This is a genomic window from Hydrogenophaga sp. (genome assembly GCF_018780385.1).
In the GTDB taxonomy this organism is placed as follows: domain Bacteria; phylum Pseudomonadota; class Gammaproteobacteria; order Burkholderiales; family Burkholderiaceae_C; genus Hydrogenophaga.
In genome coordinates, this window is sequence record NZ_JADMJO010000056.1 from 1 (window position 1) to 49,654 (window position 49,654).

Sequence of the window (49,654 nt, forward strand, 5' to 3'; positions counted from 1 at the left end):
AGTGGCGGTTGGCCGTCTCGTATTCCACGTGCGCGGTGTTGATCGTGATGCCGCGGGCCTTCTCTTCGGGCGCTGCATCGATCTGGTCGTAGGCCTTGGCCGAGCCGCCAAACTTGGCCGCCAGCACGGTCGTGATCGCCGCCGTCAGCGTCGTCTTGCCGTGGTCAACGTGGCCAATCGTGCCCACGTTCACGTGCGGCTTGGTCCGCTCAAATTTCTCTTTACCCATTTTTCAGCTCCAAATCAAAACTGCCGACACAACCAAAAAACCTGCGGCTGCAGATCTGCAAACAACTGGTGCCCTTGGCGGGAATCGGACCCGCGACCTCTCCCTTACCAAGGGAGTGCTCTACCACTGAGCCACAAGGGCCAAGGAAGCCGGCAAGCCGACCATCCTGGAACATTCAAAACCGACCCAAAAACCGACCGTCAACGGGACATGGAGCGGGAGACGGGAATCGAACCCGCGTCATCAGCTTGGAAGGCTGGGGTTCTACCATTGAACTACTCCCGCCCGAACAAACCGGCACCACACGGCGCCGGAACACTGGGGCGCGACTTCCCATTCGCACACACATCACATCGATCGCTGGTGGAGGAGGCTGGATTCGAACCAGCGTACGCGTAAGCGGGCAGATTTACAGTCTGCTGCCTTTAACCACTCGGCCACCCCTCCATAGCGCAGCCCGCGATTATGCCATGGTTTTCGGCGGGCGTACCAGCCTCGCTGCAAGCCCACGAATCACCAGGAGATGGTCGGGAATCCCTGCCGGACCAGCCAGGCGTTGGTCTGACCAAAATGACCGCATCCGATGAACGGCAGAGGGCCTCGGCGGGCCGACAGAGGCGATGGGTGGTTGGCGAACAGCAGCAGGTGCCGCCCGGCATCGATCAGGGCTGCCTTCTTCTGGGCATGCGCACCCCAAAGGAGGAACGCCTTGGGCTGGCCCGTCGCGCTGCAGCGCTCGATGACGCGGTCGGTCAACGCCTCCCAGCCTTGCTTGGCGTGGCTGGCGGGCTGGCCGTCTTCCACCGTCAGGCAGGTATTGAGGAGCAACACGCCTTGTTGTGCCCAACGCACGAGTGAACCATCGGCTGGCGCGGGCAAGCCCAAGTCGCGCTGCAGCTCCTGAAAGATGTTGCGCAGGCTGGGCGGCGGCTTCACGCCCGGCGCGACCGAAAACGCCAGCCCTTCGGCCTGCCCTGGCCCATGGTACGGATCCTGGCCCAGCACCACCACACGAACCCGATCAGGCGCAGTGAGCTGCAGTGCCCGCAGGGGCTGGGGGGGATAGACGGTGGCGCCTTGCGCGCGCCGAACCTCGAGGAAAGACTGAAGCGCCGACCCTTCGCGCGATGACCAAAAATCGGCCGTCAGGTCGGCCCAACCCTGCGCATCCTGCACGGCGGGGCGATCAGGCGAACAGCTCGGCCAAAGCAAGCCCGGGCTCGGGCACCCGCATGAAGGCTTCGCCGACCAGGAAGGCGTGCACGCCAGCCGCGCGCATGGTTTGCACGTCTGCGCGGCCCAGGATGCCCGACTCGGTGATCAGCAGCCGGTCGGCCGGCACCTCGGCCATGAGGTCCAGCGTGGTCTGCAGCGTCACCTCGAAGGTGCGCAGGTCGCGGTTGTTGATGCCGACCAGCGGTGTCTTTAGCTTCAGCGCGCGCTGCAGTTCCACACGGTCGTGCACCTCGACCAGCACGGCCATGTTCAGACTCAGCGCGAGGGCTTCGAGATCGGCCATCTGCGTGTCGTCCAGACAGGCTGCGATCAGCAGAATCGCATCGGCGCCCATCGCCCGAGCTTCGTAGACCTGGTAGGGGTCGACCATGAAGTCCTTGCGAAGCACCGGCAGGTCGCAGCTGGCGCGGGCCTGCTTCAGGAAGTCGGGACTGCCCTGAAAAAATTGCCGGTCGGTGAGCACCGACAGGCAGGCCGCACTCACTTTGCCATCGCCCTCGGCGTAGCTCTGGGCGATGTCAGCGGGGATGAAGTCCTCGCGCAGCACGCCTTTGCTCGGGCTGGCTTTTTTCACTTCGGCAATCACCGCGGCCTGGCCGGCGGCGATCTTGGCGCGCAGCGCGCCCTCGAAATCGCGCGTGAGCACGCGGCTCTCGGCGTCGAAGCGCACCACGTCGAGTGGCTTCTTGCGCTGGGCGGCGGCGATTTCCTCGTGCTTGACGGCCACGATCTTCTGCAGGATGTCGCTCATGGGAGTGTTCCGGTTCAGGCCGCGAAGGCCTTGAGTTGTTCGAGTTTGGACAGCGCCGCACCGGAGGCCAGCGTGCGCCGCGCCAGCGCGATGCCCGCGCCCATGTCGGCGACCACATTGGCCGCGTACAGCGCGACGCCTGCGTTGAGCGCCACGATCTCGCTGGCGGCCTTGAAGGTCGGGTCGTCGCGGCCCTCCAGCACGCCCATCAGCATCTGGCGCGAGGCTTCGGGTGTTTCCACGCGCAACGCGCGGCTGCTGGCCATGGTCATGCCGAAATCCTCGGGATGGATCTCGTATTCGGTGATCTCGCCGTTCTTGAGTTCACCCACCAGCGTGGCCGCGCCGAGCGAAACCTCGTCCATGCCGTCGCGGCCGTACACCACCACCGCGTGCTCGGCGCCCAGGCGCTGCAGCGCGCGCACCTGGATGCCCACCAGGTCGGGGTGGAACACGCCCATGAGGATGTTGGGTGCCGAGGCCGGGTTGGTCAGCGGGCCCAGGATGTTGAAGATGGTCTTGATGCCGAGCTCGCGCCGCACCGGGGCCACGTTCTTCATGGCCGGGTGGTGGTTGGGCGCGAACATGAAACCCACGCCGACCTGTTCGATGCAACGCGCGATGGCTTCGGGGGAGAGGTTGATGTTGATGCCCAGGCTCTCCAGCACGTCGGCACTGCCGCTCTTGCTGGAGACACTGCGCCCACCGTGTTTGCTCACGCGCGCGCCGGCCGCCGCGGCGACGAACATGGAGCAAGTGGATATGTTGAAGGTGTGCGAGCCGTCGCCGCCGGTGCCCACGATGTCGACCAGGTTCGTCTTGTCGGCCACATGCACCTTGGTCGAGAACTCGCGCATCACCTGCGCCGCGGCGGTGATCTCGCCGATGGTTTCCTTCTTCACGCGCAGGCCGGTGATGAAGGCGGCCATCATGACCTGCGACATCTCGCCGCTCATGATCAGGCGCATGAGGTGCAGCATTTCGTCGTGAAAGATCTCGCGGTGCTCGATGGTGCGCTGCAGGGCCTCCTGCGGGGTGATTTTGTGCGCGGTGGCGGTGTGGGGCATGGTGTCTCCAGGGCTTCTCTTTTTACTGGGCGGGATTGTCGGTCATGGCCAGCTTGAGGCCAAAGCCAACGAAGAGCAGGCCGGCGGCGCGGTCCATCCAGTGCATGGCCCGCTGCACCATCTGTACGCGGCGCGCGGCCCAGGCGGCGAGCCAGGCGTAAGCCATGTTGATGGGGATGGCGTTCACGTTGAAGATCACGCCCAGCAGCAGAAACACCCAGGCTTTGTGGGGTGCATCGGGCGCGATGAACTGTGGCACGAAAGCCAGGAAGAACAGCGCCACCTTGGGATTGAGCACGTTGGTGAGAAAGCCCCGGCGGTACACGCGCCACAGATCCACCTCAACGGAGCCGGCTTCCAAGTTCAGCGGCGTGGCCTTGGCGAACAACAGACGCACGCCCATCCAGAGCAGGTACGCCGCGCCGATCCATTTGAGCAGGGTGAAGGCCGTGGCGGAGGTGGCCAACAGGGCGCTCATGCCCACGGCGGCCGCGGCCACATGCACAAAGCAGCCGCTGAAGATGCCAAAGCCAGCCACGACGCCGGCGCGCACGCCGCTCTTGAGCGCGTTCGTGACGATGTAGAGCACGTCCGGGCCGGGCGTGAGGTTGAGCAGCCAGCCGGCTGCGATGAAGAGCAGGAGTTGCGGCAACTCGGGCATGGTCGACTCCCGTTCAGTAGACGGCCGTGCCGGCCACCCGCGCAGCGGGCGCGCTGCCAACCTGCGCGAAGAAGGCCCGTGTGCTGGCGATCGCGCGGTCGATGCCGGCCGTGTCCACGTCGAGGTGGGTCACGAAGCGAAGGCCGATCAGGCCGGTGGCCAACACACCGTCATTCGCCAGGTGGGCCAGCAGGTCGGGGCCGCGTCCGTTCTCCACATCAACGAACACGATGTTGGTCTGCGCCGAGCGCACCGCCAGGCCTTCGATGCCGGCCAGCCCCTGCGCCAGGCGCTGTGCGAGCGCATGGTCGTCGGCCAGGCGGCGCACATGGTGGTCCAGCGCATGCTGCGCCGCGGCCGCGAGCAGGCCCGACTGGCGCAAACCGCCGCCGAGCATCTTGCGCCAGCGCAGTGCGCGGCGGATCAAATCGGTCGAACCGCACAGGGCCGAGCCCACGGGTGCGCCCAGGCCTTTGCTGAAGCAGACCGAGACGCTGTCGAAGCGGTCGACGATGCCGCGCACGGCGGTATAGGGATCGCCCCCCGCGGCCACCGCCGCGTTGAACACGCGTGCGCCGTCCAGGTGCACCGCCAGGCCGTGTTCGCGCGCGAGCGCCGTGGCTTGGTCCAGGTAGTCGGTCGGCATGGGGTGGCCGTTCCAGGTGTTCTCCAGGCACAGCAGGCGCGTGCGCGCGAAGTGCGGGTCGTCGGGCTTGATGGCGGCGGCAATGTCGGCCAGCTGCATCTGCCCACTGGCGTTCTGCGCCAGCGGCTGCGGCTGGATGCTGCCCAGCACGGCCGCACCGCCGCCTTCGTAGCGGTAGGTGTGCGCGTTCTGACCCACGATGTACTCGTCGCCACGCTCGCAGTGCGCCAGCATCGCGCAGAGGTTGCTCTGCGTGCCGCTGGGCATGAAGAGCGCAGCCTCTTTGCCGGTGAGGGCTGCGACGCGTTCCTGCAGCGCCTGCACCGAGGGGTCGTCGCCGAACACGTCGTCGCCCAGAGGCGCGGCCATCATGGCCTCGCGCATGGCGGCCGTGGGTTGCGTGACGGTGTCACTTCTCAAATCAACGGTTTTCATGCGATCCGGCGCCGGGCCGCCCCAAACCGGATCAGCCCCCTCGGGGGGCAGTGACCCGCGCAGCGGTGGAACGTGGGGGCTCATATGTTTTGCTCCAGAAAATTCCTGAGCATGGCGTGGCCGTGCTCGGTGAGGATGCTCTCGGGGTGGAACTGCACGCCTTCGATGGCGAGCGTCTTGTGCTTCACGCCCATGATCTCGCCGTCGTCGGTCCAGGCCGTGACAGTCAGGCAGTCGGGGCAACTCGCGCGCTCGATGGCCAGCGAGTGGTAGCGGTTCACGGTGAACTGTTCGGGCAGGTTCGCGAACACGCCAGCCTGCGTGGTGGTGATGACGCTGGTCTTGCCGTGCATGAGTTCCTGCGCGCGGATGATCTGGCCACCGAAGGCCGCGCCGATGCTCTGGTGGCCCAGGCACACGCCCAGGATGGGCAGCTTGCCCGCGAAGTGCTGGATCGCAGCGACCGAGACGCCGGCTTCGGCGGGGGAGCACGGGCCCGGTGAAATCACCAGACGGTCGACATGCCCGGCGGCCAGGCGCTGGCCGATTTCTTCGACCGTGATCTCGTCGTTGCGCACCACGGTCACTTGCGCCCCGAGCTCGCCGAGGTACTGCACGATGTTGAAGGTGAACGAGTCGTAGTTGTCCACCATCAGGACTTGAAGTGGCTTGTTCATTCCAGGCCCTCCTCGACCAGTTCGGCCGCGCGCAGCAGCGCGCGCGCCTTGTGCTCGGTCTCCCTCCATTCCATCTCGGGCACCGAGTCGGCCACCACGCCGGCCGCGGCCTGCACGTAGAGCGTCTGGTCCTTGATGATGCCGGTGCGGATGGCGATGGCCACGTCCATGTCACCGGCATAGCTGAGGTAGCCACAGGCACCGCCGTAAATGCCGCGCTTGGTCGGCTCCAACTGGTCGATCAACTCCATGGCGTGCACCTTGGGCGCGCCGGTGAGCGTGCCGGCGGGGAAAGTGGCCTTGAGCACGTCCATGCTGGTCATACCGTCCACCAGCATGCCTTCGACGTTGCTCACGATGTGCATCACATGGCTGTAGCGCTCCACCGCAAAAGCCTCGGTCACCTTGACCGTGCCGATCTTCGCGATGCGGCCGATGTCGTTGCGCGCCAGATCGATCAACATCACGTGTTCGGCGCGCTCCTTCGGATCGGTGATCAACTCGGTTTCGGTCGCCTTGTCCTGCTCGGGCGTGGCGCCGCGCGGGCGGGTGCCGGCCAGCGGGCGGATGGTCACCTTGGTGCCCTCGACCGTGTTCTCCTGGCGCACCAGGATCTCGGGCGAGGCCCCCACCACATGGAAGTCCCCGAAGTGGTAGTAGTACATGTACGGCGAGGGGTTGAGCGAGCGCAACGCGCGGTACAGGCTCAGCGGCGACTCGGTGTAGCGTTTCTTGATACGCTGGCCCACCTGCACCTGCATGAAATCACCGGCGGCAATCAGCTCCTTGGCGCGGTCCACGGCCTTCAGGTAGTCGGCCTTGGCGAAGTCGCGCTCGGCCGGATAACCCTGGCTGGGTTTGACCACCGGCGCGCTCACCGAGTACTTCAGCGCATCACGCAATTCGCGCAGCCGCTTCTTGGCATTGGCATAAGCCTCGGGCTGGGCCGGGTCGGCGTAGACGATGAGGTAGAGCTTGCCGGAGAGGTTGTCGATCACCGCGAGTTCTTCGCACTGCAGCAAGAGGATGTCGGGACAACCCAGGGTGTCGGGCGGGCAGGTCTTCTCCAACTTTTTCTCGATGTGGCGCACCGCGTCGTAGCCGAAGTAGCCGGCCAGGCCGCCGCAGAAGCGCGGCAGACCAGGCCGCAGCGCGACCTTGAAGCGCTGCTGATAGGCGGCGATGAAGTCGAGCGGGTTGCCGTGATCGGTCTCGATCACCACACCGTCGCGCACCACCTCGGTCTTGGCTTCGGTTCCAAAGCCGGTGGCGCGCAGCAGCGTGCGCGCGGGCAGGCCGATGAAGCTGTAGCGCCCGAAACGCTCGCCGCCCACCACCGATTCGAGCAGGAAGCTGTGTTTGCCGTCGCCGCGCCCGTGCGCGAGCTTGAGGTAGAGCGAGAGCGGGGTTTCGAGGTCCGCGAAGGCCTCGGCCATCAGCGGGATGCGGTTGTAGCCCTGCTGCGCCAAGCTCTTGAATTCGAGTTCCGTGATCATGTTCGTTCTTTCCATCGGCCACACACCGGGTCATCAACACATCGGGTGGGGCGCTGGGTTCCATGCCATCCGGTCAGGCTGGCTGCCGGGCTAGGGTGGGGTGAAACAGCGGCGGGCGCGGGGCCCGTTGGACGCTGTGCCGCCCCGGGGGGAGTGCACGTTTACGCTGGCTTGCGCCAGGGCCAGGCTCCCCGGCCGTTGCGGCTCGGCAGAACACCTGAGAGGGTTGTGCATGGGTTGAACATGGTGGCGGGAGTGTAGCAAAGGCCTTGTGGCGTGTCGTGGGTCACGCGAAGAAGCTTTGGTTTTACGGCTAAACCCTCTGAAGGCGGCGTTGACCCGAGGGGACAATTGGAAAAATAGAACGACTGTTCTTTTTTATCCGACCCGGAACCCCATGAAACGAAACTTTTTCACCTCATCGATCCTGGGTGCGGCCACCCTGTGCACCGCCCTGCTCCTGCCGGTACTGGCCCAGGCCGCCCCCGTGGACATCGGCGGCGTCAAACTGGAAGACCGGGTGACCGTGGCCGGCCAGCCCCTGCTGCTCAACGGCGCGGGCATTCGCTACAAGGCGGTGTTCAAGGTCTACACGGCCGGGCTCTATCTGGGCCAGAAGGCCGAGACGCCCGAAGCGGTGCTGGCCGCCACCGGCCCGCGGCGGATGACCATCACCATGTTGCGCGACATCGATTCGGCCGAACTGGGCAAACTGTTCTCGCGCGGCATGGAGGACAACATGGAGCGCGCCGCCTTCTCCAAGCTCATTCCTGGCGTGCTGCGCATGAGCCAGGTGTTCAGCGACCACAAGAAGCTGGTGGCCGGCGACACCTTCCTGATCGACTGGATTCCCGGCACCGGCACGGTGCTCACCATCAAGGGCACTGTGGAGGGTGAGCCTTTCAAGGAGCCCGAGTTCTTCAACGCGTTGATGCGCATCTGGCTGGGGCCAAAACCGGCCGACTGGATGCTCAAGGACGCGCTTTTGGGCATTAAAAAGAAGTGACCAACTCGGCCAGCGAGCCGATCAGGCGGTCGTGCGGCGCCAGCGCGATCGGGTCGCCGTGGTTGTACCCATAGGTCACCAGCACCACCGGACAGCCGGCCGCGCGCGCCGCGATGCCGTCGTTCTGTGAGTCGCCCACCATCAGCGTCTGCGCTGGCGCCGTACCCAGCGCCTCGCAGGTTTTCAGCAAGGGCAGCGGGTCGGGCTTGGTGCGCTCGAAGCTGTCGCCGCCAAACACGTGGGCGAAAAAGCCCAGCAAGCCCTTGGCTTTCAGCAGCGGCACGGCAAAACCGTGGGGCTTGTTGGTCAGGCAGGCCAGCGGCAGCCCCCGAGCGCGCAGCGCCGTGAGGCCCTCGACCACGCCGGGGTACACGGCGCTGTGCTGGCCGTTGATGGCGAGGTAATGCGCCTGGTAGCGCGTCCACGCATCAGCCTGCAGCACCGTTGCGTCATCGGCACCGAGACCACCGTGCAACAGCGCCGAGCGGATCAGGTGCGCCGAGCCCTTGCCCACCATGCGCTCGATGTCGGCCCGGGTCACGCTCGGCCGGCCGAGTTCCTTCAACGTTTGATTCAGGGCGACATCGAAATCGCCCAGCGTATCGACCATCGTTCCGTCCAGGTCGACGATCACTGCCCCCACGCTCCACCGCTTCGCGGGTCGCTGCCCCCCGAGGGGGCTGGCCAGGCTTGGGAGCGGCCCGGCGCCCGGCCATGCATCGGCAAGCACCATCACCTCAGCGCAGCCCGCATCTGATCAATCACCGCCTTGTAGTCGGGCTTGCCGAAGATCGCGCTGCCGGCCACGAAGGTGTCGGCGCCGGCGTCGGCCACGCGGCGGATGTTGTCGGGCTTGATGCCGCCGTCCACTTCCAGTCGGATGTTCTTGCCGCTGGCTTCGATGCGCTTGCGCGCGTCCTCGATCTTGCGCAGCGCGGAGTCGATGAAACTCTGGCCGCCGAAGCCGGGGTTGACGCTCATGATCAGGATCAGATCGATGTCGTCGATCAGCCAGTCCAGCACATCCAGCGACTGGCCCGGGTTGAAGGTGAGGCCGGCCTGGGCACCCTTGGCCTTGATGGCCTGCACGCTGCGGTGCACGTGGGCGCTCGCATCGGGGTGGAAGCTCACCAGGTCGGCGCCGGCGTCGATGAAGGCACCGGCCAGCGCGTCCACCGGCTGGATCATCAGGTGCACGTCAATCGGCACGGGCGTGCCGTCGGGCTTCTTTGCGTGGGGTTTGAGCGCCTGGCAGACCATGGGCCCGAAGGTCAGGTTGGGCACGTAATGGTTGTCCATCACGTCGAAATGGATCCAGTCGGCGCCCGCGGCAATGACATTTCTCACCTCTTCGCCCAGGCGGGCGAAGTCGGCAGACAGGATGGACGGGGCGATGAACGCGGCGCTGGGGTTGTGGGACATGGTCAAGCTGTGAGGGGTGGGAAGTGGGCGGCGGGGTGCATTTTGGCAGGCATCACGGCGCTGTGCAGGCCCGGGGTAACATGCCGCCCATGCCCAAATACCTGTTCACCTGCGAGGTCGAGCCCCAGTACCTCAGCGAACAGTCTTCACCCGAAGAAGACCAATACGCCTTCGCCTACACGATCACCATCACCAACACCGGTGAGGCGACCGCGCAGCTGATCGCGCGGCACTGGATCATCGACGACGAGCACGGCCACACCGAGCAGGTCAAGGGCCTGGGCGTGGTGGGCCACCAGCCGCTGCTGCGCCCGGGTGAATCGTTTCAGTACACCAGCGGCACCCGGCTGAAGACGCCCACGGGCACCATGCGGGGCAGCTTTCTCTGCGTGGCCGAAGACGGCGAACGCTTCGAAGCCGAAGTACCCGAATTTGCCCTGCGTGCGACCGGCGCTGGCGACACACCCTCGCGAGTGCTGCACTGAGGCGCAGCCCCTCGGATCCGGCCAGCGTCCACCCCTCCGCTGAGCGCATGCAAGCCCTGTCCCTCTTCAAGAGTCTCGACCCCGACGCGCCCCTGGCGCAACGCCACCTGTGGCTGATCGACGCCATGCGCTGGGTGCGTGGCGACGAAAGCGACGTGCAGGCCAGCGTGTCACGGGTGCGCGAGTTTCTCGACAACGTCCAGGCGCAGCCCGAACTGCAGCTGCGCTGGCGGCGTTGGTGGCAGCGTTTTGTGGAAACGGTGGACATCACCCCGCTCCTGGCCGACCACGGCTTTGCGCCCCGCACCGCCTTTCTGAGCGAGTTCGGCAACCGCTTGCGAAAGAAGGTGCTGCCCAACACGCCCGAGACCACCGATCTGGCCGAGCTGTTCGGCCTGTTGCTGCCCAAACGCTTTGATGTGCGCTGGCTCAAGGCGCTGGACAGCGCCACCCTGCTGCGCCTGCGCAACCTGCTGATCGGCACGGGGGACGAGCCGGGCGCCGACACGGCAGATTTCTGGCAGGTGGCGTTGATGGACGCCATGATTTCCTGCGTGAGTCAGGTCAGTGCCACGGGCTTTGCCTCCGAGATCCGGGTGCGCATGTCGCCCGAGGCGCAACAACAGAAACCCTTTCACCAGTTGCCCAGCGATCTGGAGTCGCTGCGCCGCGCGGTGCGGGTGCACGGCGCGCAAAGCCCCGAGGCGCTGGAGGCGGCAACGAGGCTGCGCAACCAGCTTGACGCCTGTCGCCACGCGGCGTATTCGGTGTACTCCCACCTGGAAGAGCACGGCGTCTCGGTGGGCATCGTGTTCCGGTTGCGCCAGTTGCGCGAGCGTGTGGTGCGGGTGAAGGAGTTGCTGGACTGCCTGCAGTCCGACCAGCCCGAGCGCGCCACCGTGGCGCTGCTGGCCGATCTGGCTCAGGTGGGGCTGGACAACCGCAGCATCCGCGCACTCGTTGCCGCCAGTTCACAGCTCACGGCGGCCAAGGTGGCCGAGCGCAACGCCGAGAGCGGCGAGCACTACATCACCCGCAACGCCGCGGAGTACAAGGACATGCTGGGCAAGGCCGCGGGCGGTGGCGCGATGGTCGGACTCACCACCTGGGTGAAGTTCTCGCTCTACAGCCTGGGGCTCTCGGCCTTCTGGGGTGGCTTTGCCGCGGGCATCAACTACGCGACTTCCTTCGTGCTGATCATGTTGCTGCACCTCACGCTGGCCACCAAGCAGCCCGCCGTGACGGCGCCGGCCATGGTGGCCAAGCTCAAGGACATCAAGGAGCTGGGCGCCGTCAAGCGCTTCGTGGACGAGGTGGCCAACCTGTTTCGCTCGCAGGTGGCCGCCATCGTGGGCAACATCGGCCTGGTGATTCCGGTGGTGCTGCTGATCAGCGCGGTGCTGAAGTTCAGCACCGGCAACGCCATGGTCGACGCCGAGAGGGCGCGCCACACCCTGAACGACATCAGCCTGCTCGGCCCCACGCTGCTGTTTGCCGCGTTCACCGGCGTGCTGTTGTTCGTCTCCAGCATCGTGGCGGGCTGGGCCGAAAACTGGTTCGTTTTCCACAAGCTGCACTCGGCCATGGAGCACAACCCGCGCTTCACCGGCCTGCTGGGCCGCGAACGCGCCGAACGCTGGGCCAACTACATGCGCGCCAACATCTCGGGGCTGGCGGCCAACATTTCTCTGGGCTTCATGCTCGGCCTCACACCGGCCTTCCTCCAGTTCTTCGGTGTGGGGCTGGACGTGCGCCACGTCACCCTGTCGGCCGGCCAGGTGGCCGCCGCGGCGTTTGCGCTCGGCCTGGGCGTGCTGCTGGAACCCTCGTTCTGGTGGGCCGTGGCCGGCATCCTGGCGATCGGCCCGATCAACCTCGGCGTGAGCTTCTACCTGGCCTTCCGCCTGGCCTTGCAGGCGCAGAACATCAGCGAGGTGAACCGCCTGCTGATCCGCACCGCCATCAAGCGCCGCATCCGCGTGGCGCCCTTGAGTTTCCTGATCCCGCCGCGCCAGAAACCCGCTACCGGCGAAGAAGCCGCCCCGTCCCGTGGGTGAGTTCGAGCTGATCCGGCGCCACTTCCAGCGCGAAGGCCGCGTGGCCCGGTCGCCGGTGGTGCTGGGCATTGGCGACGACTGCGCGCTGCTGCAGCCCCGGCCGGACCACGTGCTGGCGGTCTCCACCGACATGCTGGTCGAAGGCCGGCACTTCTTCGCGGGCGTCGACCCCGAGGCGCTGGGCCACAAGGCCCTGGCGGTGAACCTGAGCGACCTGGCCGCCATGGGCGCCCACCCGCTGGGCTTCACCCTCGCGCTGGCCCTGCCCGAGGCGCAGGAGGATTGGCTCGCCGCCTTTGCCCGGGGCCTGTTTGCGCTGGCCGATCAGCATGCCTGCCCGCTGGTGGGCGGTGACACCACGCGCGGCCCGCTCAATATCTGCATCACCGTGATGGGCGAAGTGCGCCCCGGACCTGCGATGCAGCGCGGCCAGGCGCAGGTGGGTGACGACCTCTACCTCACCGGGCGCACCGGCGAAGCGCGGCTCGCGCTGGAGCTGATGCGCGGCACGCCCTGGGCCACATCGGCCTGCGGTCCGCAAGCGCTGGCGCAGTATCCCGAACTGCGCCAGCGGCTGGAGCGCCCCACGCCGCGCGTGGCGCTGGGTACGCTGCTGGCGGCGTTGGCCAGCGCGGTGCACGCGGCCATCGACGTGAGTGACGGCCTGCTGGGTGACCTCGGGCACATCCTGCAGGCCAGCGGCGTGGGCGCCGAGATCGCCCTGCCCGCCTTGCCCGTGGCGCCCGCGCTGCAGCCGCTTGCGCTGGCGCAGCGTCTGGATTGCATGCTCAACGGCGGTGACGACTACGAGCTGCTGTTCACCGCCGCGCCCAGCGCACGCGCTGCGGTGGAGGCGGTCGCGCAGGCCAGCCACACACCCGTGCAGCGCATCGGCCGCATCGGTGCGGCGCTCGGCCTGCGGGTGCTGGACGCATCGGGCCACCCGGTGGCGGTGGCGGCGCGCGGCTTCGACCACTTCGCTTGAACCGAAGTCACCGGTTGTCGCCCAGCAGCGCGGCCACGATCTGCGCCACGCGCTTCTGCTCCAGTCGCCCAGCCTCCACCCACACGACGCGCCCGACAGGCGCACCGGCCAGATCGGCCAGCGCGGTGTGGCGGTCGGTGCTGCCGTCAAAGAGCAGCACCACCCGCTGCAGGTGCGGCGCGGTGGCAAGCACACCGAGCTCGTGGCGGCAACCCTGGTTGCGCGCCTGAAAACCGCGCAGGTCCATCAGCACCACGTCCGCCTGCGCCACCAGCGCGGCCAGCGCCTGCTGCCAGGTGCTGTCGAAGCAATAACACTCATTGACGCGGTAGCGCCCGTCGGGGTCGGGCGCGAGGTCGAAGTCGCGCAGGCGCTCGGCCACTTGGGCCTCGTTGGCCACGAATCGCTCAGCCAGGCGGCCGTTGAGGAAGGTGAACACGTCGTCCGGATCGATGGTGCGGCTGAGCAGGTCGGTGCCGGCGATCAGCACCGTGTTGCCCGAGTGGCGCCAGCGCTCGACCACACGGTCGAACAAGGCCTGCACGCCCACGTCTTGCTGGAACACGCGCAGCACCAGCAGCGTGGGCGGCACACCCCGGGGCGCCAGCCAGCCGCGCCAGACCCAGGCGGCCAGCGGAATCCACAGCCACGGAATGAACTGGGTGAGCGCGATCAGCCCCACCCCCTGCAGTGACGGCAGCGCGGAGGCACCCAACACCACCAGCCAGTAGGCCGCGAGCAGGTACCAGAGATCGGAGAAGCGTTTGCCGCGGTACGCGCGTGCCAGCGCACGGGCGATGGCCCAGGCGGGCCAGGCGAGCAACAGCCACGGCGCCAGTGCCATCAACACGATGGCGGGCCAGGCACCCACGGTGCCCACCAGCGTGATCAGCCAGCGCGGCGGATCCTCCACGCCGCTCACCAGGAGCTGCAGCGCCAGCACCGATGAGGCCGCCAGCAGCATGAAGATGGGCAGCAAATATGGCGCCACCGCGCGGATGCGCCCGCTGGCACCGATCACCAGCGTGACCACCACCGGGATCAGCACCAGACCTCCCAGCCAGCCCAGCGAGGTGGTGAGCGGCTGCGGCGAGATCGAGCGCCACCAGGTGAGCGCCAGCATGGCCAGCAGGTAGGCGCCGATGGCGCCCAGCGTGCGCAGCCAGGACCAGCGCCGCACCAATCCCCAGGTGAGCGCCATGGGCCATGCATAGACCACGCCGAGCGTGAGCGCCCGCCCGACACTGAGCAGCTCGCTGCCGTAGATGAAGAGCAGCGCCAGCACCGACTGGGTCACGCCGATCAGCAGGCTCAGCGCACTCACCGCGAACAGGTAGCGCCAGCTGGCTCGCTGGTTGGCGCCCGCGTCCAGCGTGACAGCGGGCTTGGCCGGCGCAGGCGCCCGGGTGGCGGCCACGGGCTGCGCCGGATCGGGTGGCGGCGAACGCCGCATCAGCGCGAGCATGCGGCGGCGGTACAGGCCCGAGACCACCCACGAAGCGGCGCCCGTGAGCAACACGCCCAGCACCATGGCGGTGAGGATGGCGCCGGTGTTCATCTCCATGTCAGGGCTTGTTCATGCGCCCCAGTATCGCGCTGGCGTCCCGGCTCAACAAGAGCGGCCCGCCGATAATCCGACCCATGCTTGAGACTCCCTCCGCCCCCCTGGCCCGCCCGACCTGGGCCTTCCTGTTGTCCCACCCGGCCCACTTCATCGCGCTGGGCGCTGGCGCCGGCCTGAGCCGCCTGGCGCCGGGCACCGTGGGCACGCTGTGGGCCTGGGCGGCTTTCCTGCTGCTGCAACCGGTCATGTCGGCCCCCGCCTGGGCGCTGCTGATCGGGGCGGGCACGCTGGTGGGCTGGTGGGCCTGCACCGTGACGGCCAAGCACATGCGCGTCGCCGACTCTGGCCACATCGTGTGGGACGAGGTGGTGGCCTTCTGGCTGGTGCTCTGGCTGATCGCGCCAGCGGGCTTCTGGGCACAGCTGGTGGCATTTGCGCTGTTCCGCTTTTTTGATGCAGTGAAGTTCGGTCCCATGGCCTGGGCCGACCAGCGCTTCAAGGGCTTCGGTCCGCGCGGCGGCTTCGGCATCCTGCTCGACGATTTCGCCGCCGCGGCCTGCACGCTGCTGGTCATTGCACTGTGGAAGTTCTGACCATGGACACACCCGAACTGGTGCTGGTGCTCGCGCGCGAACTCAAAGGCCGCACGCTGATGATGGCCACCGCCGAGAGCTGCACGGGTGGCCTGATCGCGGGTGCCTGCACCGACCTCAGTGGCTCCAGCGACTGGTTCGAGCGCGGCTTCGTCTCCTACTCCAACGCCGCGAAGACCAGCATGCTGGGCGTGCCCGCCGCGCTGATCGCGCAGCACGGTGCGGTGAGCGAGCCCGTGGCGCGCGCCATGGCCGTGGGCGCACTGGCGCATTCTGCGGCGCAAGTTGCCGTGGCCGTGACCGGCGTCGCCGGCCCCACCGGCGGCAGCGCCGACAAACCGGTCGGCACGGTGTGGTTTGGCTGGGCCACACCGGCAGGCACGTTCACCGAACACCAGCGCTTTGACGGCGACCGCGCCGCCGTGCGCGCGGCTACGGTGCGGCACGCACTGGCCGGTCTGCTGCAGCGACTGCCCTGACATGGAACCGTTCAAGAACCTCATCAACGCCACCACCGTGGCCAACGCCGGCCTGCACCTGCAGCGCTCGTGGCGAGACTTTGACCGCCTGCGCTTCGAAGCGCTCGCCAACGACGGCCTGGACGCGCTCGAACTCAAGGCGCGCATGTTGCAACTGGCCCGGGCGATGCACGCCACGCTGCCCGACGATTTCAGTGCGGCCTGCACCGTGCTCGAGTCCAGCCTGGCGCCACCATTGCCGTTCAACACGGCCGGCGAGCCCGTCGGCCTGTCCACGGCCGAGGCCACCACGGGCCTGAGTGGCTGGGTGATCTGGTCGATGGGCGAGTTCGTCGCTCGCCACGGGCAGCACGACGTGACGCGCTCGCTGACCTGCCTGCACGCGCTCACCCAGCGCTCCACGGCCGAGTTCGCGATCCGGCCCTTCATCCAGCAGCAACCCGAAGCCGTGTGGCCGGTGCTGGCGCAATGGGCCGCCGACCCGAGCGCTCACGTGCGCCGGCTGGTCAGCGAAGGCAGCCGCCCCCGCCTGCCCTGGGGCCTGCGGCTGCAAGCACTGGTGGCCGACCCCACGCCCGCGCTGCCGCTGCTGCGCGCCCTGCAGGACGACGCCAGCAGCTACGTGCGCCGCAGCGTGGCCAACCACCTCAACGACATCGCCAAGGACCACCCGGCCCTGGTGGCGGGCTGGGTGAAAGACCACCTGATCGAGACCACACCCGAGCGCAGCGCGCTCTTGCGCCACGCCAGCCGAGGCCTGATCAAACAGGGCCACGTGGACACGCTGGCTGCGTGGGGACTGGCCAGCGGCTTGAAAGGCCGGACCCACCTGAGCCTGTCCGCACCCAGCGCAGCGGTGGGCGAGTCGATCGGGCTGAGCGTGACGTTGCAGTCCACCGCGCACGGGCCGCAGCCACTGGAGATCGACTACGCGGTGCACCACGTGCGTGCCAACGGCGGCACCTCGCCCAAGGTGTTCAAGGGCTGGAAGCTCACGCTCGCGCCGGGTGAGGAACGCACGCTGGTCAAACGCCACAGCCTCAAACCTGTGACCACGCGCACGCTCTACCCGGGTCCGCACCGCATCGAGCTGCTGGTCAACGGCAAGGCGCTGGCCCAGGCCAGCTTCGATCTCAGGTCTTGAAGATGTGCGCGTCCAGCCCGCGCCGTGGCGAGGGCTCGATGGCCGGTGCGTAGCCCAGCCGGACCCACATCTGCACCGTGAAACGCGGCGACGGCGCACCGAGCAGCTGGTGAATGTCGGCGTAGGGTCCAGCTTGCTCGGGGTACTCCTGCAAGGCCTGCGACAGCGGCTGCATGGACAGGCCCGTCGCCGTGGCGGCGAGTTGGGCGCGCACATAGGCGCGGCCCGCGTTGATCTGCGTGGCGCGGTCATTGCCCTCGGTCACCAGCCAGAAGAACGCGGGCGTGGTGTCGATCTTCGTATTGAAGTCCTTGATCTGGCTGGTGGTCGCGAAGTCGTCGGGGCCGGGCGCGACGTTGCGGTCGAACAGACCCACGGCGTCGAGCACGCGCACCATGGGGTCGTTGAGCGAGAGGCCGTCGCGGTGTTGCGCGATCTCCTTCGGGCCCACGCGCAGCACCCTGAACGACTCCAGCACCGTGCGCGCAGTCACCAGCTCAATGCGCCAGGCTTCGTTGGCAATACGCCGGTGCTGCGCCAGTGCCCCGGCCTGGGCACCGCCGACGAAACCCGTGCGCACCGCGTGCGACTGCACGCTGGCGGCGATGGCCTGCAGCGCGGCGGCATCGGGCTCGCGCGCCTCGTAGGCCTCGCGGTTGGTGCGGCGGCGAAAGATCTGCGCGAACAGCGGATCGGGCTGCACCGTCGTGTCGGGCACCAGACGGATGCGCGCGGTCGGCCTTGCGTCCACCGTGGTCGGGCTGAACGCTCCTTGCGGGAACAGCGCGATCTCGGCACGCAGGCCCTTCTGCCGCGCGGCGAGGTCGAGCAGTTCGATGAAGGTGCCCTGGCTGATCATCATCTGGCGCGAGAATGGATCGGTCTCGGGCAGCAGCCGGCTGCGGTCGATGTAGAGCGTGATCTCGTCGGGCACGCCCAGATCCACCAGCCAGGACTGCAGGTTGTGCGAGTGCGGTGCGAGCAGCGCGTGGCCCACCAGCCAGCGCCGAACATCGGCCTGCTCACCCGGCCCCTGCCACGCAGCGATGGCCTCGGGCGGCAGCGCGCTGCTGCAGCCAGTCAGGGTGGTGGCACTGGTGGCGGCGATCGCGCCGCCACCAGCGAGGCGGATGAAGCGTCGGCGGTCCATGGTGATCTCCTTGCAGGGGTGGTGGGTGTCAGGCCCGGGCGGGCGCAGGCCAGGTGGCGGTCGCTGCGTCCTGCGGCAGCAGATCCAGGCCCTGCAGTGTGCGCTGCAGCGCCAGCGGCCAGGGGGTGTGCGGCTCGCCGCCGATCAGCGCGCGCAGGCCGCGGTTGTCGAGCCGGTGCGGCTGGTTCCAGAGGTAGCGCAGCGCGGCCAGCGCGCCCAGGGTCGGCATGACCGTGCCCAGCGCGCGAATCGGCAGCCAGGGCATGCCCACCACGCGCAGCGCCTCGTTCTCGCGCAACCAGCCCTGCCCGCGGGCCAGCGGCTGCAGCGCGCCCACCCAGTCGTGGCCGGTGAGCGTGTGGCCGCTGAAGTGCAGTTCCTCGAACGCCGGCATCGAATGGCGCACCCGGGCCACCGCCACGAAGGTCTGCGCCAGGTCGGGCAGATAAGCCCAGGGCGTGGCCACGTCCATCGGGCCCGGGAACACCAGCTTGCCGCGCCGGATGCCGGTGAGCATGGCGCGATCGAGCCAGGTGCCCTGGCCCTGGCCGTAGAAGTTGCCGGCGCGCACGATCACCGCGCGCAGCCCACCGCGCTGCGTGGCGGCCTCCAGCCGGCTCTCCATCTCGCTGCGGATGCGGCCCATGGCCGTGGTCGGCCGGTAGGACGCGCCTTCGAGCAACACACCCGGCATGTCCTGGCCGAAGTTGTAGACGTTGCCCGGCAACATGAGCGTGGCGCCCAGCGCCTGGGCCACCGCCATGCCGGCCTGCAGCAGCGGCCCGTTCTCGCACTCCCAGGCCGGGCGCGTGTACTGCTTGGGGTTGAGCGCGTGCACCACCACCGTGGCGCCACCCGCCTGCCGCGCCCGGGCCACCAGCGCGTCCACGTCATGCACCGCCTGTGCCAGCCACTGCACGCCGGCCATGGTGGGCGCCTGCGCGCCGGGGCGCATCTGCGCCAGCACGCGCCAGCCGTCGCGCGCAAAGGCCTGGACCGCCGCCAGACCGAAGCGGCCGCGGGCACCGAGCACCAGCACCGTGCCGGTGGGAGCTGAAGAAGAAGGCGTTGACATCATGAGGAACTCCGTTCGGCACCGACCATCGACGCCATGGAATGCATTGTGGAAATCTCCGGCGCCATACACAATTGCCTGAAACCGAACACCAGCCATACAAAAATGCATACCGGCGACTTCAACTGGACGCTGATCCGCTCGTTCCTCGCGGCGCTCGACCGCGGCAGCCTGATGGCCGCGGCGCGGGCGCTGGCCACCACGCAGCCCACGGTGGGTCGCCACATCGGCGAGCTCGAGGCGCAGCTCGGCGTGGTGCTGTTCGAACGCACTGGCCGCGGTCTGGTGCCCACGGCCCATGCGCACCGGCTGGCCGAGGCGGCACGCGCCATGGCCAGCGCGGCCGACCAGCTCGCGCGCCAGGCCTCGGGGGCGCAGAAAGGGGCGCGAGGCTCGGTGCGCATCAGCGCGAGCCAGCCGGTGACCTGCGTGCTGCTGCCCCCGGTGCTGCTGCAGATGCGCCAGGCTTTTCCCGAGATCCAGATCGAGCTGGTGTCAAGCAATGCGGTGAGCAACCTGCTGCAGCGCGAGGCCGACATCGCGCTGCGCATGGTGCGCCCCGACCAGACCACGCTTCTCTGCAAGAAGGTGGGCCAGGTCGCCCTGGGCACCTACGCGCACCGCGACTACCTGCGCCGCCGCGGCACGCCGCGCGTGCCCGAGGATCTGCTGACGCACGACCTGGTGGGCAACGACCGCAACACCGACATCCTGCGTGGCTTCGCCGCCATGGGATACCCCATGCAGCGCGAGAGCTTTGCCGTGCGCACCGACGACCTCAACGCCTACCAGGCCGCGGTGGATGCGGGTCTGGGCGTGGGTTTTCTGGCGCGCTACGTGGCGCGCCGGAACCCCGATCTCGTTCCCTTGCTGCCCATGCTCGCGATCCCGCCATTGCCCGTGTGGCTCGCGGTTCACCGCGAGATTCGCAGCAACCCGCGCATCCGCCAGGTGTGGGATTTTCTCGCGCAGGCGCTCCCGACAGCCCTGGCCTGAACACGGCCTCTACACTGCAGAGAAAGGAGCAAACAACATGGACACAGACTGGTTCACCGGGTTCGAATTGCAACGCATCCCGACCAGCGAAGGTGAGACAACGGTGCGCGTGGGGGGTCGACCCGATGCGCCGCCGCTGGTGCTGTTGCACGGTTTTCCGCAGACCCATGCGATGTGGCACCGCGTGGCGCGCGCGCTGGCGCCGCACTTCCGGCTGGTGCTGCCCGACGTGCGAGGGTACGGCGATGCCTCGCACGCGCCGGGTCTGCCCGACCATTCCAACTACAGCAAGCGCGCCATGGCGCAGGACGTGGTCGACGTGGCGGACGCGCTGGGCATGGCCAGCTTCTTCCTGTGCGGCCACGACCGGGGCGGCCGCGTGGCGCACCGTCTGGCGCTCGACCACCCCGAGCGAGTGCGCAAGCTCTGCGTGATCGACATCGCGCCCACGCTGGACATGTACGCCCGCACCGACATGGCGTTTGCCCGCGCCTACTACCACTGGTTCCACCTGATCCAGCCCGCGCCGCTGCCCGAACTCATGATCGGCGGCAACGCGCAGGCTTACCTGCACGCCAAGCTCGGTGGCTGGGGCAGCGTGGCAGCCAAGGGTGGCGCGCGCCTGCCGCACATCGAGCCGCAGGCGCTGGCCGAGTACGAGCGCTGCTTCTGCCGGGCGGAGGCCATTCACAGCGCGTGCGAAGACTACCGTGCCAGCGCCGGCATCGACCTGGATCACGACCGCGAGAGCCGCGAGCACGGTCTGCGCATCGCCTGCGACACGCTCGTGCTGTGGGGCGAGCGCGGCGTGGTGCAGAAGTTCTTCGACCCGCTCGCGCTCTGGCAGGCGCAGTGCGCAGGCACCGTGAGCGGCGAGGCGCTGCCGGCGGGCCATTTCATTCCCGAAGAGCTGCCCGAGGCCACAGCCTCGGCGCTGCTCGGCTTCATGACCACCACCGCAGAGACACCCACATGATCACCGTCCACCACCTCAACAACTCGCGCTCGCAGCGCGTGCTCTGGCTGCTTGAAGAGCTGGGCGTGCCCTACCAGATCGAGCGCTACGAACGCGACCCCAAGACCATGCTGGCGCCACCTGCGCTGACGAAGGTTCACCCGCTGGGCAAGTCACCGGTGGTCACCGATGGCAAGGCCACGCTGGCCGAGTCGGGCGCGATCCTGGAATACCTGGTCGAGACCTACGGCGAAGGCAAGTTCGCGCCCGAACCGGGCACACCGAGCTTCCTGCGCTACCGCTACTGGATGCACTACGCCGAAGGTTCGCTCGCCACACCGTTGCTGCTGCAGCTCGTGTTCGACCAGATCGAGCGCAAGAGCCCGTTCATCGTGCGGCCGGTGGCCAAGGCGATCTCCACCCAGGTCAAGGGCCTGCTGGTCACGCCCAACATCAAGCGTCACTTCGACTACCTCGAAGGCGAACTGGCGGAACACGGACCGTGGTTCGTGGGGCGCTCGTTCAGCGCCGCCGACGTGCAGATGAGCTTCGGCATCGAAGCGGCCGCGGCGCGCGGTCTGCTCAAGAACCGGCCCAAGCTTGCCGACTGGTTGCGCCGCATCCACGAGCGGCCGGCCTACCAGCGTGCGCTGGAACAAGGTGGGCCGTTCGACCTCGGAACCTTCTAGACAAGCGTGTTGCAAGGTTGACCGAATTCATTGCGCTGCACTCTCTCCACGTCAAGTGGTTCAGTGACGCCCAACGTTGGAGGGTCCGGGCGCCTCTTCACACGTTGAGGTTGAAACCGAGATCAACCTCGGACGCCGGCAAACCACGGATGCCCCAGTTCTCCAGCGACGGCTCGTGCAGGACGATGATGATGTCGCTGGGCTGAATGCCCAGTTCGCCAAAGCGACTGACGATGCCCTGGTACAAGTTGCGCTTTGCATCGAGTGACCTGCCTGGAAAGATCTGGAACTCGACAAAGGTGTAGTTCTCGGTCTTGCCCGGCGGAACCGGAAAGTACTCTGGCCTGTGCTCAACATAGCGAATCTGCTTGTCGTCCTCCGGGAGCTTGAAGGCAATGAGTTGCGCTTGGTACACGGCTTCGATGAGAGCAGAGACTTGCTCAACAGGACGAGAGCGGCAGACTTCGATTTTGACGATGGGCATGAGTGGTGCGGATGTGAGTGAGAGACGACGCGCGGTCTTGTGAGCGCCCTGCGGATTCGCTATCTGCATGACAGCCTACAGACCGAGAAGGTCTGTGTCTACTCGGCCAAGGCCTCCGTGTTGTGAACAGTGGCGGCTTCCGGCACCGCGCGAAACGTGCAGGCGCGCCGGCTTTGATGGTCGGTATCAAGCCCCGTGGCACTTCTTGTATTTTTTCCCGCTACCGCAAGGGCATGGGTCGTTGCGACCCGGTGTGACTTCCTTGCGTGCCGGCTCCACGCGCGGCCCCAGGCTTCGGCCGATCTGGGCCAGGTCATACACCGCCCAGATGGCCGCGCCGAAGGCATTGAGTCGCTCGTCGCTCACGCTCGGCGGACCGTCCTCGGCGTGCATGTTCACGGTGGGCGTGCCGGTGTCGTCTTCGGTCAGGGCCACCACGTGGTCCAGCGCCTCGTCGATCCAGGCGGCGGTCTCCTTGTCGCGCGGCGGCTCCCAGTCTTCGGGCCAGTTCTCCACCACGAACATGAAGCCCAGCGCCCACACCTGCGCGTAGGCCGGCAGTTCCTGGTCCTTGAAATCGGCGCGCTCGACCTCGGGCAAGGCGGCCACGGCACCGCGCACGTCCATCAACTCGGGGTGGTAGCTGCGCTCGTCCTCCAGCGTCTCCACCGACGCGGCAAGGGACGCCGAGACCTCGGCACTGCGACGCGCCCACAACGCCATGAACTGCTCATATTGCGCGGTGTTGGCGAAGTGTGTGCCGTCTTCCTGCGGTGCGGTGGGCAGCGGACCGGTGCCCAGCAGCATGGGAAGGAATTCGGCCGGCTCCACCGGGCGACGCGTGCACAGCAGCGCGGCCATGGCGCCTTCGCAGAACTCCCATTGCGGCACGTCTTCGCCGCGTGTGCGCAGGTCGTCCAGGATGGCGTCGAGTGTGTCGAAGTCGCCGTTGTCCAGCGCGGCGGCCGGCTCCAGAGGGGTGTTCATGGGGTCAAGTGGCCTGCAAGGGCTCGGGTTTTATGATGGGCTGAAGTGTATTCCGCACCCTCCCCCGAAAGCCTGCATGCTCGACCGCCTGAACGCCCTCTACCCCGTGCGCTACACCGCGCTTGGCCTGTGTGTGGTGCTGGCGCTGCTGAGCCTGTTCACGTTGATCGCGTTCGGCATCGGCGGCTTCTGGTTCCTCGTGTTCGCCGGCCTCTCGGCGCTGGGCATCCACGACATGCGGCAGACGAAAAGTTCGGTGCTGCGCAACTACCCGGTCATCGGCCACCTGCGCTTCATGCTGGAGAAGATCCGCCCCGAGATCCGCCAGTACTTTCTGGAGAGCGACAACGAGGCCACACCGTTCTCGCGCAGCCAGCGGAGCCTGGCCTACGCGCGCGCCAAGGGTGAGACCGACAAGCGCCCCTTCGGCTCGCAGGTTGACCAGCGTGCCAGCGGCCACGAGTGGCTCAACCACTCGATGGCCCCCAGCCTGATTGCCTCGCACGACTTTCGACTCACCATCGGCGGGCCCGGTTGCACGCAACCGTATGAGGCCAGCGTGTTCAACATCTCGGCCATGAGCTTCGGCGCGCTCTCGGCCAACGCGATCCAGGCGCTCAATGCCGGCGCCAAGCGCGGCGGCTTCGCGCACGACACCGGCGAAGGTTCGATCTCGGCCTACCACCGACTGCACGGCGGCGACCTGATCTGGGAAGTCGGTTCGGGCTACTTCGGCTGCCGCGACGAGAACGGCCACTTCAGCCCAGACCGCTTCAAGGCCAATGCGATGGACCCGCAGGTGAAGATGGTCGAGATCAAACTCAGCCAGGGCGCCAAGCCCGGGCACGGCGGTGTGTTGCCCGGGCCGAAGGTCACGCCCGAGATCGCGGCGGCGCGCGGCGTGATCGTGGGACAGGACTGCATCTCACCCGCCACTCACAGCGCGTTCTCCACGCCCATCGAGTTGATGCATTTCATCGTCCGGTTGCGCGAACTCTCCGGTGGCAAGCCGGTGGGCTTCAAGCTGTGCATCGGCCACCCGTGGGAGTGGTTCGCCATCGTCAAGGCCATGCTGGCCACCGGCATCACGCCCGACTTCATCGTGGTCGACGGCGCCGAGGGCGGCACCGGAGCGGCACCGCTGGAATTCACCGACCACGTGGGTGCGCCGTTGCAGGAAGGCCTGCGCCTGGTGCACAACACGCTGGTGGGTGTGAACCTGCGCGACCGTATCAAGATCGGTTGCGCGGGCAAGGTGATCAGCGCGTTCGACATCGTGCGCGCCATGGCCATCGGCGCCGACTGGTGCAACAGCGCGCGCGGCTTCATGTTTGCGCTGGGCTGCATCCAGGCGCAGAGCTGCCACACCGGCCAGTGCCCCACGGGGGTGACCACGCAAGACCCCGTGCGCCAGCAAGCCTTGGTGGTGCCCGACAAGGCCGAGCGCGTTCACCAATTTCACCAGCGCACGCTGATGGCCTTGCAGGAGCTCATTCAGGCTGCCGGCCTGCAACACCCCGGCGAGATCACCGCCCACCACCTGGTGCGCCGCGTCAATCAGAACGAGGTGCGCCTGCTCGCCAACCTGCTGCCCGAAACCCCGCCCGGGGCCCTGCTGCACGACCTCGCCGGCCAGCACGCGGTGTTCACCATGTACTGGCCGCAGGCGCATGCGGACCGGTTCGGGTTGGGCTGAATCAGGCCCCGGCGCGCATCACTTGTCGCGGCCGTTGAACTCGTGGACCGGGATCGACTTGAGGACCAGACCTTCGATGCAGCGCAGGTTCACCGCCGCGATGGCATTGCCCTTGGGATCGACGCCCTCACCATAGGGATGAATGCCGCAGTTGGCGCAGAACCGGTGCTTGATGACGTGCTTGTTGAACAGGTAGGTGCTGGCCGCGTCGTCGGGCGTTTTCAGCGTGAACTGCGCGCGCGGCACGAACCAGAGCAGCGATCCCTTGCGCAAGCAGATCGAACAGTTGCAGGCCAGGGCGCTGTCGATCGTTCCCTCGACTTCAAAGGCCACCTGGCCACAGTGGCAGCTGCCGGAATAGCGTGTGTTGGACATGTTGATCTCGCTGTGGGTGGAAAGAACATCACTTGGTCCAAACCAGGACCGCGCACGCCGCCGACGTCAGCCCCGCGACCGTGCGCACATGGTTCCAGAAGGTCCATTCGCGCACATAGACCGGCCAGTAGGCCGCTGCCTCTGCGGACGCGGCGTCGAGGCGCGCCAGGTGGTTGTTGCGCGGCACGTTGAAGGCCATGGTGACGCCGAAGGTGCCCACGGCGTAGAGCAGGCCCGCCGCGAGCAGCCAGACCGAGTGCGGCGCGCTCCACGTCAACCAGGCCACCACCACGCACGCGATGGACAGCAGCAGGGTGCCCATGAAGACGCCCATGAACCACGGGTTGATCACGACGATGTTGATGCGCTGCATGGCGGCCACGCCTTGCGCGGCGGGCAACTGCGCCAGCGCCTTCATGACGAAGCTGGAGAAGGCGAAGAACACACCGCCCACCGTGGCCGCGCCCAGCGCGGTGAAGAGAACCAGAAGGTCGGTCATGCTCATGGTTCCACCTTCGCGCCTTTCTCCCGCAGCAGCGCGCGCAGCACCGAGCGGTGGCAGTGCGATTCGTCTTCGCAGTAGCAGCCCACGGAAAAATCCGTCTGGTGCGAGAGCGTCGCAAGCAGATCGAGGCTGCGGCTGTTGTCGGGCGTGGCCATTTCGGTGCGGTATTTTCGCGTGAAGGCCAGCCACTGCGTGGGTGTCTGTGCGGCCTGACCGAGCTTCATGGTCTCCACGCTGGGCGCGAGGTTGGGGAACCACACGTCGTACCAGTTGCCCGAGGCGAAGGCGGTCTTGGGCACGCCGCGCGGTGGCCGTCGCACGGTGCCGATGCGGGTGCCTTCGCCCACCCCCCTGTCGCTGCCCAGCCGAACCACGCGAATGACCACGGTGTCTCCTCGTTTGTTGCAACCCCGAGCGTCGCAGATCAGATGCGCGAGCCGTCTTCCAGAAAACGCTCCTCGCGCTCGAACACACCTTGCACGCCGTAGTGCTTGCGGCGCAGCAGCACGCCACGCTCGCCGTGTTCGTCTTCGCGCGCGAGCACGCCCGTTTCGGTGAAGTATTTCTGCCAGCCTTGCAGACGGCCGTTGCGCTCGTTGTTCACCGCCGCGGGCAGGCCGTTGTCCCAGAAACTCTCGGTGGTGCGCTCCTGGTTGCGGCCGTCGCGGCGGATCTGCTGGCGCAGCTTCTGCTTGCCGTTCAGGTACCACTGGTGGATGCGCTGTTCAAAGCCGTCGGCCCAGGTGGTTTCCTGGGTGAGTTGTCCGCTCTCGGCCCACTCGCGAGCGACCCCTTCGCGGCCCTCGCGGCTGTTGGGATCGCGTTCGATGAAGTCGGCCTCCGAGCGTGGCTTGCCCGATGCGTAGAACACCCGCTTGATGCGCCGGCCGTCCTTGAGTTCTTCGTTGCGCACGAGCCGACCTTCGCGGTCGAGCACGGCCAAGCGCTGCAGTTGGCCTTGCAGGTAGCTCACGGTGCCCACGGGCTTGCCGGCCTCGCGGTAGAGCGTGACCTCGCTGGCGCGGCCGGCGTGACCACACACCTCGCGGTCTTGCGGCACCAGCGTCACGGCGGCACAGCGCAGCTCGGTCAAGCTGCCGTCGGCCAGCCAGGCGATGGTGAGCACGGTGCGCCGGCCGGCCGAAAAATGCAGTTCCTGCAGGTGACCGGCTTCGGCAAAGTTTTTCTGCACGCCCACGGCGTTGCCGTCTTCGAGGTTCTCTTCCTTGCGCAGCGTTCCCTTTGCATCAAAGGTGCGCGCCACGCCATCGCGGTTGCCGCGTTCGTTGACGCTGTACTCGCGCCGCTCACCGTCGGCCAGCACCATCACCACCGGCCCGACCAAGCGGCCATCACGCAGCGTCTGGTCCAGGCGGCGCACCTGGCCATCGTCGTCGGTGCAGCGCATCACGCCACTTTTTCCAGCGGTGGTGTTGCCGTTGTAGGGACTCACGCTCTCCCCATTGAGCTCGCAGCGCTGGATGGCCCAGGCGTTGGCGCAGCACAGGGCGCTGAGGATGAGGGACAGCAGGCGCGTTTCAATCGACATGGCTGGGGCTCCACTCTCGACAAACGTTGACACCGACACGCGCCAGGCGCTTGGCCATGCAGAGCACCGCGTCGTCCTTGCTGACCAGTGTGGCGCGGTGTGCCGCCGCGAGGTCGATGAACTTCTGATCGTCGGCGTCCTTGCAGGTATAGGCCGCCTTGGGTGCCTCCGGCACGAGGCGCGTGCAGCGGTCGAACGCATCGAGCACGTCTTGCGCGGGCCGGGCCTGCGCGGTCAGGCGGCGCGCGATCTGCGGGTAGGTGAGCACACGCACGAGCTCTTCACGCATCGCGGCGGTGGCCAGCCATTCGCCGGGCGTGCGCTCCAGCGCCTCGCGCAGCGGCGCGGTGGCCGGATCCTGGAAAACGAAAAGGTCGAGCGCGATGTTGGTGTCGAGCACCAGCACGTCGGTGGTGTCGGGCACCGCGACCACGCTCAGTCCTCGGCGTCGGGCTCGGGGCGCGGCTTGCGCGCGATGAGGTCGAAGCGGAACAGGCGGCACTCGATCGGACCGTTCCACAGCGGCACGCGGCGCGATTCCTTGAAGCGCATCTTGCCCGGCAACTTGAGGTCGGGCGTGAGCAGCCAGGCGCTCCAGCCGGCGTAGTGGCTCTTCCAGTGGGCGGCGAGCTGGTTGAAGAAGTCACTACCGTCACCGCCGTCGGCCATCTGCGCACTCTCCCTGCCCAGGCCCGGTGCGGGTGGCGCGGCCTTGCCCACGGTGAAGGTGCGGGGCTCGCGCGGCGCCATGCGCTGGGCGCGGGCGCTCGCACGGTCTTCCGAACTTTGCCCGGCCACACCAGCGGCGGCAATGCGCTCGCCGTAGGGCGGGTTGAGCAGCATCACACCGGGCTTGTCGCTCGGCGGCATGCGCTGCAGGGCGTCGCCACCCCGCAGCTCGATGGCGTGGGCCACACCCGCGCGCTCGGCGTTGCGTTGGGCGAAGTCGACCATGCGGAAGGACACGTCGCTGCCGAAGACGATGGGCGCGTGGCCCTCGGGCCACTCGCGCTGCTGGCGTTCGGCGTCTTCCAGAATGGGTTGCCACACGTGCGGCTGGAACGGCAGCAGCTTCTCGAAGGCGAAACGGCGCAGCAGGCCTGGCGCGATGTTGAGCGCGATCTGCGCCGCCTCGATCACCACCGTGCCGCTGCCGCAGCAGGGGTCGTACAGCGGCACGATCTCGTCCAGTGGCTGGTCGGCGCAGGCGTCCCAGCCGGTGGCGGCGATCATGGCCGCGGCCAGGGTTTCCTTCAGCGGCGCATCGCCCTTGTCTTCGCGCCAGCCGCGCTTGAACAGCGGCTCGCCCGAGGTGTCGATGTACAGGCTCACCGTGTCGGTGGTCAGGTGCACGTAAATCCGCACGTCGGGCCAGGTGGTGTTGACGCTGGGCCGCTCACCGCGCTTCTCGCGGAAGCGGTCACAAATGGCGTCTTTCACCTTCAGCGCGGCGAAGTTCAGCGAGGTCAACGGGCTGTGCTGCGCGGTGATCTCGACCTTGATGGTCTGCGCCGGCGTGAACCAGATCTCCCAGGCCACGTCGCTGGCGGCGTGGTAGAGATCTTGTTCGCTGCGGTATTCGCCGTGCCAGAGCTGTACCAGCACCCGCTGCGTGAGGCGGCTGTGCAGGTTCAGGCGCATGGCGTCGCGCCACGATGCGTTGAGCGCCACGCCGCCGCGCGCCTTGTGCGGCGCGTCCACGCCGGTGATGCGTTTGACCTCGGCAGCGAGCATGTCCTCCACGCCGGCGGCGCAGGGGAGGAAAACTTGTAGTTGGTTCAAAGTGTTTTGCGAAGATTGGCAGGCGCAATGCGCAGCGCCTCGCGGTACTTGGCCACGGTGCGGCGCGCGCACTCGATGCCCTGCTCGCGCAGCAGGTCGGAGAGCTGGTTGTCCGACAGCGGCTTGGCCGGCTCCTCGGCCGAAATGAACTGCTTGAGCAACGCGCGCACCGCCGTGCTCGACGCGTTGCCACCGGTTTCGGTGCCCAGCGACGAACCGAAGAAGTACTTGAGTTCGTAGGTGCCGAAGGGCGTGGACATGTACTTGGCGGTGGTCACGCGGCTGATGGTGGACTCGTGCAGCCCGAGTTCGTCGGCGATCTCGCGCAGCACCAGCGGGCGCATGGCGAGTTCGCCGTGCATGAAGAAGTTGCGCTGGCGCTCGACGATGGCGCTGGACACGCGCAGGATCGTGTCAAAGCGCTGCTGGATGTTCTTGATGAACCAGCGCGCCTCCTGCAGGCGCTGCTGCATGGCAGCGTGCCCGGCCTCACCGCCGTTGTCGCGCCCGCCGCGGTTCTGGCGCATGGCGCTGGCGTAGACGTCGTGCACGCGCAGGCGCGGCATCACCTCGGGGTTGAGCAACACCTTGAAGCCGCGGCCGGCGCGCGTCACCAGCACGTCGGGCACCACCAGGTTGCGCTCCACGTCCACGAAGCGGCGGCCCGGCTTGGGCTCCAGGCGAGCAATGAGGCCGAGTGCGGCGCGCACCATTTCGTCGTCCAGGCCGCACAGATTGCACAAGCGCTTGACATCCCGCTTGGCCACCAGCTCCATGGTCTGCCCGCAGATGGCCAGAGCAGCCCGGGCTTCGGGCGTGTTGCGCATCTCCAGAATCTGCAGGCGCAGGCATTCGGCAAGGTTGCGCGCGCCCACCCCGGCGGGCTCCATGTGCTGCAGCAATTGCAGCGCCATGGCCAGGCGCTGCTCCAGCGCCTCGCGTTCTTCCAGGCCTTCGTTCGGGTCGTCGGTTTCCATCGGGCCCGACAGGGCCTGCCAGGCCGCGGCCAGTTGGGCCAGCGTGTCTTCGATGTAGCCATCGTCGCTGAGCGACTCGATCAGGAAATACAGCGCGGCACGGTCTTCGTCCGACAGGCGCAGGCAGCGGGCCTGGTCGTGCAGGTGGTCTTGCAGGCTGATGTGGGCGCGGGCCAGATCGGCGGCGCTCGCGGTGTCGTCGTCACCGGATGAATTGTTGTTGCGCGCGGGTGCGTCACCGCCCCACTCGCTGTCGTCCGGCGCCATCTCCACCGTACCGTCACCCTCCCAGCTTTCTTCCACCGGCGTGGCGCCGTCGAGCTTGCTCTCGATCGCGTCGCCCTCGCTGGTGTCACTGGAGCTGCTGCTCGATTCGTTGCTGGAGAGCATCGGGCCTGGCGCCTCGGGCAGCGCGGCCTCGGCGATCTGCTCGCCCGCGCTCACCGGTGCGTCGGTCTGCTCCAGACCAAAGGCTTCACGCTCGGCGAGGTCTTCGGAGCGTTCGAGGAACGGGTTCTCGTCGAGCATCTGCTCGACCTCCTGCGCCATCTCCAGCGTCGAGAGCTGCAGCAGGCGGATGGACTGCTGCAACTGGGGCGTGAGCGCCAGGTGCTGCGATACCCGAAGTGACAGGCCTTGTTTCACAGGCTCCCCCCCCGCCGCGCTGCGCGCGTCCCCCCCAGGGGGGCGCACCCTGGGACCGGCGAAGCCGGATCCTCGGGTGCCCTGGATGGGGCACCTCGCGCCGGTGAAATTGCACAGCCGTGCAGGGAGCGGATGCTTTCCATCACATGCGGAAGTGTTCGCCGAGATAGACGCGGCGCACGTCCGCGTTCTCGACGATCTCGGCCGGTGTTCCGCTGGTGAGCACGTGGCCGTCGTTGATGATGTAGGCGCGGTCGCAGATGCCCAGGGTTTCGCGCACGTTGTGATCGGTGATGAGCACGCCAATGCCGCGCGACTTGAGGAAACCGATGATGCGCTGGATCTCGATCACGGCGATCGGGTCGATGCCGGCGAAAGGCTCGTCGAGCAGGATGAAACGCGGGTTGGTGGCCAGGGCGCGCGCGATCTCGACCCGGCGACGCTCACCACCCGAGAGCGCGGGCGCGGGCGAATCGCGCAGGTGGTCCACGTGCAGGTCCTTGAGCAACTCGTCGAGCCTGGCTTCGATGGCCGCCTTGCTCAGCGCCTTGCCGGCGTCGTCCTCTTGCAACTCCAGCACCGCGCGCACGTTGTCGGCCACGTTGAGCTTGCGAAAAATCGAGGCTTCCTGTGGCAGGTAGCCCAGGCCCAGGCGCGCGCGGCGGTGGATGGGCAGGTCCTGGATGGCCTGGCCGTCGAGCAGGATCTGCCCGGCGTCCGAGCGCAGCAGGCCGACCAACATATAGAAAGAAGTGGTCTTGCCCGCGCCATTGGGGCCCAGGAGGCCGACGACTTCACCCTTGAAGACCGCGAGCGACACGTCCTTGACCACCTTGCGGCTGCCGTAAGCCTTCTGCAGGCCCTGGGCCTCCAGCCGGCTGAGATCGGGGGCGGGCGCCGAGCGCTTGCCCGGGCTCAAGGCCTGTGCCGAGGGCATCGCCGTCACTGCTGGCCCTCGCCAAGCTGGGTGCTGGGTCGAAGCTTGGCCGGCGGCGCCGGCCTGGGGGCGGGGGTGCCCTCCTTGGGCACGGGCGTGAGCATGGCGCGCACGCGTCCGGTGGGGTTGTTGGCGGTGCGGTTCGCCACGCCACCGTCCACCGTGAAGACATCGGTGGTGTTGTTGTAGACGATCACGCTGCCGGTGGTTTCGTCGTTGAGCTCGGTGCCTTTGAAGCGCTTGAGAATCGCATCACCCACGAAACGCACGGTGTCGGCCTGGCTGTCGTACTCGATGCGCAGGGCCGTGCCTTCAATGAATTCGTCCACAAGGTCGCGCTTCTGACGGAAAAACCCCGGGCTGCCGTTGACGATGCCGAACTGGTTGCCCTGGGCGTCCTGGCGCACCTCGACCTTGGCACCCCGGATGATGATGGTGCCCTTGGTGATGACCACGTTGCCTGTGAAGATGCTGGTCTGGCGGGCGTCGTCGTAACGCAAGGCATCGGCCTCGGCATTGAGCGGCAGGTTGCGATCGGCCTTTTCGGCCTGCGCTGCACCGGTCAGCAGCAAACCCACCGCCAGGCAGGCGCTCGGCCAGAACGACCGGTGAAAGGAGAGGTGGGGCAAGGTGGAATGCATGGAGTTTTAGGGCACGAAACTTGCATTCATTGTAACGACCGGATGCAGGTTGAACGGGCCCGAGCGCCCCCTTTACCGACTCTTTTCGCACATGAATTCATGAATGTCGAGGAGTCAGCCCCACCTCGACCCCCAAAGAGAAAGCCCGCCAGATGCGGGCCTTCTTTTTTGACGCGACGTGACGCGGCTCAGGCCTTGCGCGCTGCTTCGACGATCAAGGCGTCGGCCACCACCAGGGTGCGGGAGCCCTGACCATTGACGTAGTAGCGACCGGCAACGCCCAACGAAGGTGTGCCCTCGACCTTGTAGGCCTCCTGCAACTGGGTGGCCTTGGCGGCCAGAGCGACCGCGGGGCCGTTGTAGAACTCGTTGAAGCGGGCCATGTCCACGCCCCCCTGCTTGTCGATCCAGGCGGTGATGACGGGCTGGGTGGTGAGTTGCTGGCGGTCCACATGCATTGCCTGGAACACCTTGGAGTGCAGCCGGTCCACCAGCTTCATGGCTTCCAGGGTGAAGTACAGGCGCTGCATGGGCACAAAAGCGGGGCTGAAAGCCACCGGCATGCGCCGCACGTTCACATTGGCCGGCTTCTTCTTCATCCATTCGTCGAACGCGGGTTCGAAATTGAAGCAATGGACGCAGCTGTAGGCGAAGAATTCGACCACCTCGACCTGGCTGGCCGGGCTCTCCACGGGCGCGGGGCGGCTCAGGCGAATGAAATCGGTGCCCTCCTTGGGCGCCACGCGCTGGGCCAGCGCAGGGGTGAGCGTCAGGCCACCGGTGGCGGCCAGGGCGGTGGTGCCGGCGGCCAGCAGGGACCGGGAAAAATCGCGACGTTGCATGGAATCAGACTCCTTGATGAGGCTTGCTTGGGGGCCGGCGGTGCGCTGAAAGTTCCCGGCCTGCCTGCGGCTGCGGGTCAGCGCTGGACGCGCACCAGCGCAGCTTCGACACCATTGGCAGCCAGTTGCTCCTGGGTAAGGTCGGCCAGCGCCTTCTGATTGAACGGGCCCACGCGCACGCGGTACACGGTTCGGCCGGATTGTTCGCGCTCGGTCACATCGGCGTTGATGCCCAACATGGCGAGCTTGGCACGCTGGGTTTCGGCGTCTTCGGGCGAGCGGAAGGCGCCGGCCTGCACGAAATAGGTGAACGGGTCCGCGCCGGGCGCGGGTGCGGCGGCGGGAGGGGTTCCTGCGGGCGCGGCGGCCGGTGGCGTGCCCAGCCGGGACTGGGCCAGTTCGCCCAGCGGATCGGCGGCCGGTTTGCTTCCGGCTGCTGGCACGGGTGGGAGGCCCTTGCCGTCGGCCGGTGGCACCACGATCGCCCCTGCGGCCTCGGGTGCCGGCACCGGCACCGGGGGCGGCGCGGTGCCGGCCTCACCGTTGATGACCTTGTTGGGGTTCCAACCCTTGTTGCGCTCGGCTTCCAGCGCGTCCTGGCCGGCGTTGCGCGACACGTTGCGGTCGACAAACGGGATCGGCACGCGCGTGACGTAAACCGCCACCGCGAGCGCAATGCCCAGCCCCACCAGCAGACCCACCACGAGGCCGATCAAGGTGCCTCCGAGCGAACTCCGGGATTGCACAGGTTTCTTTTTCATCGCTTGTTTCGCCATCACATTTTCTGCGGGGCACTCACGCCCAGCACTGCCAAACCATTGTGCAACACCTGCGCGGTGGCCGCGACCAGGGCCAGGCGCGCCATCTTCACCGCCAGATCGTCCACCAGGATGCGCTCGGCGTCGTAGTAGCTGTGGTAACTGGCCGCCAGCTCGCGCAGGTAGAAGGTCACGTCGTGCGGCGCGAGGTCGCGCGCGGCCTCGCTCAGCATGGCCGGGTACTTGGCCAGCAGCAGCATCAGCGCCTGGGCCGGCGCGCTGTCGAGCGCGGACAGGTCGGCGTCTTTCAGCGTGGCCACATCACCACCCCAGCTGGCCAGCACCGAGCAGATGCGCGCGTGCGCGTACTGCACGTAATAAACCGGGTTGTCGTTGTTCTTCTGCACCGCCAGGTCCACGTCAAACGTGTATTCGGTGTCGGGCTTGCGGCTGAGCAGGAAGAAGCGCACCGCGTCCTTGCTGGTCCATTCGATCAGGTCGCGCAGCGTCACGTAGCTGCCGGCGCGCTTGCTGATCTTGACCTCTTCGCCGCCGCGCACCACGCGCACCATGGTGTGCAGCACGTAGTCGGGGTAGCCCTGGGGAATGCCCACGTTGGCCGCCTGCAGGCCGGCGCGCACGCGCGCAATGGTGCCGTGGTGATCGGTGCCCTGGATGTTGATGACCTTGGTGAAGCCGCGCTCCCACTTGCTGATGTGGTACGCCACATCGGGCACGAAGTAGGTGAACGAGCCGTCGGACTTGCGCATCACACGGTCCTTGTCGTCGCCGTAGTCGGTGCTTTTGAGCCACAGCGCGCCGTCCTGCTCGTAGGTCTTGCCGGCGTCGATCAGCTTCTGCACCGTGGCTTCAACCCGCCCGCTGGTGTACAGGCTGGACTCCAGGTAGTAGTGGTCGAACTTCACTGCGAAGGCCTGCAAGTCCAGGTCCTGTTCGTGGCGCAAGTAGGCCACCGCAAACTGGCGCATGCCGTCCAGATCGTTGATGTCGCCGCTGGCGGTGAACTCGCGGTCGTCGGCCTTCACCGTCTTCTTCGCCAGGAAGTCGGCCGCGATGTCGGCGATGTAGTTGCCGTTGTAGGCGGCCTCGGGCCACTGCGGATCACCCGGCTTGAAACCTTGCGCGCGCAGGTGGGTGGACGTGCCCAGCGTGCCGATCTGCACCCCCGCATCGTTGTAATAGAACTCGCGGTGCACGCTCCAGCCCTGGGTCTGGAACAGGCTGCAGATCGCGTCGCCCAGCGCGGCCTGGCGGCCGTGGCCCACGTGCAGCGGGCCGGTGGGGTTGGCCGAGACGAACTCCACCATCAGGCGCTGGCCGTTGGGCTCATGGATGCCGAAGCGCGCGCCTTCGGCCAGCACCTCGCGCACGATCTGCTGCTTGGCCGCAGGCTTGAGCCGGATGTTGATGAAGCCGGGGCCGGCAATGTCGATGTCGGACACCCACAGGGCGTATTCGGGGCGAGCCAGCAACGCGGCGCGCAGGGTGTCGGCGAGCTGGCGCGGGTTGAGCTTGAGCGGTTTGGCCAGTTGCATGGCCGCGGTGCTGGCGAAATCGCCATGGGCCGCCACCTTGGGCGACTCGAACGCCGCGCGCGCGGCTGCACCGGGCAAAAGTTTGTCGAGCTCGGAGGCGAGGCCGTCGAGCAGTTCCTGTTTGATCTTGAGCATAGAGAGGGGATTTTAGGCGGGGGCCTGCGACAGCCACTGCACCCAGTGGTCGATGCAGGCGCGCAGCTTGGGCAGGCGGTGCCGCTCGCGCAGCATCACGGCGTAGACGGGGATGCGACCGCGATCGAACCAGTCGTCGAGCACAGGCACCAGTTCGCCGCGCGCCATGTACGGCTGGGTCACCAGATCGTTGAGGCGCGCGATGCCCAGGCCACGCAAGGCCAGCGACAGCAGCACGGCGGAGTTGTCGGTGCGCGTGTTTCCCTGGGGGAGGTAGCTGGTGCCCTCGGGCTGGCCGGCGTGGGCCGCCCACGGCCAGCGGTTAAGCCACGGGCTGACGCTGCTCGTGACGAGCCGGTGCGCAGCCAGTTCGTCCGGGTGCTGCGGCGTGCCGAAGCGCGCTAGGTAGTCCGGCGAGGCGCAGAGTCGGCGGCCATGCTCGCCGATCTGGCGCGCCACCTGGTTGTCGCCCGGCACCACACCGGTGCGCACGGCAACGTCCACGCCGTCGCGCGCCAGGTCGCAGACGCGGTCGTCGGCCAGCACCTCGAGTTGCACCTGCGGGTGCGCCTCGTACAGGGACGGCAGGCTGGGCAGGATCAGGGTTTCGGCCAGCACCGGGCTCACGCTGACGCGCACCCAGCCGCTCGGGCCGGCGCGCTTGTGGCGGAACGCGACGGCGAGTTCGTCGCGCGTGTCGAGCATGCGACGCGCATGGGCCGCGAAGGTGTCGCCCTCGTCGGTCAGGCTCAGGCCGTGGGTGCTGCGGTGCATCAGCCGCACGCCGCAGCGCTCTTCGAGCCGCACCAGGGTGCGCGAGACCAGGCTCACCGGCGCGTGGCGCTCGCGCGCCACCGCCGAGAGCGAGCCCAGCTCGGCCACGCGCAGGAACAGGGCCGCGTCGTCCAGATCGAGTTTCATCGCCGCATTGTGCTGGTTTTGCCTAGAACGCAAAGCCATATAGCGATTCAAGCCGTTTCCGGCTTGGAGTCACATCAATACAGTGAACCTCTCACCCCCAACATTCCGGAGTCCACCATGCCCCTCGTCACTCTCACCGTCCGGCGATCCACTTCCCCGGCCCGCAAGGCCGCGCTTCTCGATGCCGTGCATGCGGCACTGGTGTCCAGCGGCGTGCCGCTCGACGACCTGTTCCAGCGCGTGCTGGCGCTGGAGGAAGAAGATTTCCGCTTCGACCCGCGCTACCCCGACCTGAGCACCGACCGAACGCCCGACTTCGCCCTGATCGAAATCCTCTGGTCCGCGGGCCGCAGTGTGAAGGTCAAGCGCGCCCTGCTCGCCCACCTCATGGCTTCGCTGACGGCGGCCGGCGTGCAGACCGAGCACGTCATGGTGTGCTTCAAGGAAACGACCTGGGAGAACTGGTCGTTTGGCGGCGGGCGGCTGTTGCACACCTGAGAGCCTGTTCAGGCGGGATGCGCCGGCGCCATCGGCCGCAGGTGCTCGCGCGCTGCGGCCTTCACCGCGACGGTGAGTCGCTGGGCCGACAGCGACTCGTGCGCCCAGTGCTGCCAGTACAGCGCCACGTCCACCGTGGCGTCGGGCAGGATTTCCTGCAAGCCGGGGCGCTGCGCCAGGTGCTGTTCGGGCACCATGCCCCAGCCCAGACCCAGCTCGATGGCGGTTTCGAACGCCTCCACGGCCGGCGCGAAATGGCGCGGGTAGTTGGGTTGACGCAGCCCGAAGTGCTGTTCGAGAAACGCGTCCTGCAACGCATCCTTGCGGTTGAAGATCACCGCCGGCTGCGCCAGCAGCTTGTGCACGGACACGGCGCCGCGCGGCGTGCGGCAGCGCTGCGCCACGGCCGGTGAGGCCACGCAGCGATAACGCATCACGCCCAGCGGTTCGGCCACGCAGCCGCGCATGGCGGTGGCCAGCGTGGTCACACAACCCATCACGTCACCGCTTTTCAGGGCGTCGTGCGTGTGGTCCTGGTCGTCGATCAGGATCTCCAGCAGCAGGTGGTGGCGCTGCAGCAAGGTGGCCACACCGGGCAAAAACCAGCTGGCCACCGAGTCGGCGTTGATGGCCACGCCCAGGCTTTGCCAGCGCACGCCGCCCCGCGGCTGCGCCCCACCCTGCAAACCATCGAGCAGATCGGCCTCCATCAGCCGCAACTGCTTCACGTGGCCCAGCAGCGCCTGCCCGGCCGGCGTGGCGCGCACCTGCTTGCCGCGCACCAGCAAGCGCTGGCCCAGTGTGTCTTCGAGCGACTTGATGCGCAGCGACACCGCCGCCAGCGTGAGCGAAAGGGCCTTGGCGGCCGGGCCGAAGCCGCCGTGTTCGATCACGGCGTTGAGGGCCTCCAGTTGGCGGGCGTCGAGCATGGCGCTTGAGAAAAACTCAACCCGAAGGGGTTTGATCAGGTTCAGTTTAAGCCTGACGCCTCCTGGGGCGCGACCGCTCAGGCCAGTTCGGTGCGGGCGCCCAGGGGCAGCCCCGCCAGCGGCAGGCCGCTGTGGTCCTTGAGCCCCACGCCCGTGAGGCCCAGGCGGCGGCTCTCGCCGAGCAGCCAGACCAGGCGGCGCGCGGCGGTGTCCAGGTCCTGCCCGGCGGGGCGCACGTTGGAGATGCAGTTGCGTTGCGCGTCGCTGCAGCCCACGCGCGGCGCGTGCGTGAGGTAGATACCCACGCTGTCGGGCGAACTCAGGCCGGGGCGCTCGCCCACCACCATGGCCACCGCAGCGGCGCCCAGGCGTTCTCCCACCTCGTCGGCCACCGCCACGCGCGCCTCGCGCACCACCACCAGCGGTCCGAGTCGGACGGCGGGGTCGAGCGCGCGGCGGATCGCGCCCAGCAGCGCCGCGCCGTGTTGCTGGATGCCCAGGGCGGAGAGACCGTCGCCCAGCACCAGCACCAGATCGGGGTCATCGGCACCGGCCGACGCGAGTCGCGCGACGCTCTCGGCGTCCAGCCGCCGCCCGAGGTCGGGCCGCAGCAGGTAATCGTGCCGGTCGCGCGCCTGGCTGTGCAGCAGCAGTGGCGACGGCCAGCCCTGCTCATGCAGCTGCGCGCTCAAGGCCTCGGTGTCCAGCGGCAGGTGGATGGCGTCGCGCGCCTGCGCGTGGGCCAACGCGAAATCGAGCACCTCGCGCGTGGGCAGGCTCACGCCGGTGCGACCGAGTGCGATGCGCGCCGGGGTGTGCTGGCGCAGGTGCGCCCAGAGGTCGCGGCTGGGTGTGGTCATGCGGGTTGCGGCAGGGTCCACAGCGAAGACGGCAGCGCCGGCTGGCGCGGCGCGGGCAGCAACTGGCCGTGCGCGTCGGTCACGCCCACGCCCTGCAGCCAGGCCTCGAACTCGGGCGCGCGCTTCAGACCGAGCATCTCGCGCAGCACCAGCGCGTCGTGGAACGAGGTGCTCTGGTAGTTCAGCATGATGTCGTCCGAGCCCGGGATGCCCATGATGAAGCTGCAGCCCGCCGCGCCCAGCAGCGTCATGAGCGCGTCCATGTCGTCGCTGTCGGCCTCGGCGTGGTTGGTGTAGCAGATGTCGCAGCCCATGGGCAGGCCCAGCAGCTTGCCGCAGAAGTGGTCTTCGAGCCCCGCGCGGGTGATCTGCTTGCCGTCGTAGAGGTATTCGGGGCCGATGAAGCCGACCACGGTGTTGATCAGCAGCGGCTCGTAGCGGCGCGCCACCGCGTAGGCGCGCGCCTCGCAGGTCTGCTGGTCCAGCCCGTGGTGGGCGTTGGCCGAGAGCGCGCTGCCTTGGCCGGTCTCGAAGTACATGACATTGCGGCCCACCGTGCCGCGCCCGAGCGCCTGCGCCATGGCGTGGGCTTCGTCGAGCAGCGCGAGGTCGATGCCGAACGAGGTGTTGGCCGCCTGCGTGCCGGCGATGGACTGGAACACCAGGTCCACCGGCGCGCCGTGCGCCATGGCCTGCATGGTGTTGGTGACGTGGGTGAGCACGCAGGTCTGCGTGGGGATCTCGCCGCGTGCCAGCACGTCGGCCAGTATGTGGTTCAGGCGCACCAGGTCGGGCACGCTGTCGGACACCGGGTTGATGCCGATCACGGCGTCGCCGGCGCCGTGCATCAGGCCGTCGATCATGCTGGCGACGATGCCGGCGGGGTCGTCGGTCGGGTGGTTGGGCTGCAGGCGCACCGAGAGGTGGCCGCGCAGGCCCTGCGTGTTGCGAAAGCGCGTGACGACCTCGCAGCGTTTCGCCACCAGCATCAGGTCCTGGTTGCGCATGAGCTTGCTCACCGCGGCCACCATCTCGGGGGTGAGGCCGGGCGCGAGCCGGCGCAGCACCTCGGGCGTGGCCTGCGTGGACAGCAGCCAGTCGCGAAAACCGCCCACGGTGAGCGAGGCGACCGGCTCGAAGGCGGCGGCGTCATGGCTGTCGATGATGAGCCGGGTGACTTCGTCCTCTTCGTAAGGAATCAGCGCCTCGTTCAAGAACTCGGTCAACGGTACGTCGGCCAGCACCCAGCGCGCCGCCACCCGCTCCTGTTCAGTGGCGGCGGCCACGCCGGCCAGGCAGTCGCCCGAGCGCAGCGGCGTGGCCTTGGCCATGACCTCACGCAGGCTGCCGAAACGGTAGCTGTGCGCCCCGAGAGTGACGCCCAGGTTCACGGTCGAGCGTCCTTTGCAATGTTCACTCCACCACGCCCAGCATGGCGTCCAGCGGTGCCGCCGTGCGCTGCGCCGTGGTGAGGCGGAAGTAGAGGTAGGCCAGGACCATCAGCACCACGAACAGCACCGTGATCATGACGTTGAAGTACACCAGCGCGAACAGGCAGACCACGCCGCAGACCAGCGCGATGGCCGGAAACAGCGGGTAGAACGGGGCGCGGTAGGGGCGCTCGAGCAGCGGCTCGCTCTTGCGCAGCTTGAACAGCGAGGCCATGGACACGATGTACATCACCAGCGCGCCGAGCACGGCCATGGTCACGATGTTGGCGGTGAGCGGCAGGCCGCCGAAGGTGACCCACTGGTCGCTGAACACAGCTATCACGCCCACCACACCCCCGCCCACCAGCGCGCGCACCGGCGTCTTGAAGCGCGGGTGCACCTTGGCGAAGTAGGCCGGCAAATACCCGGCACGGGCCAGCGCGAACATCTGGCGAGAGTACCCCAGGATGATCCCGTGGAACGAGGCCACCAGACCGAAAAGGCCGATCCACACCAGCATGTGCAGCCAGCCGCTGGACTCGCCCACCACCATCTTCATCGCCTGCGGCAGCGGGTCGTTGATGTTGGAGAGCTTGCTCCAGTCACCCACGCCACCGGCCATGATCATCACCAGGAAAGCCAGCACCACCAGCGTGAGGATGCCGGTGATGTAGGCGATGGGAATGGTGCGGCGCGGCTCCTTGGCCTCTTCAGCGGCCATGGCCGCGCCCTCGATGGCGAGGAAGAACCAGATCGCGAACGGGATGGAGGCGAAGATGCCGGCCCAGGTGCCCATGGTGAATTCGCTCGAACCGGCCCAGCCGTTGGCGGTGAAGTTGGCCAGCGACCAGCCGGGGGCGACCACGCCGGCGAACACCAGCAGCTCGGCCACGGCCAGCAGGGTCACCACCAGCTCGAACATCGCGGCGATGCCCACGCCCAGCGCGTTGAGGGTGATGAAGATCACGTAGGCGCCCAGCGCCGCGATCTTGGGATCCAACGAGGGGAACTGCAGCCCCAGGTAGGCACCGATGGCCAGCGAGATCGCCGGCGGCGCGAACACGAACTCCACCAGGGTGGCGAAGCCCGCGATGAAACCGCCGGTGGGCCCGAAGGCGCGGCGCGCATAGGCGAACGGCCCGCCGGCGTGGGGGATCATGGTGGACAGCTCGGTGAAGCTGAAGATGAAGGTGGTGTACATCAGGGCCACGAACATCGTGGCCACCAGGAAGCCCAGCGTGCCCGCGCTGGCCCAGCCGTAGCTCCAGCCGAAGTACTCGCCCGAAATCACCAGGCCCACGGCGATGCCCCAGAGGGAGAAAGCGCCCAGCACGGGCTTGAGTTCCCGCGATACCTGCTTGGGAGTTGTAGACATGTTGTTGCTCGCATCAAGGATGGATGACGCCCGAAACGGCTCGGGCAGCCCGGCTGGCATCTTGTGCAATCCGCTGCGCGCGGTGGTATCCCGTTTGGGCAAGCGTCGGGGCGCCAGCCGTCTTTTTTCCGATTCGGGATAGCGCAGGCCGGGTTTTCCTGTGGAACGCCCGGTGGCATGAAACTTGATACTCAGTCCCGGCTGGAACCACCTCCCAAGGAGCACGCCATGTTGGTGCAGTCCGACACTGCCGCCGCCTGCTTCCGCGTCAAACGCACGCAGGATGTGGACATCCACGCCCGAAACCTGGCGTCGTGGGATCAACACTACGAACAGACCTCGCCCGGCGCCTTCCAGGGCGAGGTGCGCGAGCTGCTCGACCACGACCTGCAGGTGTTCGAGGAAGTGGCCAATTGCGCCACCAACCAGCGCTGCCGGCCCTGGCGTGGCGGCGTCTGGGTGGGCCTGGCCGTGCCGGAGGCAGACAGCGGGCTGCGCTTCATGGGCCGCCCGTCGCACGGGCTGCAGCTCATGCTCGCTGGTGGCGAGGAGCCGTTCGACCTGCAGGTGCCGGCCGGCCACGGCCTGTACGGCATGGTGCTGGACAAGGAACAACTGGCCCGCCACGTGCAGGCCCTGCACCAGCAGCCCTGGCCCGAGCACTGGGCCGGCGTGCCACGCGTGCAGGCCCTGACGGCGCTGCAGCGCTACCGGCTCGCGGGCATGGTGCGCGAGGTGCTGCGTTGTCTGCAGGAACAGCCCGAGGCGCTGCACCACGAGGCCAGTCGGCGCACGCTGCGCGAGGCCTTGCTGACCGTGCTCTGCGACGTGGTGATGCCGCAGACGCTGAGCGAGGCCATGAGCCCCCGTCAGCTGCGCCGCCAGGAACTGGTGCGCAAGGTGCGCGAGCTGGTCTTCGAGCACCCGGAGCAGCCGCTGAGCGTGGCCGAGCTGTGCACGCGCCTGCACGTCACGCGCCGCACCTTGCAGAACGGCTTCCAGGAGGCGCTGGGCACCAGCCCGGCGACCTATCTGCGCACCGTGCGGCTCAACGCGGTGCGCCGCGCCCTGCGCGAGCAGGCCACCGTGGCCACCATCGCCGACACCGCGGCGCGCTGGGGCTTCTGGCACATGGGCCACTTCTCGCAGGACTACAAGGCGCTGTTTGGCGAGACGCCTTCACAGACGCGGCAGCAGGCTTGAGCCGCGCGTGACCCCGGTCTGTTCGGGGGTCGGTTCACGGCCAAGCCGCCGTGCACGGCAAAGACGTTCTTTGCCAGATCGATGCCAAGGGATACGATGGCCATGGAGCCACCTTTCCATCTGGAGGTTCGCATCGTGAATCCACACATCACGCTCATCACGCTTGCCGTCGACGACCTTGAACGCGCAGTTGCCTTCTATCGCGACGGCCTTGGCTTCCCCACCAAGGGCATCATCGGCACCGAGATCGAGAACGGGGCCGTTGCTTTCTTCAACTTGCAGCATGGTTTGAAGCTGGCGCTCTGGCCACGCAAGAGTCTGGCCGCCGACAGCACTCTGCCGTTGCAGGCGGCAAGTTCCACCGAGTTCTCCATCGCCCACAACGTTGCGTCGGAGGCAGAGGTCGATGCTGCAATGCAGGAGGCGGCGCGCGCGGGCGCCAAGGTGGTCAAGGCAGCGCAATCCACGTCCTATGGCGGCTATGCAGGCTGCTTCCTCGACCCGGACGGCCATCTGTGGGAGGTGGCGTTCAATCCCGGCTTGGCGTCACTGGGCTGAGCCGCCTCAGATCTCGGCTCCGCGCTGGCGAACGGCGGTGCCCAACTGGAGACACTGCATGACGAATCCCATGGCCAAGGCATCGCAGTTGATCAACTGCCCCATTGAAGAGGCATTCAACGCTTTCGTCGATCCAGGCAAGATCACCCAATTCTGGCTGGCGTCGACCAGTGCGCCGCTGTCCCAGAATGCGAAGGTGACCTGGCACTTCCTGGTTCCCGGTGCCGTCGAGACCGCGGTGGTTGACGAGTTTCAGCCGGCACGGCTCATTGCGTTCACCTGGTCAGATGGACTGAAGGTTCGCCTGGAGTTTTCCGAGCAGTCTCCGGGCAAAACACGAGTTGCCGTGGAAGCTCAAGGCTTCTTGGGCAACGACGTGGTCGATCAGGCTGTGAATGCCACGGAAGGCTTCAGCATCGTGCTGTGCGACTTGAAGACATTCCTGGAATCAGGGAAGTCCGCGAACCTCGTCCGGGCAAAGGCTGAACTGATCGCTGCATCCGCCGCGTCAACAAAGCGCGACGCGACATCGCAATCGAGATGAGACGTGCTCGAAGCACCCCCCGGCCAGTGCGACCGGTCGACCTCTCGCTCGCCCCATCACTCAATAATTTATTGATCAACCATAGTTTTGATTGATTGTGTTTAATTAACGACCCCAGACGGGCACACTCCACGACATTCACCTGCCCTGCCTGGGCGGGCACTCTCGGTTTTCGGAGCCCTTCGCCATGACCCTCGCCTTCCCCACCTTCACCGCCGGCATGGTGCTGAGCATCTCGCTGATCATGGCGATCGGCCCGCAGAACGCGCACGTGCTGCGCATGGGCTTGCAGCGTCAGCACCTGTGGCTCACGGTGATCGTGTGCGCGGTGGCCGACATCGCGCTGATCTCGCTTGGCGTGCTGGGCCTGGCGCAGCTCGGCGGCCTGTCGGACAAGCTGATGGGCGCCCTGGTCGGTGCCGGCGTGCTGTTCCTCTCGGTTTACGGCTGGCAGGCGTTCCAGCGCTTCCTGCACCCGCGCACCCAGACGCCCGACACCCAGGCCGATGACAACCTCGCCACCGTGGTCGCCGAGCCGGTCTCGCGCCGCCAGGCCGTGCTGTCGGCACTGGCCTTCTCGTGGCTGAATCCGCACGCCTGGCTCGACACCGCGGTGCTGATCGGCACGGCTTCGCTGGCCTATGGGCAGGGCAGCACCGTGTTCGGCCTGGGTGCTGCCGCCGGTTCGGTGGTGTGGTTCCTGGCGCTGGGGGTGGCGGCCTTCTGGCTCGGGCGCCGGCTCAACTCCCTGCACGTGTGGCGTGCGCTCGACGGCATGGTTGCGCTCATGATGTGGGGCACGGCGCTCTGGCTGATCAGCAGCCTGGCCTGAACCCTGGAGATGTCCATGTCCCTGCCCCTGCGCAGCACCGATGCGCCCGTCACCGTTTTCGGCCCCGACTTTCCTTTTGCTTTCGATGACTGGATCACCCACCCGCAAGGCCTGGGCGAGATTCCCGCCGAGCGCCTGGGGCAGGAAGTGGCCATCGTCGGCGCCGGCATGGCCGGCATGGTGGCCGCCTATGAGCTCATGAAGCTGGGCCTGAAGCCCGTGCTGTACGAGGCCTCGCGGATGGGCGGGCGGTTGCGTTCGCAGACTTTCGAGGGCGCTCAAGGCGTGGTGGCCGAGCTCGGCGGCATGCGCTTCCCTGCGTCGGGCACGGCGTTTTTCCACTACGTGAGCCGCCTGGGCCTGAAGACCCGGCCGTTTCCCAACCCCTTGACCACCGCAGCCGGCTGCACCGTGGTCGACCTCGAAGGCCAGACGCACTGGGCGCGCGAACTCGCCGATCTGCCACCCCTGTTCAGCGAAGTGGCCGAAGCCTGGGCGCAGGCGCTTGAAGAAGGCGCGGGCTTCACCGGCCTGCAGCAGGCGCTGCGCGAGCGCGACATTGCGCGCCTCAAGGCGCTGTGGGACCGCCTCGTGCCGCTCTGGGACGACCGCACCTTCTACGACTTCGTGGCCACGTCGAAAGCCTTTGCGAAGCTTTCGTTCCAGCACCGCGAGGTGTTCGGCCAGGTCGGCTTCGGCACCGGCGGCTGGGACTCGGACTTTCCCAACTCCATGCTCGAAATCCTGCGCGTGGTGCTCACCGGCTGCGACGAGAACCAGCACCTGATCGAAGGCGGTGTGCAGCAGGTGCCGCTGGGCCTGTGGCAACACGCACCCGCCGCGAGCGAGCTGCGCCATTGGCCCGCCGGCACCACGCTCGCCAGCCTGCACCACGGCTCGCCGCGCGCCGGCGTCAGGACAATAGCGCGTGCAGCGAGCAACGAACTCGCCGTCACCGACACCTGGGGCAACACACAAATCTACCCCGCCGTGCTCACCACCTGCCAGAGCTGGTTGCTGACCACGCAGATCGCGGTGGAAGAGTCGCTGTTTTCGCAGAAGCACTGGATGGCGCTGGACCGCACGCGCTACATGCAGTCGTCCAAGACCTTCGTGATGGTGGACCGCCCGTTCTGGAACGACCTCAAGGCGAACGGCTGGCCGACCATGGGCATGACGCTCACCGACCGGCTCACGCGCGGCACCTACCTGTTCGACAACGGACCCGACCAACCCGGCGTGATCTGCCTGAGCTACGCCTGGATGGGCGACGCGCTCAAGATGCTGCCGCACGGCACCGAAAAGCGCGTGCAACTCGCGCTCTCGGCGCTGAAGAAGATCTACCCCGACGTGGACATCGCCAGCCACATCATTGGCGACCCGATCAGCGTGTCGTGGGAAGCCGACCCGCATTTCCTGGGCGCCTTCAAGGGGGCGCTGCCCGGCCACTACCGCTACAACCACCGCATGTACAGCCACTTCATGCAGGACGGCTTCGCGATCGCCGAGCGCGGCATCTTCATCGCCGGCGACGACGTGTCGTTCACACCCGCGTGGGTGGAAGGCGCGGTGCAGACTTCCTTGAATGCGGTGTGGGGCATCGTGAAGCACCTCGGTGGTCACACACATGCAGACAACCCCGGCCCGGGCGACGTGTTTGCCGAGCTCGGGCCGGTGACCCTACCCGACTGAGAAACCAAGCCCGTTCGGGCTGAGCTTGTCGACGCCCTCACCCACCCACATGACCGCCAACACACTCACCCTCGCGCTCTGGCAGTGCCCCTACACGGCCAACACCGCCGCAGCCCTGACCAGGCTGGACGCCACCGCCGCGCAGGCGCGCGCCCAAGGTGCAGCGCTGCTGGTGTGCCCCGAGATGTCGCTCACCGGTTACCAGATCGGCGCGCCAGCGGTGGCCGCGCTCGCCGAGCCGGCGGACGGCGCGCTGGCCCAGGCCGTCAGCGCCATCGCGCAGCGCCACGGCATCGCCATCGTCTACGGCTACCCCGAGCACAACCCAGAGGGCCGGCCGTTCAACGCCACGCAGTTCATCAGCGCCGAGGGCCAGCGCGTGGCCGACTACCGCAAGACCCACCTCTTCGGCGACATCGACCGCGCCCAGTTCAGCCCCGGCCCGCAAGCGCCCGCGGTCTTCGAGTGGGACGGCTGGCGCCTGGGCCTGCTGATCTGCTACGACATCGAGTTCCCCGAGCCCGCGCGCGGCCTCGCGCTGCAGGGTGCCGACGCCATCGTGGTGCCCACGGCCAACATGATCAACTTCGACGAAGTGCAGCGCGTGCTGCTGCCCGCGCGTGCGCTGGAGAACCGGGTCTATGTGGCCTACGCGAACGCGTGCGGGCAGGAAGGCGACACCACCTACGGAGGCTTCAGCACCGTGTGTGGCCCCTCGGCGGGCGCCCACCCATCGGCGGGGCGTGAGGCGGAACTGCTGCTGGTCACACTCGACCCGGCAGAGTTGCAGCGCGCCCGTGGCGCCAGCCAATGGCCCGACCGCCGCCCTGACCTGTACCCGCAGGGGCGCGGCTGAACCTCAGCGGCCACGTGATGACCGCCCCGGATCGGCATCAGCCCAAATAGAAATCCATGGGAATCAACTCGATGCCCCATCCTCCCGCTTCACCCAACGAGGCGGCGGGGTGCATGGCCGCGAGGCGCACCGCCTCTTCACGGCTGGCAGCCTCGATGATGAACAGACCACCCACCATTTCCTTGGACTCGGTATAGGGTCCGTCGCTGATCTGTGGCTTGCCGCCGCGCGGGCGCAGCGTCATCCAGTCCTTGGGCTCGGACAGTGACGCGGACACCAGCACCTTTCCCGTGGCGCGCATCTTCTCGTCCAGGGGCGGGCACTGCCTCACCAGCGCCTGCACGTCGTCTGGCGCCATCGCGGCGAATTTGGCGGGGTTGTAATACGCAAGGCCCAGGTACTTCATGACGACATCCTTTTTTGATGGCTGGTGTCTTCACGACGAAGCTGGCGGGTGGCAATCGACAGGAGTCGGGAAGTTTGTGTTGTGACGCCCCCTTCGGACCCGCTCAAGACGCGGCTACCATGGCGGGCATCGGCCGAGGCTGTGTGGAAACGCCACGGGCACGCCAGTATTGCCGATCCCTTGCTTCATGAGGTGTTCATAGAGCCCTCAGGTCACCTGGAGGCCGTCTTTGTGGTCGGACTGCGTTGGGCGGATTTGACGCGCAGCAAAGCTCTTTCAAGAGGGTAAGGGAGCCTCAAAGGGCTCATGCCCCCAAGAGCCGCATCGCCTTCATCGTTTCCGCTATCCCCAGAATTCGCATCAACCGCTTGAGGTTGTACGCCAGCACGTGCAGGCTCATCTCGGTCCCCACATGCGTCAGCGTCTTCGTCAGGAAGTGCGTCGAGCCCATCCAGTGTTTGAGCGTGCCGAACACATGCTCCACGGTGCGCCGTCGCAAGGTCATGGCGTCGGGCTTGCGGTCCAGCCGCTGCTGCGCGCGCTCGAGCACTTCTTCATGTTCCCAGCGCCGTATGCGCCGGTAGCTGCTGGTCGTGCACTTCGCCTTCATCGCGCAGCCCGGGCAGGCGCTGGTCCAGTAGAGATGGACGTTCAGACCGCCTTTCTCCAGCGTGCTGAAGCGGTGGATCGCCCGCTCGCCCGCAGGGCACTGGTACTCGTCGTCTTTGGCGATGTAGATGAAGTCACTCTTGTCGAAGCGCCCCTCGGCCTTCGCGTTGGAGGTCATGGGCTTGGGTACGAAGGCGGCGATGCCCGCATCCTCGCAGGCCTTGATCTCCGTCCCATTGAAGTAGCCACGATCGGCAAAGGCCTGCAGTTGCTTCGTGCCCATGGCCTCGCGTGCCGCTCGCGCCATCTTGCTCAGTTGTGCCCGGTCGTTGCCGACGTTCGTCACCTCATGCGCCACGATCAGGTGGTGTTTGGCATCGACGGCCGTCTGCACGTTGTAGCCCACCAGCCCTGAGCCCTTGGCCTGCGAGACCATGGAGCGCGCGTCGGGGTCGGTGGTGGAGCGCTGCCCGTCGGGCTCACTCTTCAGTTGCTCACGGGTCTCGTCAAGCTGGCGCATCTGCTCGCGCAGGGTCCGGATCTTGTCTTGCAGCCGTTCGGTCTTGGCTTCCATCTCGGCAGGCTGGGTGCGATCAGCCGTCTCCAGTGCATCGAGGTAGCGCTGGATGCTTTCCTCGATCTGCCGCTGGCGCGCCTCGATCTTGGCGGGCGTGACGTTGCGGTCGCGGCTGTTGACGGCCTTGAACTTGCTGCCATCGATTGCCACGATGGCCTGGGAGAAGAGCTTGAACTCGCGACACAGGCCGACAAAGCGGCGGCAGACGTTGCGGATGCCCAGAGCATTGTTGTGACGGAAGTCGGCGATGGTCTTGAAGTCGGGCGCCAGACGACCGGTGAGCCACATCAGTTCGACGTTGCGCTGGGCCTCTCGCTCCAGGCGGCGGCTGGACTGGATCCGGTTGAGATAGCCGTAGATGTAGAGCTTGAGCAGAACCGACGGGTGATATCCAGGTCGGCCAGTGGCGGCGGGATCTGCGCCCTCAAAGCCAAGAGCGCCGAGATCGAGTTCATTGACGAAAGCATCGGCGATGCGCACCGGGTTGTCTTCGTCGACGTAGTCGTCAAGGAACTCTGGCAACAACGTGACCTGGTGTCGGTCTGCGCCTTCGATGAATCGCTTCATGGGCCACCTCACTGGAAATGGGGTGACCCAATTTTATTTTTGAGAAGCCGTTTGGGGAAGTGTTTTCACACAGCCTCGGCCAGAAGCGGACGTTGGACAAATCATGAAGGTATTGAGCAGCGACTTATCC

52 protein-coding genes and 3 tRNA genes are annotated in these 49,654 nt (G+C 67.3%); 18 read left to right on the plus strand and 37 right to left on the minus strand.

What is annotated here, in order from left to right; genetic code table 11:
- From IV113_RS17390 to trpE, 11 genes are all read right to left on the minus strand, one after another.
- The coding region (locus IV113_RS17390) for a GTP-binding protein (protein ID WP_291087452.1) at nt 1-229 on the minus strand (229 nt) is incomplete at its 3' end.
- Between the two features lie 66 nt (nt 230-295).
- A tRNA-Thr gene (locus IV113_RS17395) sits at nt 296-370 on the minus strand.
- 70 nt (nt 371-440) lie between these two features.
- Nucleotides 441-514: transfer RNA gene (locus IV113_RS17400), tRNA-Gly, on the minus strand.
- A gap of 76 nt (nt 515-590) precedes the next feature.
- Nucleotides 591-676 (minus strand) — tRNA-Tyr (locus tag IV113_RS17405).
- A 66-nt stretch (nt 677-742) separates the two neighbouring features.
- Nucleotides 743-1,405, minus strand: coding sequence for a uracil-DNA glycosylase (locus IV113_RS17410; protein ID WP_291087455.1), 663 nt, complete (start codon nt 1,403-1,405; stop codon nt 743-745).
- 10 nt (nt 1,406-1,415) lie between these two features.
- On the minus strand, nt 1,416-2,216 hold the full coding sequence (gene trpC / locus IV113_RS17415) for an indole-3-glycerol phosphate synthase TrpC (RefSeq protein WP_291087458.1): 801 nt from the start codon (nt 2,214-2,216) through the stop codon (nt 1,416-1,418).
- Nucleotides 2,217-2,230: 14 nt separating this feature from the next.
- Nucleotides 2,231-3,283 carry an anthranilate phosphoribosyltransferase gene (trpD, locus tag IV113_RS17420; RefSeq protein WP_291087460.1) on the minus strand — a complete coding sequence of 351 codons (1,053 nt, stop codon included), beginning with the start codon at nt 3,281-3,283 and terminating at the stop codon, nt 2,231-2,233.
- A 22-nt stretch (nt 3,284-3,305) separates the two neighbouring features.
- Nucleotides 3,306-3,944 carry a LysE family translocator gene (locus IV113_RS17425; RefSeq protein WP_291087462.1) on the minus strand — a complete coding sequence of 213 codons (639 nt, stop codon included), beginning with the start codon at nt 3,942-3,944 and terminating at the stop codon, nt 3,306-3,308.
- Nucleotides 3,945-3,957: 13 nt separating this feature from the next.
- Nucleotides 3,958-5,025: a low-specificity L-threonine aldolase gene (gene ltaE, locus IV113_RS17430; RefSeq protein ID WP_291087465.1), complete on the minus strand. Its 1,068-nt coding sequence runs from the start codon at nt 5,023-5,025 to the stop codon at nt 3,958-3,960.
- Nucleotides 5,026-5,105: 80 nt separating this feature from the next.
- Nucleotides 5,106-5,702, minus strand: a complete 597-nt coding sequence (locus IV113_RS17435; RefSeq protein WP_291087468.1) for an aminodeoxychorismate/anthranilate synthase component II — start codon at nt 5,700-5,702, stop codon at nt 5,106-5,108.
- Nucleotides 5,699-7,198, minus strand: coding sequence for an anthranilate synthase component I (gene trpE / locus IV113_RS17440; protein WP_291087470.1), 1,500 nt, complete (start codon nt 7,196-7,198; stop codon nt 5,699-5,701). The genes IV113_RS17435 and trpE overlap by 4 nt, the downstream gene beginning before the upstream one ends.
- Nucleotides 7,199-7,595: 397 nt before the next feature.
- Here trpE and IV113_RS17445 point away from each other — a divergent pair, with 397 nt between their 5' ends.
- Entirely contained in the window at nt 7,596-8,204 is a 609-nt protein-coding gene (locus IV113_RS17445; protein WP_291087472.1) for a chalcone isomerase family protein, read from the plus strand.
- On the opposite strand, the gene gph is transcribed toward IV113_RS17445, so the two are convergent.
- Both gph and rpe read right to left on the minus strand, forming a co-directional pair.
- On the minus strand, nt 8,191-8,814 hold the full coding sequence (gene gph, locus IV113_RS17450; RefSeq protein WP_291087590.1) for a phosphoglycolate phosphatase: 624 nt from the start codon (nt 8,812-8,814) through the stop codon (nt 8,191-8,193). The genes IV113_RS17445 and gph overlap by 14 nt on opposite strands.
- Nucleotides 8,815-8,936: 122 nt before the next feature.
- Nucleotides 8,937-9,626, minus strand: a complete 690-nt coding sequence (rpe, locus tag IV113_RS17455) for a ribulose-phosphate 3-epimerase (RefSeq protein ID WP_291087474.1) — start codon at nt 9,624-9,626, stop codon at nt 8,937-8,939.
- An 89-nt stretch (nt 9,627-9,715) separates the two neighbouring features.
- On the opposite strand from rpe, the gene apaG reads away from it, so the two are divergent.
- From apaG to thiL, 3 genes are read left to right on the plus strand one after another with little or no spacing between them, the layout of a single operon-like run.
- Nucleotides 9,716-10,111 (plus strand): Co2+/Mg2+ efflux protein ApaG, encoded by a 396-nt coding sequence (gene apaG / locus IV113_RS17460; RefSeq protein WP_291087477.1) that lies wholly within the window; start codon nt 9,716-9,718, stop codon nt 10,109-10,111.
- Between the two features lie 47 nt (nt 10,112-10,158).
- Complete coding sequence (locus IV113_RS17465) at nt 10,159-12,168, plus strand: site-specific recombinase (protein WP_291087480.1); 2,010 nt, start codon at nt 10,159-10,161, stop codon at nt 12,166-12,168.
- The gene (gene thiL, locus IV113_RS17470; RefSeq protein ID WP_291087484.1) at nt 12,161-13,153 is read left to right on the plus strand and encodes a thiamine-phosphate kinase; all 993 of its coding nucleotides are present in this window, start codon (nt 12,161-12,163) and stop codon (nt 13,151-13,153) included. The genes IV113_RS17465 and thiL overlap by 8 nt, the downstream gene beginning before the upstream one ends.
- Nucleotides 13,154-13,160: 7 nt before the next feature.
- On the opposite strand, the gene IV113_RS17475 is transcribed toward thiL, so the two are convergent.
- A complete protein-coding gene (locus tag IV113_RS17475; protein WP_291087487.1) occupies nt 13,161-14,717 on the minus strand; it encodes a hypothetical protein in 1,557 nt (518 codons plus the stop codon).
- A gap of 77 nt (nt 14,718-14,794) precedes the next feature.
- Here IV113_RS17475 and IV113_RS17480 point away from each other — a divergent pair, with 77 nt between their 5' ends.
- The 3 genes from IV113_RS17480 to IV113_RS17490 are packed head-to-tail and all read left to right on the plus strand — an operon-like array spanning nt 14,795 to nt 16,933.
- Nucleotides 14,795-15,310: a phosphatidylglycerophosphatase A gene (locus IV113_RS17480; protein WP_291087490.1), complete on the plus strand. Its 516-nt coding sequence runs from the start codon at nt 14,795-14,797 to the stop codon at nt 15,308-15,310.
- A 2-nt stretch (nt 15,311-15,312) separates the two neighbouring features.
- Nucleotides 15,313-15,789, plus strand: coding sequence for a CinA family protein (locus IV113_RS17485; RefSeq protein ID WP_291087493.1), 477 nt, complete (start codon nt 15,313-15,315; stop codon nt 15,787-15,789).
- A gap of 1 nt (nt 15,790) precedes the next feature.
- The gene (locus tag IV113_RS17490) at nt 15,791-16,933 is read left to right on the plus strand and encodes a DNA alkylation repair protein (RefSeq protein ID WP_291087496.1); all 1,143 of its coding nucleotides are present in this window, start codon (nt 15,791-15,793) and stop codon (nt 16,931-16,933) included.
- Here the strand turns inward: IV113_RS17490 and IV113_RS17495 are convergent.
- Nucleotides 16,923-18,083, minus strand: a complete 1,161-nt coding sequence (locus tag IV113_RS17495; RefSeq protein ID WP_291087498.1) for a twin-arginine translocation pathway signal protein — start codon at nt 18,081-18,083, stop codon at nt 16,923-16,925. The genes IV113_RS17490 and IV113_RS17495 overlap by 11 nt on opposite strands.
- 28 nt (nt 18,084-18,111) lie before the next feature.
- Nucleotides 18,112-19,161, minus strand: coding sequence for an NAD-dependent epimerase/dehydratase family protein (locus IV113_RS17500; RefSeq protein ID WP_291087501.1), 1,050 nt, complete (start codon nt 19,159-19,161; stop codon nt 18,112-18,114).
- Between the two features lie 102 nt (nt 19,162-19,263).
- Here IV113_RS17500 and IV113_RS17505 point away from each other — a divergent pair, with 102 nt between their 5' ends.
- From IV113_RS17505 to IV113_RS17515, 3 genes are read left to right on the plus strand one after another with little or no spacing between them, the layout of a single operon-like run.
- Nucleotides 19,264-20,154 (plus strand): LysR family transcriptional regulator, encoded by an 891-nt coding sequence (locus IV113_RS17505; RefSeq protein WP_291087503.1) that lies wholly within the window; start codon nt 19,264-19,266, stop codon nt 20,152-20,154.
- A gap of 37 nt (nt 20,155-20,191) precedes the next feature.
- Entirely contained in the window at nt 20,192-21,130 is a 939-nt protein-coding gene (locus IV113_RS17510) for an alpha/beta hydrolase (RefSeq protein ID WP_291087505.1), read from the plus strand.
- Nucleotides 21,127-21,798 carry a glutathione S-transferase gene (locus IV113_RS17515; RefSeq protein ID WP_291087508.1) on the plus strand — a complete coding sequence of 224 codons (672 nt, stop codon included), beginning with the start codon at nt 21,127-21,129 and terminating at the stop codon, nt 21,796-21,798. Before IV113_RS17510 ends, IV113_RS17515 begins: the two co-directional genes overlap by 4 nt.
- A gap of 97 nt (nt 21,799-21,895) precedes the next feature.
- Here IV113_RS17515 and IV113_RS17520 read toward each other — a convergent pair whose 3' ends face one another.
- Both IV113_RS17520 and IV113_RS17525 read right to left on the minus strand, forming a co-directional pair.
- Entirely contained in the window at nt 21,896-22,282 is a 387-nt protein-coding gene (locus IV113_RS17520; protein WP_291087511.1) for a tautomerase family protein, read from the minus strand.
- Between the two features lie 186 nt (nt 22,283-22,468).
- Nucleotides 22,469-23,269, minus strand: a complete 801-nt coding sequence (locus IV113_RS17525) for a UPF0149 family protein (protein WP_291087514.1) — start codon at nt 23,267-23,269, stop codon at nt 22,469-22,471.
- Nucleotides 23,270-23,345: 76 nt separating this feature from the next.
- Here IV113_RS17525 and IV113_RS17530 point away from each other — a divergent pair, with 76 nt between their 5' ends.
- The gene (locus IV113_RS17530) at nt 23,346-24,965 is read left to right on the plus strand and encodes an FMN-binding glutamate synthase family protein (protein WP_291087517.1); all 1,620 of its coding nucleotides are present in this window, start codon (nt 23,346-23,348) and stop codon (nt 24,963-24,965) included.
- A gap of 18 nt (nt 24,966-24,983) precedes the next feature.
- Here IV113_RS17530 and IV113_RS17535 read toward each other — a convergent pair whose 3' ends face one another.
- The 13 genes from IV113_RS17535 to IV113_RS17595 all read right to left on the minus strand — a co-directional run bounded on the left by IV113_RS17535 (nt 24,984) and on the right by IV113_RS17595 (nt 36,588).
- On the minus strand, nt 24,984-25,340 hold the full coding sequence (locus IV113_RS17535; RefSeq protein WP_291087520.1) for a GFA family protein: 357 nt from the start codon (nt 25,338-25,340) through the stop codon (nt 24,984-24,986).
- 28 nt (nt 25,341-25,368) lie between these two features.
- Nucleotides 25,369-25,839, minus strand: coding sequence for an anthrone oxygenase family protein (locus IV113_RS17540; RefSeq protein WP_291087523.1), 471 nt, complete (start codon nt 25,837-25,839; stop codon nt 25,369-25,371).
- Nucleotides 25,840-25,841: 2 nt separating this feature from the next.
- Entirely contained in the window at nt 25,842-26,231 is a 390-nt protein-coding gene (locus IV113_RS17545) for a DUF488 family protein (RefSeq protein WP_291087526.1), read from the minus strand.
- 38 nt (nt 26,232-26,269) lie between these two features.
- Nucleotides 26,270-27,394, minus strand: coding sequence for a hypothetical protein (locus IV113_RS17550; RefSeq protein ID WP_291087528.1), 1,125 nt, complete (start codon nt 27,392-27,394; stop codon nt 26,270-26,272).
- Nucleotides 27,384-27,818, minus strand: coding sequence for a putative toxin-antitoxin system toxin component, PIN family (locus tag IV113_RS17555; RefSeq protein ID WP_291087593.1), 435 nt, complete (start codon nt 27,816-27,818; stop codon nt 27,384-27,386). Before IV113_RS17555 ends, IV113_RS17550 begins: the two co-directional genes overlap by 11 nt.
- Nucleotides 27,819-27,829: 11 nt before the next feature.
- Entirely contained in the window at nt 27,830-29,176 is a 1,347-nt protein-coding gene (locus tag IV113_RS17560; RefSeq protein WP_291087531.1) for a THUMP domain-containing protein, read from the minus strand.
- Complete coding sequence (gene rpoN / locus IV113_RS17565; RefSeq protein WP_291087534.1) at nt 29,173-30,798, minus strand: RNA polymerase factor sigma-54; 1,626 nt, start codon at nt 30,796-30,798, stop codon at nt 29,173-29,175. The genes IV113_RS17560 and rpoN overlap by 4 nt, the downstream gene beginning before the upstream one ends.
- Nucleotides 30,799-30,940: 142 nt before the next feature.
- Nucleotides 30,941-31,735 carry an LPS export ABC transporter ATP-binding protein gene (gene lptB / locus IV113_RS17570; RefSeq protein WP_291087537.1) on the minus strand — a complete coding sequence of 265 codons (795 nt, stop codon included), beginning with the start codon at nt 31,733-31,735 and terminating at the stop codon, nt 30,941-30,943.
- A 5-nt stretch (nt 31,736-31,740) separates the two neighbouring features.
- The gene (lptA, locus tag IV113_RS17575) at nt 31,741-32,376 is read right to left on the minus strand and encodes a lipopolysaccharide transport periplasmic protein LptA (protein ID WP_291087540.1); all 636 of its coding nucleotides are present in this window, start codon (nt 32,374-32,376) and stop codon (nt 31,741-31,743) included.
- 188 nt (nt 32,377-32,564) lie between these two features.
- Entirely contained in the window at nt 32,565-33,218 is a 654-nt protein-coding gene (locus tag IV113_RS17580; protein ID WP_291087543.1) for a thiol:disulfide interchange protein DsbA/DsbL, read from the minus strand.
- Nucleotides 33,219-33,295: 77 nt separating this feature from the next.
- Entirely contained in the window at nt 33,296-33,979 is a 684-nt protein-coding gene (locus IV113_RS17585; RefSeq protein WP_291087546.1) for an SPOR domain-containing protein, read from the minus strand.
- A 14-nt stretch (nt 33,980-33,993) separates the two neighbouring features.
- On the minus strand, nt 33,994-35,667 hold the full coding sequence (argS, locus tag IV113_RS17590) for an arginine--tRNA ligase (RefSeq protein ID WP_291087549.1): 1,674 nt from the start codon (nt 35,665-35,667) through the stop codon (nt 33,994-33,996).
- A gap of 12 nt (nt 35,668-35,679) precedes the next feature.
- Nucleotides 35,680-36,588, minus strand: a complete 909-nt coding sequence (locus IV113_RS17595; protein ID WP_291087552.1) for a LysR family transcriptional regulator — start codon at nt 36,586-36,588, stop codon at nt 35,680-35,682.
- Between the two features lie 117 nt (nt 36,589-36,705).
- Here IV113_RS17595 and IV113_RS17600 point away from each other — a divergent pair, with 117 nt between their 5' ends.
- Nucleotides 36,706-37,086: a tautomerase family protein gene (locus tag IV113_RS17600; protein WP_291087555.1), complete on the plus strand. Its 381-nt coding sequence runs from the start codon at nt 36,706-36,708 to the stop codon at nt 37,084-37,086.
- A gap of 8 nt (nt 37,087-37,094) precedes the next feature.
- Here the strand turns inward: IV113_RS17600 and IV113_RS17605 are convergent, their stop codons facing one another.
- The 4 genes from IV113_RS17605 to eat all read right to left on the minus strand — a co-directional run bounded on the left by IV113_RS17605 (nt 37,095) and on the right by eat (nt 41,680).
- Entirely contained in the window at nt 37,095-38,015 is a 921-nt protein-coding gene (locus tag IV113_RS17605) for an HTH-type transcriptional regulator ArgP (protein ID WP_291087558.1), read from the minus strand.
- 77 nt (nt 38,016-38,092) lie between these two features.
- Complete coding sequence (gene eutC, locus IV113_RS17610; protein WP_291087560.1) at nt 38,093-38,875, minus strand: ethanolamine ammonia-lyase subunit EutC; 783 nt, start codon at nt 38,873-38,875, stop codon at nt 38,093-38,095.
- Nucleotides 38,872-40,266 carry an ethanolamine ammonia-lyase subunit EutB gene (locus tag IV113_RS17615; RefSeq protein ID WP_291087563.1) on the minus strand — a complete coding sequence of 465 codons (1,395 nt, stop codon included), beginning with the start codon at nt 40,264-40,266 and terminating at the stop codon, nt 38,872-38,874. The genes eutC and IV113_RS17615 overlap by 4 nt, the downstream gene beginning before the upstream one ends.
- Nucleotides 40,267-40,288: 22 nt before the next feature.
- A complete protein-coding gene (gene eat, locus IV113_RS17620) occupies nt 40,289-41,680 on the minus strand; it encodes an ethanolamine permease (RefSeq protein WP_291087566.1) in 1,392 nt (463 codons plus the stop codon).
- A 177-nt stretch (nt 41,681-41,857) separates the two neighbouring features.
- Between eat and IV113_RS17625 the strand changes: the two genes are divergently transcribed.
- From IV113_RS17625 to IV113_RS17650, 6 genes are all read left to right on the plus strand, one after another.
- Nucleotides 41,858-42,883: a helix-turn-helix domain-containing protein gene (locus IV113_RS17625; RefSeq protein WP_291087568.1), complete on the plus strand. Its 1,026-nt coding sequence runs from the start codon at nt 41,858-41,860 to the stop codon at nt 42,881-42,883.
- A 135-nt stretch (nt 42,884-43,018) separates the two neighbouring features.
- Nucleotides 43,019-43,441 carry a VOC family protein gene (locus IV113_RS17630; RefSeq protein WP_291087571.1) on the plus strand — a complete coding sequence of 141 codons (423 nt, stop codon included), beginning with the start codon at nt 43,019-43,021 and terminating at the stop codon, nt 43,439-43,441.
- A 58-nt stretch (nt 43,442-43,499) separates the two neighbouring features.
- Nucleotides 43,500-43,985: an SRPBCC domain-containing protein gene (locus IV113_RS17635; protein WP_291087574.1), complete on the plus strand. Its 486-nt coding sequence runs from the start codon at nt 43,500-43,502 to the stop codon at nt 43,983-43,985.
- 187 nt (nt 43,986-44,172) lie between these two features.
- The gene (locus tag IV113_RS17640; protein ID WP_291087577.1) at nt 44,173-44,817 is read left to right on the plus strand and encodes a LysE family transporter; all 645 of its coding nucleotides are present in this window, start codon (nt 44,173-44,175) and stop codon (nt 44,815-44,817) included.
- A 15-nt stretch (nt 44,818-44,832) separates the two neighbouring features.
- Nucleotides 44,833-46,509 carry an NAD(P)/FAD-dependent oxidoreductase gene (locus IV113_RS17645; RefSeq protein ID WP_291087580.1) on the plus strand — a complete coding sequence of 559 codons (1,677 nt, stop codon included), beginning with the start codon at nt 44,833-44,835 and terminating at the stop codon, nt 46,507-46,509.
- A 49-nt stretch (nt 46,510-46,558) separates the two neighbouring features.
- Entirely contained in the window at nt 46,559-47,365 is an 807-nt protein-coding gene (locus IV113_RS17650; RefSeq protein WP_291087582.1) for a carbon-nitrogen hydrolase family protein, read from the plus strand.
- Between the two features lie 37 nt (nt 47,366-47,402).
- On the opposite strand, the gene IV113_RS17655 is transcribed toward IV113_RS17650, so the two are convergent.
- On the minus strand, nt 47,403-47,771 hold the full coding sequence (locus IV113_RS17655; RefSeq protein WP_291087585.1) for a YciI family protein: 369 nt from the start codon (nt 47,769-47,771) through the stop codon (nt 47,403-47,405).
- A gap of 304 nt (nt 47,772-48,075) precedes the next feature.
- Complete coding sequence (locus IV113_RS17660; protein WP_291087587.1) at nt 48,076-49,524, minus strand: IS1182 family transposase; 1,449 nt, start codon at nt 49,522-49,524, stop codon at nt 48,076-48,078.
- Between the last annotated feature and the right edge of the window lie 130 nt (nt 49,525-49,654).

Coding starts and splice junctions, on each gene's coding strand:
- trpC (WP_291087458.1), bottom strand. CDS start 2,216: ATGAGCGACATCCTGCAGAAGATCGTGGCCGTCAAGCACGAGGAAATC.
- trpD (WP_291087460.1), bottom strand. CDS start 3,283: ATGCCCCACACCGCCACCGCGCACAAAATCACCCCGCAGGAGGCCCTG.
- IV113_RS17425 (WP_291087462.1), bottom strand. CDS start 3,944: ATGCCCGAGTTGCCGCAACTCCTGCTCTTCATCGCAGCCGGCTGGCTG.
- ltaE (WP_291087465.1), bottom strand. CDS start 5,025: ATGAAAACCGTTGATTTGAGAAGTGACACCGTCACGCAACCCACGGCC.
- IV113_RS17435 (WP_291087468.1), bottom strand. CDS start 5,702: ATGAACAAGCCACTTCAAGTCCTGATGGTGGACAACTACGACTCGTTC.
- trpE (WP_291087470.1), bottom strand. CDS start 7,198: ATGATCACGGAACTCGAATTCAAGAGCTTGGCGCAGCAGGGCTACAAC.
- IV113_RS17445 (WP_291087472.1), top strand. CDS start 7,596: ATGAAACGAAACTTTTTCACCTCATCGATCCTGGGTGCGGCCACCCTG.
- gph (WP_291087590.1), bottom strand. CDS start 8,814: ATGGTCGATACGCTGGGCGATTTCGATGTCGCCCTGAATCAAACGTTG.
- rpe (WP_291087474.1), bottom strand. CDS start 9,626: ATGTCCCACAACCCCAGCGCCGCGTTCATCGCCCCGTCCATCCTGTCT.
- apaG (WP_291087477.1), top strand. CDS start 9,716: ATGCCCAAATACCTGTTCACCTGCGAGGTCGAGCCCCAGTACCTCAGC.
- IV113_RS17465 (WP_291087480.1), top strand. CDS start 10,159: ATGCAAGCCCTGTCCCTCTTCAAGAGTCTCGACCCCGACGCGCCCCTG.
- IV113_RS17475 (WP_291087487.1), bottom strand. CDS start 14,717: ATGGAGATGAACACCGGCGCCATCCTCACCGCCATGGTGCTGGGCGTG.
- IV113_RS17480 (WP_291087490.1), top strand. CDS start 14,795: ATGCTTGAGACTCCCTCCGCCCCCCTGGCCCGCCCGACCTGGGCCTTC.
- IV113_RS17485 (WP_291087493.1), top strand. CDS start 15,313: ATGGACACACCCGAACTGGTGCTGGTGCTCGCGCGCGAACTCAAAGGC.
- IV113_RS17490 (WP_291087496.1), top strand. CDS start 15,791: ATGGAACCGTTCAAGAACCTCATCAACGCCACCACCGTGGCCAACGCC.
- IV113_RS17495 (WP_291087498.1), bottom strand. CDS start 18,083: ATGGACCGCCGACGCTTCATCCGCCTCGCTGGTGGCGGCGCGATCGCC.
- IV113_RS17500 (WP_291087501.1), bottom strand. CDS start 19,161: ATGATGTCAACGCCTTCTTCTTCAGCTCCCACCGGCACGGTGCTGGTG.
- IV113_RS17505 (WP_291087503.1), top strand. CDS start 19,264: ATGCATACCGGCGACTTCAACTGGACGCTGATCCGCTCGTTCCTCGCG.
- IV113_RS17510 (WP_291087505.1), top strand. CDS start 20,192: ATGGACACAGACTGGTTCACCGGGTTCGAATTGCAACGCATCCCGACC.
- IV113_RS17515 (WP_291087508.1), top strand. CDS start 21,127: ATGATCACCGTCCACCACCTCAACAACTCGCGCTCGCAGCGCGTGCTC.
- IV113_RS17520 (WP_291087511.1), bottom strand. CDS start 22,282: ATGCCCATCGTCAAAATCGAAGTCTGCCGCTCTCGTCCTGTTGAGCAA.
- IV113_RS17525 (WP_291087514.1), bottom strand. CDS start 23,269: ATGAACACCCCTCTGGAGCCGGCCGCCGCGCTGGACAACGGCGACTTC.
- IV113_RS17530 (WP_291087517.1), top strand. CDS start 23,346: ATGCTCGACCGCCTGAACGCCCTCTACCCCGTGCGCTACACCGCGCTT.
- IV113_RS17535 (WP_291087520.1), bottom strand. CDS start 25,340: ATGTCCAACACACGCTATTCCGGCAGCTGCCACTGTGGCCAGGTGGCC.
- IV113_RS17540 (WP_291087523.1), bottom strand. CDS start 25,839: ATGACCGACCTTCTGGTTCTCTTCACCGCGCTGGGCGCGGCCACGGTG.
- IV113_RS17550 (WP_291087528.1), bottom strand. CDS start 27,394: ATGTCGATTGAAACGCGCCTGCTGTCCCTCATCCTCAGCGCCCTGTGC.
- lptB (WP_291087537.1), bottom strand. CDS start 31,735: ATGCCCTCGGCACAGGCCTTGAGCCCGGGCAAGCGCTCGGCGCCCGCC.
- lptA (WP_291087540.1), bottom strand. CDS start 32,376: ATGCATTCCACCTTGCCCCACCTCTCCTTTCACCGGTCGTTCTGGCCG.
- IV113_RS17580 (WP_291087543.1), bottom strand. CDS start 33,218: ATGCAACGTCGCGATTTTTCCCGGTCCCTGCTGGCCGCCGGCACCACC.
- IV113_RS17585 (WP_291087546.1), bottom strand. CDS start 33,979: ATGAAAAAGAAACCTGTGCAATCCCGGAGTTCGCTCGGAGGCACCTTG.
- argS (WP_291087549.1), bottom strand. CDS start 35,667: ATGCTCAAGATCAAACAGGAACTGCTCGACGGCCTCGCCTCCGAGCTC.
- IV113_RS17595 (WP_291087552.1), bottom strand. CDS start 36,588: ATGAAACTCGATCTGGACGACGCGGCCCTGTTCCTGCGCGTGGCCGAG.
- IV113_RS17600 (WP_291087555.1), top strand. CDS start 36,706: ATGCCCCTCGTCACTCTCACCGTCCGGCGATCCACTTCCCCGGCCCGC.
- IV113_RS17605 (WP_291087558.1), bottom strand. CDS start 38,015: ATGCTCGACGCCCGCCAACTGGAGGCCCTCAACGCCGTGATCGAACAC.
- eutC (WP_291087560.1), bottom strand. CDS start 38,875: ATGACCACACCCAGCCGCGACCTCTGGGCGCACCTGCGCCAGCACACC.
- eat (WP_291087566.1), bottom strand. CDS start 41,680: ATGTCTACAACTCCCAAGCAGGTATCGCGGGAACTCAAGCCCGTGCTG.
- IV113_RS17625 (WP_291087568.1), top strand. CDS start 41,858: ATGAAACTTGATACTCAGTCCCGGCTGGAACCACCTCCCAAGGAGCAC.
- IV113_RS17635 (WP_291087574.1), top strand. CDS start 43,500: ATGACGAATCCCATGGCCAAGGCATCGCAGTTGATCAACTGCCCCATT.
- IV113_RS17640 (WP_291087577.1), top strand. CDS start 44,173: ATGACCCTCGCCTTCCCCACCTTCACCGCCGGCATGGTGCTGAGCATC.
- IV113_RS17645 (WP_291087580.1), top strand. CDS start 44,833: ATGTCCCTGCCCCTGCGCAGCACCGATGCGCCCGTCACCGTTTTCGGC.
- IV113_RS17650 (WP_291087582.1), top strand. CDS start 46,559: ATGACCGCCAACACACTCACCCTCGCGCTCTGGCAGTGCCCCTACACG.
- IV113_RS17655 (WP_291087585.1), bottom strand. CDS start 47,771: ATGAAGTACCTGGGCCTTGCGTATTACAACCCCGCCAAATTCGCCGCG.
- IV113_RS17660 (WP_291087587.1), bottom strand. CDS start 49,524: ATGAAGCGATTCATCGAAGGCGCAGACCGACACCAGGTCACGTTGTTG.